Here is a 42,355-nt window from a genome sequence, read left to right on the forward strand (position 1 = left end):
CTACTAGCAGACATCCCTATCAGCCAAAAGACATAAAATGAGTGTTTTACCATACTTTGAAGTCGGCGGTTAAAGTGGGTGTAGCACCTCTCACTAAGGTTACACTTTTACTACCCCGAAGCGAGCTCAACGACTGCCTCAGAAGCCTTTTTGAATTTGAGTGGTTCCACCCTGAGCAGCCTGAGTCCTCTGTGGCTGATCCCTACTTGAGCGATTTGAATGGTAGAGCCTTTAGGCTCTTTGCGAATCTAGACGAGCTTGTAAAGAAGCTAAGTATACCCCTTGAACCTAATGTGCTAGAAGTTATTGGAAAGGGGTATAGGGTGGAGAAGGATGTTAAGAGCGCCAAAGATTGGGCAGATCTTATCCAAAGACTTGAGGCTGAAGCAGCACCGATTATCGACACCCTAACCTCTCTTCTTGAAGACACTACACAGCTGCGTAAGAAGATATCTGACTACGAGGCTCTTAAGGCTGCGCTTTACACGATCCAGCAGTTCTCGATAGATTTGGATGCTCTCTCAAGGTTTAGAAGGGTCTATATAGTGTTCGCGGTAGCTGCCCTTAAGGATGTTGCTGAGATTAGGCGAAGCTTATCTGAAGCCCTTATTATCGAATGCCCTCTAACTAAGAACGACAGCGCCGTACTAGTCGTTGGCGCAAGGTCTGATGCTGATAAGATCGAGAAGGTGCTCCGCAGCTTCGAAGTAAAACCCTTCCTCATACCTCAAGACCTACCTCAAAACCCAGCAGCAGCCTACGATGCCGTTGTAAAAAGACTTGAAGAGGCCGAACGCCTCCTAGCAGAGTGTGAAGCCAAGTTGGAGGAGATGAAGGTTAAGTCAAGCACAAAGCTACTTTCACTTAGGGAAGCGGCGCAGGTAGCTTACACAACGATTTCTAGGCTTAGAAAAGCGGGTGATCTGAAGAGGTTCGCCGTTATAGAGGGCTACATCCTGAAAGAGAAGGTCGACGAGTTTAAGCAAAGGTATTCGTCTTACCTGCTCTTCTTTGAAGAGGCGAAGCATTCTAACCAGCCTACTCTTATGATTAATAAGAGGCCGATAAAACCGTTTGAGAACATTACATTAACACAAGGTGCTCCGAGAAGCGGTGAAATCGACCCAACACCCATCATCGCATTCATCTTCCCAATCTTCTACGGAATCATGTTTGGCGACTTTGGTCAAGGGCTGCTTCTCCTCATCTTCGGACTAATACTCAAGATCAGAGGAAGCCCCTCGCTAAAGCATTGGGGGGAGATAATAATGGCTGCAGGCGCATCCGCTACTGTTGTAGGAGCCTTGGTTGGTGAATGCTTCGGATTAGAGTTAGGCTCTCTGCCAGCTATTGGAGACTTCTTTAAACGCTTCCAGCTTCTACATCTTGTTGAGCACGGAGGCTTCAACATAGAGTCTGTAAGCACAATACTTACCGTCGCCATACTGATAGGAACCATTCATATCTTCGTAGGGCTTGTGCTCGACGTGCTCAAAGGTCTTAAGGAAGAGAGTAAGATCGAGCTCTTCACACTTAAGATCCCTTCACTACTACTCTATGTGTTTGGTGTAGGCTTCAGCCTATCATTCATAGCCTCAGGCTACAGCTTCTCAGAAGTCCTCACAAGCAGCAAACCAGTTCCGATCATATCAGATCTACTAGGCTCAACTGTAACAGCTAGCTCACTTTCAACAATAACGCTGCTGGTCTGCTTGGCGGCTGCTGCTTGGATAGTCATCGGCAAGCCACTAGAGAGCATATTAGCAAAAGGTCACGGAGAAAAAGGAAGCCCCTTCATGGGTATTATCTTTGGCATAGTTGAATTCCTACTTAGGTTGGTTGAGTTCCTAGCCAACACTATAAGCTACGCTCGACTTGGCATACTCCTTCTAGTTCACGCCGCCCTAATGTTCGCGGTAACTATGACTTTAAGCAGCGGCTTGGTAGGGCTGCCGATCTGGATTATAGGTAATTTAGGTGTTATGACTTTGGAGGGGTTGATCGTCTACATTCAGGACATAAGGCTTCACCTATATGAGTGGTTTACAAAGTTCTACGAAGGCACAGGTCAACTCTTCGCTAAGATAGCACCAGAAACCACATACGTCAAGATAAAGTGGGAATCTAAGATAGAAGGATCATCTTCGACATAATCTCTTTCGCTGAAAGCCCTTGCTCCACACCGAAAGCTAGGGCGGAGAGGTTTCTCACTTCAGCCTCCTTCAGCTTAACCAGAGCCAACGCCACGCCTAGACCTGAGATCTGCCAAGGAAAGGTCTTCACAGCCTGCTTATAGCTGTAGATCTCCAATTCAGATTCAAGCCTCCGCACCGCCTCTTCCCCAACTACACCTGTTGGTATGAGTTTGCCGTAGGGTGTTTCAGCGACCTTCTTTAGGGCTTCGTTAAGATTGGCTGCTCCTATCATGGCTTGAATCTTCTTTTGAGGTATGTTGAATGCCGCGTCAACTACGAGTTCTCTTGTTTGTGGTGTGGTAAGTTCCCAGATCTTGGCTCTCAATATGCTCAAAATGTTGTATCCATCTATATCTATTGATATGAAGGGTCTTACGTTCACCTGCTCCCTTATAGGACGGCGTTTCAAATATATGCTTCTTCTCGTCAATCTGTTGTATTCGTTGAGGAGAAGTGAGTAGAAGGCTTTGTCTAGGTAGGTGTCAAAGATCCTTAGATCACCCTTTTCACGATAGAGCTCAGCGGCTTTAAGGATTTCACCAGAGAACTCAGTCTTAGCCAAAGATTGCACCAATCCAGCTAAATCTGGTGCTGAAAGCGCTCTGACGATTAGGTCCCTTCTGGCGACCAGTTCCTCAGCATAAAGGTTAACCTTTGAAGCTATTTCATCATAGCTCAGACCAAGAGCCTTCCCCTTCGCTATTGTCTTAAGGTTCCAGATAAGGTGCTTGATATAGTAGGCTGTTAAGAAGGATGGTCTGGGCGACACTTTGATAAGTGAGTAGTGTGTCAATGCTAGATGCTCTCTGAAAGCCATCTCCAGCTTATCTGAGGTATAAGGTCTGGTAAGTTTGGAAACTACTTCATTATACGGTGTCCCTTTAAGCCTGCCGACTAGATCCTCGAGCCCTCTAGACTCTGCTAAGGTTTCAACCATCGCTTTCTGCAAAAGTATGCCTTTTTCTGCGAAGCACTTCACCATTAGATAGGTTTCGTCGGCAAGCTCGCCTCTAACCTTCAAAGCTTCTTTTCACCGATAATGGCTTTTACAGCCAAATCGACCGCCTTCTCAATGGACCTATCTATCTTAGCTTTCAATTCAATTAGCTCAGTTTTAGATTTTTGGAGGATCTCTTCCGCTTCCTTTTCAGCCTCAACCCTCGCTTTCTCCAGCTTCTCCTGCACTAACGCGTTTGCTTCGTTTAAGGCTTCAGTCATAGCTCTCTCCCCTTCTGCGGCAGCCAAACTTACTAAGGCACGCTTCGCTTCAGCCACCCACTTCTCTACTTCATCCAATTCTTTCTCTAACTTTTCTAGAGTGGATATGGCTTCTTGAACCCTAGATGCTGATTGCTGTAACAATCTCGATCCACTAGCTATACCTCAGACAATATTTAATTTTACCTCTATGCAAGGTCCCCAAGCCTAATCGTTTGAGAATTGCTATCATACCTCAGAATAAGGGCGTGCCTCCCCCACTCTATAATCCACTTAACCAGCTTGGCGGCATCTACATCTGGCATCTCCTCTTCTAACAATGCGATCAACTCCTCTTTACTCATCGCGTCACCTCTGTTCTTGAGCTGCTCAATTAGCCACTTAAACAAGCTGGTTCTTGAGAGCGTTTGATTTAGAATCTTCTTACGCTGCGTCGAGTTGCCCGCTAGGTACTCTTTACCCTTGTCGGTAAGTATGAGATCCCCTGAGTCGACTTTGATGAAGCCAAGCATCTCCGCAGCCTCTATGGCTGGAAGTATATCATCTAGTTCCAACATAAGCTCGTCTGCAATCTTCGCAGCATCCACCTTACCTTGGTAATCCTCCAATATCTCAAGAAGCCCAGCCACGATGCTGAGGTGGGTTCTCGGTATAGGCTCCAATCTTTTACCTTCAACCCCTTATCTTCTGCTGAGCATAAATATGTTACTCAGGCTATTAAAGATGTAATCTGATCAACGAGCGCATATAGTTTATCACTCCTCGGATCACGTGGTCTAGGAAGGTCTACAGGTACCTCCTTAATTATGGTTCCTGGTCTGTGGCTCAAGACGATTACTCTATTAGCAAGGTAGACCGCTTCCTCTACACTGTGAGTAACCATTATTACTGTGTCAGGCGCCAAATTAGGGTTTAGCCAAAAATCGACAAGCTCTTCCCTGAGGTGGGTTGCTGTCAAAGGGTCAAGTGAAGAAAACGGTTCATCCATAAGTAAAACGGTGGGCTCGGAGACGAGCGCCCTCGCTAAACCAACCCTCTGCTTCATACCGCCAGAGAGCTCTCTAGGATACGCCTCCTCGAACCCCTTCAACCCTATCATCTCAATCATCTTCAGAGCTCTCCTCTTCTTTTCTTCCTGAGAAATCTTCTTCGAATAAAGACCTATCTCAACGTTCTCCAAGACTGTGAGCCACGGGAATAGGGCGAAGCTTTGGAAAACCATAGCCATCTCGTCGCAAACACCTTTAACCTCAACCCCTTTGTAGAGGACTTTCCCATCAGTAGGGGGTATAAGACCACAAATTATTCTAAGGAGTGTCGACTTTCCGCAGCCAGAAGGACCAACTATGCAGACAAAATCCCCTTTATCCACAGCCATCGTGATATGCTCTAAAACTACAAATGGTCTTGCGGACTTAGATGCAAAAGATTTTGTTACGTTTTTTAACTCTAGGAGCGGCATCCATCTTCTCCTCTACTCGAACCTATATCGATCTAGCACATAGTGGTAAGCTCTCCTCCAGATCACTCTATTCATAAGCACAATAGTAGAAGTCATAGTAACAAGGATGATTAGAAGTAGGGTCAGGTTACCGAGCTCATACGCAGCCCTATCCAGCAAAGACCCTAATCCTAAAACCGCATATGTTTCACCACCGTAGTTTATGTACTCTGAGACGATAAGAGCGTTCCAACCACCACCCCAACCTGTTATGCTGCCTGTAATAAGTGCTGGCATTACGCCTGGCAACATAACCATCCTCCATAGGCTTAACCCTCTTAAACCAAAGGAGCGAGCTGCTTCAACGATATCAGAAGGTATGCTTCTGAAACCGCCAATTAAGTTAAATAAGATGTACCATTGCATCCCGGTCATCGTTAAAATTATCGAGGTTAAAAATAGACCGTAAGGCAGATGTATTGTTAAATTTATTATTAGAGGGAAGAGCGCAGTGGCAGGTATAGAGGCTAAAACATCTAGTAGTCCAAATGCAGCAGCACGCGCTCGCCAAGCCAGCCAAGCAGCCAAAGGTAGAGTCCACGCCAAGCTCGCCACATAAGCCAAACCTAACCTAGCTAAAGATGTGAAGAGCGCCTGAGGTAGCAAGCTCAGCTCCCTCAAAAATTGAGGTTGCTTAAGCGACCCCATAAACTCATTAACGCCCTCAATAATCCTCTCATGTTGATATAGCAAAATAATGGTAAGTGACGCAGCGACTAAAATAATCAAAAGAGTGGAGATGAATTTTTGATGCGTCCTCACTTTAGGTAGAGGTGTATAAACGACTGATATGATCTCTTTGGTCTTCTCTAAGCCTCGCAGCCTAACCGTAGGTAGAGTGGGTCTTTTCAGATGCTTTTCAAGCCATTTTAAGCTCCTCTGATAAAGTTTAGGTTGTCCTATTTCTTGAGCCGCGAAGGCTTCGTATCTAAAGCGTTCAGCATAATCCCTTAACGGAGCCCATAGCAGAAGATCTACAATTACAACCGAAAAGATGAGCGCACCTAACCCGAGGAGAGCGTGGCTCAGATTACCGGAGTAGGTCGCTTCAGCTATATAGCTACCTATCCCAGGCACTTTATACTCCTCCGAGCCAATTGTAATTATCTCCGCCGCTACCAGAAAGTACCAGCCACCAGCCCAAGACATCATCCCGTTATACACCAGTTTAGGCACGCAGCTAGGTAGGTAGAGCTTCATTAACCTCCCCGCTCTCCCTAATCTGAAGGCTCCTGATGCTTCAAGGAGCTCGCTAGGTATCGCTGAAACAGACTCGTAAGTTGAGAAAGCTAGGTTCCAAGCTTGACTCGTGAAGATTAAGAAGACGGCTGCTAACTCAACACCAATTCTAGAGCCCCCGAAGACCGCGATGAAGAATAGCACCGCTACCGGAAAGAACCCCAAGATAGGCACAGATTGGAGTATATCGAGAATAGGCAGCATAACCGACTCAGCCCTTCTACTTCTAGCAGCCACGATACCGTAGGGGATGGCGAAGAGGTAAGATAGGATTAGGGCTGCGAACTGCCTAAGTAGAGAGTAGGATAGGTTTATAAGAAGCAGCGGCGCTTCGTTGAGTAACCCCTCTATTTGAAGCTGCATCGCATAAAACCGGCAATCCCAATATTTATACACTTTTTCCGCAGATATGTAGATTAGCTCTGATGTTTATCAGCCTCAGCAAGAAGATAACCCAGGTGGATTCATCTAAACTTCATCCAGAGCTAGCTGGTGAGTGGAATTATCCCAAATAGCTAGGATTAGAGGTATAAAATGCCAAGAGTCTTTGGCAGCTGTAAATTTGTAGGGTTAAGATTGCTTCGCTTTGCTTCTAGCTATTATTTCTTGTGAAATCTGTTCCTTTGTTTTCCCTGTAACATCGATGCCCATCTTTATGGCAGTGACGATCAAGGGATCTACTTCTACCTTCGCCTCCTCTTTCTTCACACCCTCTTTCTCCTCCCCTTCTTCGCCTGCTTGCTTAAGCTCCTTCTTCGCTTGACCTAATGCTCTGGCTAATTTGGGTATCTGCCCCGGACCCCAGATCAGTAATATCGCTACGATAGCTATTATGACGATCCATTCCCAACCTACCACTACCATTATCTTTTCACTCTACCATCCCTACTTCCACAACACCATATATTTATTGTTTTAGAGTTACTCCAAGAACCACTCTACTCTTCCTTAAAGGATTCGTAAAATGTATTTGACTTATTCACCACGCCCTTCCTTACATAGCCGCTTCTAAACCATCTAATCTATAGATGTAGTAAAGGTTTAAAAAGCGTGGCATGAACCTCCAACCTTGGACTGGTGAAGGTTGGGTCACAGAAAGCGCAATGCGCCGCGGAGAGGGTCTTTAGCCTACAGACCTAGAGCGAGAGCTAGGCGTATTGTCCCCGCTCTTGAATCATTTGAGACACCCCAAGTTCTAAAGCCAACCATTCTCGGATTCGCAGGCTATAAGGTTGGTTGTATACATATCATAACAATAGATGATAGAGAAAAGACGCCTAACTTCGGTAAGCCACTCTTTAACGCCTCTACAATAATAGCTACCCCTCCTATGACTGTTTATGGATTCAGAGCATACACACGCGTAAACGGTGCGCTGCAAGCTTTTTGCGACGTGTACGCTAAGGCTCAGCCTAAAGATATAGAGCGGCTCGTAAAGATGCAGGTAAAGGACCCGAATGAGCCCATATCTAAGATAGAAAAGAACCTAGACTCGATTGTAAAATTTACTGCTTTGGTCTACACGAGGCCACGTGATGCCGGTTTATCGCAAAAGAAGCCCTTCCTCTTTGAAATTACGGTTGGCGGAGGAACCATAAAAGAGCGTTTCGAATACCTCAAATCCGTTTTAGGAAAGCAGATCAGAGTTAGTGAAGTGTTTAAGCCGGGCATGTATGTTGATGTAGCTGCCATAACGAAAGGTAAGGGATTTGAAGGCCCTGTTACAAGATTCGGCATTAAACGTAAGCAGCATAAGTCCAGAAAGAGTGTTAGGGCTGTTGGTGCGCTTAACCCGTGGCACCCAGCTACGATAATGTACACAGTACCAAGAGCGGGTCAACACGGCTTCCATAAGAGAATCGAGTACAACAAGAGGATACTTCTGGTGGCTAACCCGTCTGAAACTCCGATTACACCAAAAGGCGGCTTCCACAAATACGGTGTAGTGAACTGCGACTACATCGTGCTAAAAGGATCTGTGTCTGGACCAGTCAAGAGGCTCGTCAGACTAAGGTTTGCTGTAAGGCCCAAGAACCTCAAGGTTCAACCTCCTAAGATACTGGAAGCCAGCATACCTATTGGTAAAGGGTGAAATGTAGTTGGTTGAAGCCAACGTGTACGGGTTAGATGGTTCAGTCATCGACAAAATAGAGCTCCCAGAAGTTTTTGAAACCCCTTTCAGACCAGACGTGATCCAAAGAGTCTTCTGGGCTCTGTTCACACACCACTTACAGCCTCAGGGGCGCGATCCTCTGGCTGGTAAAAGGACGACCGCAGAATCACGTGGTGTTGGATTAGGTATCGCAAGGCTAGCCCGTGTGAAGGGAGGCGGTCCTAGAGCTGGTCAAGCGGCTGGCGTGGCTAGTGTAGTTAAAGGTAGGCAAGCCCACCCTCCTAAGGCTGAGAAGATCATCTGGAAGGCCATAAACAAGAAAGAGCGGCGGCTAGCCACAGCCTCTGCTATAGCAGCAACAGCCTTGAAAGATGTTGTTGCAGCAAGAGGTCACAAAGTGGATAAGATCCCTGCTCTACCGTTGATCGTAAGCGAGGAGATAGAGTCGATAAGTAAGGTTAAAGATCTACTCCCAGTGCTTGAAGTGTTAGGTCTTATGGATGACGTTGGTAGATCACAAGAGGGCATTAAAACCAGGTCGGGTAAACCACGAATGCGTGGCCGAACAAAGCGTATTCCGAAGGGACCTCTGTTTGTTGTCGCTGAGACGAAGGGGCTGGAGAAAGCTGTTGAAAATCTTCCTGGTGCTGAATGTGTAGTGGCTAAAGATCTTTCAGTACTACATCTTGCGCCAGGTGGTCACGCTGGTAGGTTGGTTGTTTGGTCTAGGGCTGCGCTTCAATCTTTGCCTAAAGGTGTTTTGGAGGTGTGTAAGAAGGTTGCGGCCTGAAGATGCTATGAAGATTATCTTATATCCCTATGTTACAGAGAAGACGTTTGATCTTATTGAGAAGGAGAATAAACTTGTGTTCATTGTGGATAGAAATGCTGATAAGAGTAAGATTAAGAAGGCTGTTGAGGCGCTGTATTCGGTGAAGGTGGAAAATGTGAACGTGCTGAATACTGTTAAAGGCAAGAAGGCGTATGTTAAACTAGCAAAAGAGAGTTCAGCCGCGGATCTAGCTGCCAAGCTAGGGTTGGTGTAGAAGGTTGGGTAAGAGGATAATACCTCAAAGAAGGGGTAAAGGAGGATTACAGTGGAGAGCGCCGAAGAAGGGTAAAGTAGCTCCAGCCAGATACCCACCGATCAAGGCAGAAACCATTAAAGGCTACGTTGCAGAGATTTTACACGAAAGGGGAAGAAGCGCACCACTAGCACGGATAGAGTTAGAGGATGGCGAGGTATTCTATACCGTCGCAGCCCACAGCATGAGTAAAGGTCAGATCATAGAGATTGGCGCTACAGCCAAGCCTACCGTTGGTAACATTCTTCCTCTAGCAAACATACCTGAAGGAACCACGATCTGCAACATAGAGCTTGAGCCTGGGGATGGTGGGAGGTTGGTTAAGACAGGGGGTACCTCAGCCATACTCTTCTCTCAAAGCGGTGACAAATCTATAATTCGCATGCCTTCGGGCAAAACGATAACCCTCTTAAACAAGTGCAGAGCTATGATAGGTAGCGTAGCAGGCGAAGGAAGGTTAGAGAAACCACTACTCAAAGCCGGAAGAAGCTACTGGAAACATAAAGCCAAAGGCAAAGCCTATCCTAGAGTAAGAGGTGTAGCGATGGCGGTAGTCTACCATCCCTTCGGAGGAGGTAGGCACCAGCATCCAGGCAAGTCAACTTCAACTCCTAGAAACGCGCCACCAGGCAGAAAAGTAGGTCACATCGCACCTAGAAAGACTGGGCGTAAGAAGATTACAAGAGTTGTTGAGGTGAAGTAGGTTGCCAAAAGAGTTCAAGTATAGAGGTTACACCTTAGAGCAGCTTCAGAACATGTCTTTTGAAAGCCTCCTTATGCTTCTACCCTCTAGGCAGAGACGCTCACTTAATAAAGGAATATCTGATGAGAAGCGTAAGCTGCTTGAAGAAGTCAGGGCTGCTCGGGATGGTAAGCTGAATAAACCGATAAAGACACACGCTAGAGATATGCCTATACTACCCTATATGGTGGGGTTAACTATACACGTGCATAACGGGAAAGAGTTTGTGCCACTCACGATCAAACCTGAGATGATTGGGCACTACTTAGGCGAATTCGTAATAACCAACAAGAAGGTTGTGCACGGCACACCCGGTATAGGCGCTTCCAGATCAAGCCTCTATGTGCCCCTAAAGTAGACCATTCTTCTCTTTTTAGAACGGAAGATTTATCTAAATGTTTTTACCCAGCTAAGGTGAGCGCTAAAGAAGATTCAGTCTTCCTTACGGCGCGTGGGTGATATAATTAAGTTGTCGACAGATGATAGAAGATTTAGTGGCCTAAGAGGTGTGCACGGCACAACCACTGTAGGAGTGGTATGTAGAGAGGCTACAGTCTTGGCTACAGACACCAGAGCAATAGCAGGAGGCTACTTCATAGCGCATAAGCACGTAAAGAAGATTCAGAAGATTGATGACCACCTAGCCATGACGATAGCTGGTGCAGTCGCAGATGCGCAAAACGTGGTTGACACGATAAGATACTATTCTAACCTATATAAGATCGATAAGAGGGTGCCTATACCTGTTAAAGCAGCAGCTAGGCTAGCTTCAAACATCTTCTTTTCGGCTAGACTCTTCCCCTATATCGCCGATGTATTGGTTGGGGGTTTTGATCAAGATGGCCCTAGTGTCTATAACATAGATCTCCTTGGCTCTTTAACTGAAGCAAAATTTGTATCAACCGGAAGCGGCTCGCCGGTAGCTTACGGTGTTTTGGAGAGCGAATACCGCGAAGACCTAACTGTTGACGAGGCTATAGATGTTGCGGCAAAGGCAGTTATCGCGGCTATAAAGAGGAATGCTGGGACAGGAGACGGTGTTGACATAGCGGTCATAACAAAGAACGGCTTTCGAGAACTGAGTGAGCAAGAAAAACGAAAGTACTATGAGCTTTATCTTCGGTAGAAGATCGATTTGGGCCAGCGTCTCAATACTACCCAGAACACGCTGATACATACAGTCTTCCAAAACATCCCACCCGAAGCCGAGATCACTAGGGTAGAGTATGAAGGGCCGAGGATAGCGCTGTACACAAAGAAGCCTAGATTTCTGTTTGAAAACAGCGTCATCATATCAGAAATAGTCAACACGCTAAAGAAGAGGGTCGTGATAAGGACGGATAAATCGATTCGCAAACCTGAGCCTGAAGCAAAATCCATTTTGTTATCAAAGCTTCCTCAGCAAGCAAACGTCACAGCTATAATCTTTGATGATGCTTTTGGAGAGGTGCTAGTGGAGGCCGAGAACCCCAAGGCTCTTACACCAGAGACGGGCTTCGATCAATATAAGTTAGTTGACGAAATCGGTTGGAAGCTTAGGATAAGAAAGGCGCCGCATATCCAGTCTCCTACTATGCAGTGGATATATCATACACTCAAATCTTCTTCAGAAGAACGAATGCAGATACTAAGGAATGTAGGTGAACGAATATTCAGAAGAAGACTTGCTGAAAACACGGAGATCGTGATCTACACACTAGGGGCGTCGCAGGAAGTAGGACGCTCAGCTATACTCGTCGCCACCCAGGAAAGCAGGATTCTGGTGGATTGCGGCATCAACCCAGGTACTAGGACGCCGCCAGACGCCTACCCTCGCCTAGATTGGCTTGATCTAGATCTTGACGAGCTTGACGCAGTTGTTATAAGCCACGCTCACATCGACCACCAAGGCTTTCTGCCTGTGCTCTTTAAGTATGGGTATGATGGGCCGGTCTACTGCACCGAACCCACTCTACCGCTGATGGTTCTTCTGCAGAACGATTTTGTTAAAGTTTCTTCTATCTCTGGCTCTAGACCTCTGTATGAGTTAAGGGATGTTCGGGCGGTTATAGAGCACTGCATAACCCTACCCTACGGTGTGGTAACAGATATTTCGCCTGATGTTAAACTTGTGCTTAACAACGCTGGACACATCCTTGGTTCTGCTACTGTACATTTGCATATAGGTGAGGGTGCGCATAATATCGTCTACACAAGCGACTTCAAGTACGCTAAGACCATGCTTCTAGATAGTGCTAGCTGGAACTTCCCAAGAGTTGAGACCCTCATAGTGGAGAGTACTTATGGTGCTAAGGAGGATATTATGCCTAGCAGAGAAGAAGCTGAGCAAACCTTGGCTCAATCTGTAAACGAGACCCTCTCTAACGGTGGTAAGGTGCTCATACCTACGCCAGCTGTAGGTAGGGCTCAGGAGATTATGCTCATTTTAGACAATTTGATGCGCGCGGGTGCGATAATAGAGGCGCCGATATTTACTGAAGGTATGTTATCTGATGCCACAGCCATACACGTTTCACACCCAGAGTATCTTGCAAAAGAGTTAAGAGAGAAGATAATAGAAAATGGCATCAACCCCTTCTTGTCAGAATACTTCACGAATATAGAGCATCCAAGCAATAGAGAGGAAGCGCTTAGAGAGGGACCAGCCATAATAATGGCCACTTCAGGCATGCTTGAGGGAGGACCTGTTATAGAGTATCTACCCGAAATCGCCTCATCCGAGAAGAACAAGATCCTATTTGTTTCCTATCAGATACAAGGCACCTTAGGGCGAAGGATCTTAGATGGTGCTCGGCAGATAAGTTTAGCAGACGAGGGTGAAAAGATAAGGGTGATAGATGTGCGATGTGCGGTTGAGAAGATAGACGGCTTCAGCGGGCACAGCGACTACAACCAGATAATGAAGTACATAGCTAAACTTAGACCAAAGCTCAAACAGGTTATAGTAAATCACGGTGAAAAGAAGAAGGTAGAGAGCTTAGCCTCCTCTATAGCCAGAATATTTAAGCTACCCGTCTACGCGCCTTCTATACAAGAAGCGATCAAGGTGTATTAGAGTAACCCTCTCCAGATCTTCACTCCCGGAGGGGTAACAACGACTCTCTCATCACCTAGACGGGCTATATCGCCACCTATAGATGTCGCATAATTATATAACTCCTCTACAGCCTTTCTCAACTCCTCTATGTTCTTCTGTGCGAGAGGCGTTATGCGTAAGATAACTATGAAGTTTGATGAAAGATCCTTCTTTATATCATCAACCTCTTCCCTATCTCTCAAAGGCAGTGCCTTAACGTATATCTGCGGTTTCTCCAACTTACTCTTTCCTTGTTCCATCCCCATTCTTCTTAACCTACGCCTATTTCTTATCTCTTTTGGTTTCCTTTTAGATTATGCCCTTCTCTTTCGCCATCTCCCAGATCTTATCGCCAACATAATGTATGTTAATAATGATAGGTCCTTTAGTAAGCTGTTGGGCTTCTTCGCTTGAAACGCTCGCTTCGCCAACCGCTACTGCTTTATGATACTTCTCATCTTTAACCACCACAACATCTCCTTTTTTGAAGCTGGTCGGAAATGACTTCACACCCGGCCGCATAACATCCGCACCATTACATATGAAGCGGACAGCACCTATGTCTACAGTCACGTACGGGAATGCCTCCACACGTTTAGTATCAGCCAAGAAGGGGACAAACTTATCACCTACTCTAACAACTTTAAAATCATCTAGCATCAGCAAAGCCCTTCTGTCATCTAACTCTAAAGCAAGAAGCCCCTTGAACCTTTTAGGTAAGATATCTCTAGACCAGTTCTTTAGCAGCTTATTATAGATCTCTTCAGCCTCCTCCCTAGGAACAGATCTACTTCTCATTTCTTCTCCCTTTTGCTGGCGAAGGCTATTAGCGCTTCTATTTGAGGGTCTTCTATGGAGCCCGGTCTTATTCTTCGGATATATCTTATTGCTTCATCGAGCGGTGTGTCTTTGTACTTTATGAAGTATGCCGCTAATACAGTTCCGGTTCTACCTTTTCCAGCCGCACAGTGTACAAGTATAGGTTTATTCTGCTCGATCTGCTCCTGTATGAAGTCTACAGCCTCCTCTAAGCTTAATAATGGAGGCGGCTTATGATCAAGCATAGGCACGTGCTTATAACAGATTCCATCTACCCAGCTATCTGGTAGCCGACTTTCAGTCAAGGTTAATATGGATCTTATGCCTTGCTTCACCAGCCATTCTACCTCTCTTTTGCTAGTGGGTCTCCCGCTTGCTGCCAGCCTGTCTTTAATGACCCAGCTGAAGCTACTAGGCTTTCTGTTAACCAGCCCGCGTACGATCCTGTAGATTTCCCCAACTCTACCCAAAGAATCTTAGCACCTAAGCGTAGGCGAGTGAAGCCATATGCGCTTCTGAACCTGTATCAAGATATATACGCTCATTTATCCTTAGGAGCTCGTTGAGCTTGGCTATCCTCTCCCCGCCCACTATACCAGTCTTTATCATCTTCGAGCCAGTCGCCACAGCCACGTGTGAAATGTGACTATCTACCGTGTCGCCTGAGCGATGTGAAGTTATAAGCACGATGCTGTTTGCCGCAGCCAGCTCAGCAAACTCAAGAGCGTCTCCGAGCGAACCAGCTTGGTTCACCTTTAGAATAGCACCGTTACAGGAGCGTTTAGATAAAGCGGTCTTCAAGCGGCTTGGGTTTGTTACTAGAAGATCATCACCCACGACAAGGGCACCCTTAACCGACTTGCTCAGCTCGCAAAAGTCTTCAAACGCATCTTCGTGCAACGGGTCCTCAAGAAAGAATAAGTCAAATCTATCTTTAAGTTCGGCAACAAACCGAATCTGCTCCTCCGAGCTAAGCTTCTTACCACCACGAGCATAAACATACGCCCCCTCTTTTTCGCTCCAAAGCGACGAAGCAGCGAAATCGACACCCAGCCTAATGCGGAAACCTAGTTTATCAGACGCCGCAGCTACAGCTTCGGCGGCCAACTCAAGAGCCTCCTCATTACCCAGATTCGCAGCCCAAGCGCCTTCATCACCCTTCCCGCCAGCAAAGAGGGGCTGCTTCTTCTCGATCAGTCTCCTAGCTTCTGAGTGAACTGTTATGTTAGCCCTTAGAGCGTCTTCAATTCTCTTAGCACCAACAGGGCAAGCAAGCAGCTCTTGTATATCGGGCGCACCAGGTCCGGCGTGTTTCCCCCCTCCTATGAAATTGCCTAGAGGGAATGGTAGTTTAGGCTCCACTTTAGGTGATATAATCGAATAGAGCGGCTTCCCAAGGTGCGAAGCTGCTGCCTCAGCAGCAGCCATAGATAGAGCATAAGCTACGGCACCACCTATCTTGCTATAGTTTGGTGTGCCGTCTATTCTCCTTAGGGTTGATGTTAGTGCTTTTGGGTCGGATGCATCTAAACCTACAAGTTTGGTAGAATATTCTTTTAGGCGCCTAAGTGCCTCTCTAACACCACCTTGAGGGAAGTTCTGAGCCTCAAACCTTCCTACGCTGGCCCCAGCTGGAGCCATAGCTCTACCTAAACAATCCCCAGCCTTTACATCGACTTCTACAGTTTCTTGGCCGCGGGAGTTGAAGCATAGGCGTCCCACGACCTCTTTTATAGGAACTGCAACCATCTATTCAACCCTCACTCGAATACTCGGTATGCCTCTTCCAGATCGCCTCATAGTAGGGGAGGATCTCGTCACTTAGATCTACGCTGGTAAGTAGCATCCGCCTACAACAGTACCTCTTTATCCCAAGCGAATCCAGAACCTTGGCTGCGTCTTCACCAGCCTTAACCCTCTTCTCAAATTCAGCAAACTTATCGCCGATAAGTGCGCCGCAAGTGAAGCATCTTATAGGATAGAGCATTTATCCCAAACTCCCTTTCTCATCTTCTTAAACTTTTCCCATTCTGTTAAATGTGGTCACCGATAGGATTTCTGCCTCCTTCTCCTAGGACCTGGTCCACCGAACTTTTTAGGCTCGGTTTGACGCGGATCGCCCTTAAGCAGATGCTCATCCAAAGCCATTATCTTCGCCTTCAGCTCATCTGATTTGAAGAATTCGACAAGCGCTCTCGAGATAGCCATCGCCGCAGCATAAGCCTGACCCATCACACCCCCACCCTTCACAGTCACATCGATATCGACCTTATTGCGTAGCTCCCCCGCTATTTTGAGCGGCGTCATTATAACCTCTCTGGCGACATAAGGCATCCATATTTCAGCTGGAAAGTTATTGATCCTAACCCTACCTATCCCTGGTCTAATGGCTGCTGTTGCCTTTGCGGTCTTTCTTTCTCCAGACACTAACAGAAGTTGCTGCTGCTTCTTCTTAGACAACTCTCCTACTCACCTCTCCAACCCACCAGTTTAGCGACTTCGGCTAAACTGACATAATATGCCGCAGGCTTTGTTATCATAGCTTCTTTAAAGCCCACCTTCTCCACATTCTTATATTCTTCTGGTACGCCTATGTACGTTCTTAACCTCTTTAGCGCCAATCTCCCCTTAGGTTTCTTTCTAGGAACCATCCCCCTAACCATCCTAGCGAAGATTCGATCAGGTCTTCTTGGGTGCACGGGTGTGTGTTTAGGATTGGTTACACTAGTTATTTCAAGCCTAGCTTCCCACTCTCTGCGAATACTATCTACGCTACCAGAAAGTAGGATCTTCTCTGTATTAACGACCACAACCCGCTCCCCTTCAAGCAGCTTCTTCGCTACGATAGATGCTAGTCTACCAGCGATATGCCCAGCACCATCCACTACAATGGGCTGCTTGCTCTTCTGCAGACTAACCTCCAATCAGCTTAACCCCCTTATAACTCGAGTATGTGTCGATAAACTTCTTTATCGGCAGAGCCTCGCCGCCAGCAGCGATTATCTTCGAGCGAGCACTCTCAGAGAAGGAGAAGCCCCCTACCACCACTTTATGCTCTATGACGCCACCACCGAGAACTTTACCCGGCACGATAACCACATCACCAGCCTTAGTAAGCTTAGCTATCTTCCCAACGTTAACCGCTATTCTCTTCGATCTACTTCTCTCGAGGTACTCTGCAACCGCCTTCCAGAGTCCACTCTTCTCCCCTTTCTTAGCTGCTTTCTTCGAGGCGATTATGTCGCTCTTTAAAAGAGGGTTTCTAATCTTAACCACCATCGTCTTTCACCTTCAAATCTTCATATATACTGCTTATCTTCTTGTGAAGAATCTTTATTGCCTGTAGGAGTATTTCGGTTGCTGGTAAAGCCCCTACAGACTCGATGAATAGCTCAAACTTCTTACCCTCTTCATCAGCGTCACGCAACACAGCTACGGTAGCTGGCTGCCATTTAGCGTGGTCCTTACCCCTTCCGAGCTTAGCATACGCCTCAAGCTTAATCTTCTGACCTGGGGCAAGCTTCACTATAGGTATGTTTGGGCTTATTGGCTTGGTCTCCTTATCCTCTGAAACTAGGTCGCCTGAGTATATGGTCTTGGGTTTATCGGTAGCCGATGCATCGAGCACAAATAGGACTCTGCATCTAGGGCACCCTAACTCGCTCTTGCAATCACACTCCTCTGGTAACGTGTATCTGCTTAGATCTGTGTAGATCGGTATAAGCCCGAGTCTATGTGCTAATACCTCATCATACATTATGGAGGTGTTTTCAAGAATTACTACATCATCTATAGCCATAACGGGCACTTCGCTCAAAGCGAACCTTCTCACAGCATTAGCATAAACCCTATCTACACCACTCAAAACTACTCTAACTTTACTATTATCAGCCTCTAATACACTAATCTCCAAGGGTCGCCACTGCCTCTTCCAAACCAAGCTTTGGTGTGCTAAGCATACCTAACCAGCCTCCCCTATTCACTCTTAAATATTTTATCCACAAACCACATCCCTATCGCTATCGATTAAAATAAACCTTAAGTGTAACAATCTTCAACCCGCTTTAGGAAGGCACGATGCTGAAACCCATTGCCCGAGCAGCAGCCTACGTATCTATCACGGTCTTTCTAGTCCTCATCTTCTGGGCTGGTCTCACCTTCGCGCTAGGCACGTCAAGCCCAGCCTACGTAGTCTCATCTGGTAGCATGATTCCAACACTAAATGTTGGCGACATCATCGTAGTCAAGGATAAGGATAGCTTCAAGTCCCTCCAGGTCGGAGATATCATAGTCTTTCACAGCCCGGCTGGCGATGGCAGAGTAATAGTTCATCGAATCTACAGTATGAATATAGACCAATATGGTGTAGCCATCTATACCAAAGGCGACAACAACCCAGCTCCAGACGGTTGGGTGGTTCGAGAATCACACTATATAGGCAAGGTGGTCTTTACTCTACCCTACCTTGGCAGAATAACCTCGATTATTCAGCCCCCGCTAAACTATATTCTGATACTCTTCTTTATTGTCCTGATATTTGTAGTGGAGTTAAAGCGTAAGTAATGGAGTGTGAACTTCAAAGGATTCGGATACGGTTTAAATACTTCCATCTGCTTTATTAGAGGGCGGTAAATGCCGCAGACAAAACCTATAATAAGCATAGAGAATGTAGTCGCATCAGCGACCATAAATCAGCGTGTAGACTTAAACGCGATAACACGGAACTTTACAGATGTTGAATACCACCCAGACCAGTTTCCAGGCTTGGTCTTCCGACTCAAAATGCCTAAAACCGCCACCCTCATATTCAGCTCAGGCAAGATGGTGTGCACAGGAGCAAAATCTGAAGAGCAAGCAATAAAGGCGGTTAAGACAGTAGTCCAACGCTTAAGAAAAGGGGGTATAGATATACAGAACGAACCCGAAATCGAGATACAGAATATAGTAGCCTCAGCCAGCCTCGGAGGCAGGGTTCACTTAGAAGAGGCGGCTAGGCAGCTCCCAAGATCCATGTATGAACCAGAGCAGTTCCCAGGCCTCATCCACCGTATGCAAGACCCCAAGACGGTGATCCTTCTGTTCGCTAGTGGTAAGCTGGTGTGTACGGGTGCGAAGAAGGAAGAGGAAGTCTACCGAGCAGTCAACAACCTTCACGCGCTGCTCGAGAGCAAGAACTTGATGATATACTGATCATCTCGCCGCCCTCATCTGCTCCCTTATCGCTTTAATCTGCTCGGAGTCAAGTAGCCCTGCGTCGAAAAGTAGCTCAGATAATTCAGAGATGTCTGTGAAGCAGTGTAGCTTAACACCCTCATTGAGCAAAGCCCTCTCAGCACCCTCCCTCCTATCTATCAACACTACCGCGTCTTCTACCCTTCCTCCTTCGCTCCTTACAGCACGAGTAGCGGTCAGAATCGATTCACCCGTAGTCGCTAAATCATCTAATATCAGAACCCTCCACCCAGGGTAAAGAACCCCCTCCAAAACCTTGCTCAAACCATGCTCCTTCCTCTCACGCCGCACATAAACTAAAGGTTTTGATAATGTGTATGCGACCGCAGCAGCAAACGTCAGCCCAGAGGTAGCAATCCCACATACCGCATCAAAACCAGTTAAACCTATTTTGTTTTTTAACGTGTAAAGGTAGCAGGCGACAACTTCTTTGAAGACATCAGGGAAACTAGGGACTACTCTAAGGTTAATATAGTAGGAGCTGAGTTTACCACTTGTAAGCTTGAAGGTACCGAACTGAATAACATTCATCTTAACCAAGACCTTACCCAAGTCTCTAACCAGCTTCTCCCGCTCAACAGAATCCACAGCCAAGCCATCCTATAGTGCATAAAGAAGCATCTTTAAGTCTTCCTTCTATGCACCAAATACGGTATGCCTGAAATCTGGCTACCCTACGGCACAGTCGAAGTACCCCTGAAGATAAAGGCGGAGAACTTAGGAAAGATCCACACCCCCAACACCAAACCACTAGATGAAAACTCTGTGAAGAGCAGGATAAAAGAGCTCGAGCTAAAGGGGAATACGCTAATCTTTGCGTGTGAAGCAGACGAAGCATCCGCCTCTCTCATAAAGGCTGTGGTCAACACATCCACCGAAATTGGTAAAACAACCTCCATCACCGTGAGTGCTGAAAGAAGCCTACACTCTTGGGTTAAGAAGGTCTGCGAAGGGTTAAATGTGAACACTAAAGTCTTCACGGCATCAGAGGCGTCAGAAGCAGAGGTGCAACAATATGACACAAAACTTCTTATCTCAAAAGTCAGCTTTAACCCTCTCTTCGGCTTCTTAGGCGGCCCTGTTACGCTACTCAAGAGCTTAAGACCCAACTTTATAGCAGAAGCTTTTAAGCGCGTACAAAGCAGCGAACCTAGACCGGCTGAAGAAACCGAAGCAAGTTTCTATGCTTACTCAGAAGCCGAGCACTTTCAGATGTTAGGCTTAGAATACATCTCTATAAACGATGTGTTAGTTGATCTGGCGGTAGGAGATTTGGTTAAAGCGCATAAGCAGATTTCTCAAACACTTCTAGATCTATGTAAAATCGCTTTGAGCGACCCACCTGAAGCGATAATAGCCTCAGCGGGATCACGTAAACCAGCTTCCACCCTAGCCTCAGCACTTAACACACTCTGGAACATAACGAAACCTATAGAGGACAGTATAATAGTCTTCTTCGCAGAATGCATGGACGGCCTCGGCTCAGAAGCACTACGCTTAGCAGCGACCAGAAACATAGAGCCCTATCTTTCACAAGGTAACTACATAGACGGTTTAGAATCTATAATTTACCTGAAGTGGCTGATGAAAAAGACAAAACCAGCTCTCCTCTCAACCCTACCAAAACACTACGTAAATCAACTCGGTTTCGACCACTTAAGAAGCGCCTCCGATGCTCTACCATATATCCTAAAACAAAAAGGGAGTAAAGTCAAGATACACATCTTCCCAGTGACCGAAGCCACTCTACTTACAACAAGCGAAGTTCTCTAAAGGCTCTTTCCCCGACACGAAAAAGTAAACTCCCACGTAACACCACAAGCGATCATCCTTAGCCTACCACTGTAGGGCTTAAATTTACCATATCGAGATAGCAATACCGTGCGCGGGGGTTGCCAAGCCAGGTCAAAGGCGCGAGGCTTAGAACCTCGTCCCATAGGGGTTCGTGGGTTCAAATCCCACCCCCCGCACTCCAGAAGAATACTCGAAGCTATCGTGATCGATCTCTTGAGCATTTTACGAGCAAAAGGTTAAAATGGTGTTCTGCATATGTCTGCGCTGAGGTGTGAAAAGCAATGGTTTTGAAGGTGGGTTTTGCGAAAGTGGGGTGCATAGGTAGTGCGGTGTTGTTGGAATACCTTCTCGATGAGCGGGCTGAGCGTGAAGACATCGACGTTAGAGTGGTGAGCTCGGGCGCAAAGGTTGGCGTTGAGCAGGCTACAGAGGTAGGGAGGACGCTCGTTGAAATGAAGCCTAATCTAGTAATTATAACCTCCCCCAACGCAGCTCTACCAGGCCCTACTAAGCTGCGTGAGATATTTAAGGAAGCGAACCTTCCTACTATTACTGTCTCTGACGCTCCAGCGAAGAAGGCTGTGAAATCTATCGAGGAGGCTGGTCAAGGCTACATTATCGTTGAAGCTGATTCTATGCTTGGCGCGAGGAGGGAGTTTTTAGATCCGGTTGAGATGGCTCTGTTTAACGCAAATATTGCAAAGGTGCTCGCTATAACAGGCGCCTATAACATACTGAGGAATGAGTTGGATACGGTGATAGATGCTCTGAAGCGCGGTGAGAAACCGTCTTTGCCTCGCATCATTGTAGACAAGGAGAAGGCGATCGCTAATTCTGGTCTACAGAACCCCTATGCTAGAGCAAAGGCTATGGCAGCATATGAGATGGCTAGGCGGGTTGCTGACCTTACGGTAGAAGGTTGCTTTGTTGTCAAGGAGATGGAGAGGTATATGCCTCTGATAGCTGCTGGGCACGAGATGCTGGCTGCAGCCGCTATGCTAGCTGACGAAGCTAGAAGTATAGAGAAGTGCAACGATACTGTCTTCAGGTCGCCTCACTACGATGACGGCACGATATTGAAAAAGTACAAGTTTGCCGAAAAGCCTTCTAAGCCCTCCGCGTGAATCTAAAAGTCTAGCTTAGCTTCTGGAGCTTAGCCCCTCTGTTATCTGCTTCAGCAACAAAGACTTTTTTCTCAAACTCTGAGCCTAGTAGAGGCTCTAAAGACAGCATAATCTTTCTAGCTTGCTTCATTCCTTGCGCTAGCGCGTAGACCGTTGGTCCCCAGGAGCTTTGTCCTACTGCTTTTGCACCAGCTTCTAGCATCTTTTTGCAGCTTTCTTCGGCTAGTCTGCTTGCGTAGATGCCTCCTTGTATCTTCTCAAAGCATTTACCCGTTAATATCTGGATCTTTGTAAGGGCTTTTCCGAAGGTCTCTATGTCTTGTTCGATGAGGGCTGGTATTAGGTTTAGGTGCACTAGCCTGCAGATGTCCGTAGCCCACTCTTTTCTTGGCGTGGGTAGGGTGTCGAATGCCTTCCTCTCTTTCTCTCCACTAAGCCCCCTTCTTTCCTTTTCTGTAACCGCTACGACGAAGAGCCAATCTTTCGGGAAGGGGTGTCTAAAAACGATGGGTGCTATACTCTTTTTTTCTTTTTTAGATCTTTCCCACGGGTTCACTTTATGTCCTGCGTCGACTATAAACCCGCCGTACTTGAAGACTCCTATACCTATACTTGATATTGAGGCCCTACCTGTGAGCACAGCAGCCTCCTCAACAGAAACCCTTAGGTTGTTTATACTGCTGATAAGTGAAGCCACTGCTAGAGCCGATTGCGTACCTGAGCCTAATCCCACGTGCATAGGTATAGTCTTCTCCACAATAATCCTACATTTGATCTTAGCGTTTACAGCTTCTATAAACCGCTCAGCAAATGACCTGAACCTTTCAGCCTGCTCACCCTCCACCACTAACCTATCTGATTCTTCAGCGGTCAAGATCACGTTCGGATACTTTATCCCAACCCCGATAGAGCCGAATGCTCTGCCCAAGTCTCCCCGAAGATCAATCAGACCCATATGGAGCCTGCTAGGCGTCTTTATCGTGAGTCTCATATTCGGAAACCAACCTCCTACAGTATGTGTAGATTTCATCTGCTGCTTGCGCATAGGCAGAGTGTTTAGCCACCCTAGATATTATGGAGCGGTGATGCTCTATGAGGTGAAGCAGCCTTCTAGCCTCGTTTAGATCTGACTCAGCATACGGTCTGATTCTAGTTGCGTGTATTATGCACTCCATTAATGCGTGAGGTGCCCGGGAATATGGTTCAACTCTCTTCATCTTAGGCCCTTTTATTGAGAGGACTGAGCATTCAAAGAGCGCGCGTTTCTCTCCATCTCCTGTGATTCGCTCCACACTTACGCTCAAGACCGCATCAGCTTTCCTTAGCTCAGGTGAATCTACGGCATCCGAACGCTTAAACATTCTCTTCAAACACTCTGCTTTAAGAAACTTCAGGGCTGAAAAGTAATAGAGCAAAGGGTCTGAGGAGAAGTTTATGGTTGCGCAGCCTGTCCTCAAAAGGTTACGGTATGTGGCTGTATCTGTATGGGGGCGTATAGCCACTTTACCACCTCTTAACGGGGTTATGCCCATCGGTGCAGCGTTAGGGGTGTTGTCTGGGTTCCAGGTGCAGACTATCCCCTCATAGATGTGCCCAACTTTCAGACCGAGCCTTTCAAGTAAATGTTTAGAATTCAGAGCGCTATCGAAGATGCGGTTGAAAATGCCTCGTAAAAGCTTTACGCTTAAACTAAAAGAGATCTGAGTCCTGTATGTATCCTTTGCCTGTCTTCAAGGCGATCTCGGCTTTCTGAAGCTCTCTCCCCAGGTAGGCTGCGTGATCAAGCCTTGAAACAAGCCCTAAATCTATAATCTTCTTTACGATCTTCGACGTCTCTCTACCATAGATGACGACATCGACATCTTTGAGTGAACGGGGGTAATGGTAGACGACTATCTGGGAGTTTTCTCGGTCAACCGCTATCTTAAAAGAGCCCCTCTGATCAATATACACAGATTCTTCACCATCCGCCTGAACTCTTCCACACTGCTCACCCACCTGAATAAGGGGGTCGTCTCTAAGCCTCTTCTCTTTAAGCATGAGTAGATCTAAACCAAGATCTTTGGGTACTGAGCCTCTGCAGTAAGCAATATACATCATCTTGCAAGCCTTGGCAAGCTCCTTTACAGCCCCCCTCGTCTTGACACTAGCTTCGGTAGCCAAGACTATAGATGCGCCAAGCTCCATCGCTAAACCAGCTAGAAGCGCGTTAACCCCGATGGAGTCAGCATCCAGAAGCTCGCTGACATTTGCTAGCCCCATGAAGAGGGGCGTATAAGGCTCCTCTCTCCTAAAGAGGTGGTGTGCAACCAGAGATCGCACCAGCCCAGGGGTTATCAGCACATCTGTTATAGGGTCTGCGATGACCTTAGTCAAACCTAGGGTTCTAGCGAGCTGTAGGTTTTCTCTAAGCGCCTTCACTCTTTCCTCAGGGTCTTTAGGGAAGTAGCCCGCTTCTGTATGTGAGGGTATTATGACTGAGGGTATATCTTTTGCGAATGCCGAGGCTTCTTCTAGCGTCCCTCTGTCAAAGCTGAGGATCAAGTCTACACCAGCTTTAGCTGCCTCTTTACACTCATTTACATCTAATGTATCTATACTCACTGGTTTGTCTATATGCCGTTTAAGGAGCTTTACTATTCTACCAGCGTCCTCAGGTCTGCTTTCACGCGCAACCATACCTACGTCGATTATATCGGCGCCCGAAGATATGTAGTAGTTTGCTCTCTTTAGTATCTCTTCCTCGCTGAGAAGAGGTGCGTCTACTATCTCAGCCATAACTCTCATCGGCAACCCATAACCTACGCTTAATCCACCTACGTTAATCCTACCTTCCCCGCCAGCTTTAAGCGCCGCTTCTTCATGCTCCCTAATGTATGTTTCAGCCTCAACCCTTAACATACTGGCGAGAAGCTCACACGCAGGCACGGTCTTGGAGAGTGTAACTGAACCGACCAGATTTAACACCAGGGGCAGATCAGCAGCGTACTTAGGCCCCTTATACACAGGCACACCGACTGCCTTCTCAACTATATTAAGATCGCCGAAGCATAGACCGGGTAGAAGTATCATATCATAGCCCCTAACATCCTCCTCCTGCAGTTTTCGTGCTATGTATGATGTGTTGAGCAGAGCGGCTACGGGTCTCGGAAGTACCAAAACCTCACAATCAACATTACTCGATTTAACCTGCTGTTTAACCACCTCCGCGGCGAGCTGCGCAGTAACAACGAGCACTTTCATACCAAGCAGTAATTTGGTTGAGAGTGATTAAAAAATCTGTCCGTAGATAGGTGATAGGTTGAGAGAAGCGCTAAGCCTTCTATCTGAAGTGTGGAATGACTTCTTTTACCACAAGATCGATAGCTTTCCTCACATTACTGCCGATAGGTGAACCTACAACGAATTGTGTAACCCCAGCTTTAAGTATCTGTGAGATCTTCTCTATGCATTGTGCTGGTGTGCCGTAGAGGGAGAAGGCGTCAGCCATCTCTCTTGTTACTGCTGAAAACGCTGTTGGGAAGTCGCCTTTAACCAAAGCGTCTTTGATCTTCTTCGCCGCTTCTAGGTTGATTTGATGTTTCTCGAGTACGGGGTCTGGTGCACCCGCTACTATAAATGCTACTACAGGCATAGCAGCCTTGAATGCCTTTTCTTCGTTCTCGTGTATAGAGAAGGCGGTGTATGCTGCAACATCGATCTTATCCATGCTTCTGCCCGCTGATGAAGCCCCCTCCTTTACTAATTCCACGGCTTCTTTTATGTCAGCTGGGTTGGATGCGTTTATCAGCACACCGTCCCCCATTTCTCCAGCGAGCTTCAGCATTTTGGCACCTTGCGCGCCTATGTAGATTGGGATCGGGTTCCTAACCTTGAAGGCTAGTCTAGCCGACTTGACTTTGAACACTGTACCTTCAAAGTTCTGCAACCCTTCTCCTTTAAGAAGGGCGTTTATCATCTGAACGGCTTCTCTCATCGCCGAGAGTGGTTTTGTAACCTGCACACCAGCTTGCTCCAATGTGGTCAGATCTCCAGCACCTATGCCACAGATCACTCTTCCCGGTGCGACTTCGTTTAAGGAGGCTATGTTGCTTGCTGTAGCGAGAGGGCTTATGAGGAACGGGTTTGTTACCCCTGTTCCAACTTTTATTCTCTCGGTGTAGTTAAGGATAAGGGTTAGTGTAACGTAGACGCTTCGGTTGATGAAGTGGTCTGTTATCCAGAGGTTATCGAAGCCACCCTTCTCCGCTTGAATCGCGTAGTATACTGTTCTCCAATACACATCTTTAGGTACGAACTCTACCCCGAAGTTCACCAACTCTAGATCACCCTTTTTTGCTGAGTTTTTGTATAGCGTCGGCTACTTCGCTTAAGTTACTCTCGCTGAGTTGCTTCAAGGTTGCTTCAGCGTCTAAAGATAAGGCTGCTTTAAGCAGAACATCCATACCCTCATCTTCCGCCAACCTATCCTTCTGCCAGAGGTAGAGGAAGCTCTTAGCTAAGCTGCTTGATAGCTTATCTCCGCCTTTAGCGTTTAGGAGTATGTCGACGAGCTGTGTAGAGAGGTTGCTGCGGATGCTTCTCGGTATTTTAGCCACAACCTCAGATAAATCTACACTACTCATACCCAAGTGAGCTGTTGGAAGTAGTTAAAAAGGTTTAACTTCTGCTTTTTACCAGATGGTATGCTGCGCCTAACCTGGAGATTATTAGGAAGGTTAGGGCTTTAAGATCCTCTAGAGGTATCCGGGTTAACAGTGTCTCAGCACCATAGAGTACGGAAGCGTAAGGCGGCAGCTCTCCGTCACTAGACCAATATGCGAACCTCACCCTGACCGATGCGAGTGGCTCTATCTCATAGGCCCAGAGGGCGTCAAGGTGATCGACAACCCTACCCCCCACGAGCTCAGCAGCCTTTTGTACCTCTTCTGGTGTGGCGTTGGGCATGATGCTAAGCAGCTGCGATGCGAAGACCCTATCGTATCCACGCATAGTATCAGCTCCTCCGAAGCGAGCTATGCTGATTAGTTCAGTGCTGGGTGGAGGGGGGTCTGATTCAGCCAAGCAGCCTCTTTCAAAGCAGTTAACCGCTATCCATAAGTATTGGGCGTAGTGGCGGGGCTTCTCTAACCTATCGATGTAATACAGCTCTACCTGAGGAGGCTTAATGCTAAATAGTAGATCAAGCCCCATAAAGGATGTTTTGAGCAGCGCATCTGAGGCCGCACCACTCAGCCCCGCTTTTAGGTATCTTGCCCCCCTGAGAAGAGCGTCCCAGCTCTTTGATTCAAACAGTGTTGATAGCTTGGTGAACCATCTCTCCTCTATTCCCTCGCCTTTTCTGAACCCCATCTTCTCAAACAGATCTACCGAAGCCATACCACTGGTTGATGTTCACTTATCTTATATAAGAGATACGTTGGAGAGGATGGAGTATTTGAGATAGTGAGCGGGGCGTCTGAAGATGGATGCTTTACAGCTCGGTGTTGTGGCTAGTATAGTGGTCGGCGCGACGACCGGTCTCGGAGGAATCCCGGTGCTGTTTATGAAGAGCCTAAGCCAACGCATCCTAGACGCTCTACTCGGTTTCGCTGCAGGCGTCATGTTAGCGGCTACAGCATTCAGCCTCCTAATACCCGCCATAGCCTATGGTGGGGTGACACAGGCGACTACCGCTTTTGTCGTAGGTGCTGTAGCCATATATCTTCTGGACAAGTATGTTCCTCATGAGCACATGTTCAAAGGTCACGAAGGACCTGCTTCCCATCTATCAGGCACAAGCCTCATGATTCTCGCGATTACCATACATAACTTCCCTGAAGGTATGGCGGTGGGCGTTTCATTTGCTGGAGGCGATTTAACCGCAGCGCTAACAGTAGCTGCAGCTATAGCTCTCCAGAATATACCTGAGGGCTCAGCTGTAGCCTTCCCACTTGTTAGAGCTGGGTTTGGGCGAGGTAGGGCTGCTTGGTATGCTCTACTTACTGGACTCTTGGAGCCAGTAGGTGGGGTTATTGGTGTTTCAGTGATTGCTATTTCGTTTGGGTTTCTGCCGCTTGCCTTAGCCTTTGCTGGGGGTGCTATGGCTTTTGTGGTCAGCCACGAGATGATACCTGAAAGCCACAGATTTGGGCATGAGAAGGAGGCTACTTTCGGCTTTGTTTGCGGCTTCGCTCTAATGATGCTTCTTGATAACGCCTTTGGGTAAAGTAATCTTTTTTGGTAACCCCTTCATTTACAGAAGATGAGCTTGGTTACGCTGACGGAAGCTGCTGATATACTGGTAAAGGTCTGCGCGAAGGTTTCGGCGAACGAGATTGTGCTCATAATCTCAGATAAGGCCCAAGACACTCAGATACTCGAGGCACTCAAGCAAGCGGTGGAGCGAGTTGGAGCTAAGCCTAAGGTTGTAATCTACGGTTCACTTGAAGGGGGGAGACTGCCCGCTCCCTATGATTCTGCTTTTAACAATGTCGATGTGGTCTTCGCTTGCAGCACCGAGCCCTTCTCCTATGACTACTTCTATGACTGCACCTCGAAGGGAGCTAGAGTGCTAACTATGTTTAGAATCAATACATCAACGTTGCTGCGCACAGTTCAAGTAGACTATGAGGAGTTGGCTGAGGAGCTCGAGGATCTTGGGAAGAGGCTGCAGAAGGCTAAGATAGCTGAGGTGAAGACGCTCGCCGGCACAAACCTTGTGATGGAGCTCGCTGGAAGAAAGGCTAGGTTGGCAACTGGTTTAGCGCATAACAAAGGTGACCTAACATCTATACCCGCTGGCTTAGTAGCTGTCGCTCCGAAGGAGTTTACAGCCAAAGGTAGGCTCTTCATAGATGGTACGATTATAGGTTCGGGGAGGGTTCAGAAGCCCATTATGTGTATGATTCAGCGCGGTAGATTAACGGATTTAGCGGATGACCAAGCCTACCCGCTTCTGAGGCACAAACTCTCGAGAGACGAAGATGCGAATGTGCTCTGTGAGCTGGGTGTGGGCACCAACCCTAAAGCGAAGATTGTAGGGGGCGCTGAGGACGCGCGGGTAAGAGGCACCATCTCCATAGGCTTCGGCGACAACACACTACTCGGCGGAAAGATCAGAAGCCAAAATCACCTCGACGTAACCATGCTGAAAGGCACACTGATACTAGATGGAGAGCTAGTAGTCGAAGCTGGGCAGATATTAGTTTAAAAACCTCCTACGAATCTACCTAACCTTGTGGGCCCGTAGCTCAGCATGGAAAAGGTTACGATATAACGTAGCTCTTTTATAATTATTACACCATAGCATAGTAAAGTTTGCTTAAAGAAAGTAAGCTTCTCGCTCTAAATCTCTCTCCACTGGTTGTTTTAAATTTAGGGGGTTGGTGTTCAGTTGAGTTTGATCTTTAAGGATAGGGAGAAGCTTACGCCTAGGTATATACCCTCTACCCTACCTCATCGGGAGGAGCAGATAGCTCAGCTCCATAGCTTCTTCAAGGACACTTTAATTAGACCTTCTCAGACTCATCTTCGCACGGTTCAGATCGTTGGGAGCGTGGGTTGTGGTAAGACCGCTGCGACTAGGCTGTTTGGCGATCGCTTTCAGGAGGAGGCTAAGCGCCTCAAAATCGACCTCAACCACATATACGTCAACCTGAAGCTGCACGGGCGTAGTAGAGTACTCCTCTACAGGTATCTGGTGCAGCAAGCGGCTCCAGAAGCATACTCAGCAAGCCTTAGCGCTGAAGAGCTCATCTACCAGCTCGTAAAGTACCTTAGGGAGAGAAACCGCTACCTTCTAATCACGTTGGATGAAATAGACTACTTCATCAAGCACAGTAGGGAGCCAGACGTCATCTACGACCTCACGAGGCTTGAGGAGGTCTCTGAGCCAGGCAAGCCCTGCAACGTCATAGGCGTAGTATTCACAGCAAGAAGCAGAGAGTTTCATAAGATGTTGGATGAAGCAGCACTCAGCACACTAGGAAGAATACCCATAGAGTTCAAGCCATACAACTCCAAGCAGATACTAGACATACTGGATCATAGGGTTAGGGATGCTTTTCAACCACGAGCCCTATCGAGCGACGTTCTAGAATATGTAGCCGACATAACCGCTAAGCCGCCTGTCAACGGGGATATGAGATACGCCCTAGACCTACTACTATACTCAGGAACCCTAGCGGAGCACGAGGGCGCTGAAGCAATCACAGCCGAGCACATAAGAAGGGTCTTGAACGCAACAACACCATCCATAACAGAAGAAGACATAGCAAACCTACCACCAAGAGAGAAGCTCGTCTTGCTAGGTGTGGTGAGGTCTTTGAGAGCGAGCGGCAGACCATACACATCACTCAAAGAAATCAGACTTTCAACAGGAGTCGTCTGGGAGGAATACAAGCTCAAACCGATGAGCGTAGATGAGATAGAGGAGTGCGTAGAAGACCTACACGACAGAGGGATCGTAGAAATCAAATCGCTAACCTCAATAGGCATAAGCGGCGTACCAACAGAAGCGCTAGACAGATTCCTAGACACACTCATCGAAAGAATAAAGGCTGGTGTAGATGGAGGATAAGAGGAGAAGGGTCGAAGAAGAACTTGTTGAAGCGCTTGGAAGCGAAGGAAAGATCAGAACCATAATAACCCTAGCGGAAAAACCAAACCAACTACTCACAGCCTATGCCGTAGCGAAGAGAACAGGCCTAAGAAGACAGGACGCAGACAAGATACTCAAGAAGCTACTCCAACTAGGCTGGGTGAAGCAGCACACCTACGGTGTCAAAAAGTACCAGATCAACATAGATAAGGACGAAGTTAAGAAGCTGACAGAGTTCCTCAGAGCCATCGAAGCGATCTAACCGAATCGTAAAACATCAACCAACACTCACCCATAGCACCCAGCTGTTCATTAACTAAGGTTTCCGAACACCCCCCTCCCCCTGGGCGCCAAACTCCTCCAGCGATTAAATAGTCTAGGCTTATCTTAATTTTCGGAGGTAAGGGTATGGCTCAAAGCGTACTCGATCTGACCCTCAAGGACTTGGATGGTGTTGGACCAGCTACAGAGAAGAAGCTGCGTGAAGCAGGAGTAGAGTCCATAATAGATCTGGCTGCAGCCCTCCCAGAGGAGGTGGCTCAGATCATAGGTGGTTCGAGGGAGAGCGCTTGCGCGCTCATCTACGTGGCACAGACCGCTTTGATGAAGAGCGGGTTGCTTGAGAAGGAGTTCATCAGGGCGTCTGAGGTCTTCGATAGAAGGAAAGCCCTGATGAGGTGCACAACTGGCTCTAAGAATCTGGATGAGCTTCTGAAGGGCGGTGTTGAGACCCAGGCGATAACAGAGCTGTGGGGTGAGTATGGGAGCGGTAAGACCCAGATCTGCCACACGCTCTGCATAACCTGCCAGCTACCGTTGGAGAAAGGCGGTTTGGGTGGATCTGCCCTCTACATAGATACGGAGTCAACCTTCAGACCTGAGAGACTCTATCAGATCGCTGAAGCGAGGGGTCTGAACCCACAGGAAGCCCTCAACAACGTGGTCTTCTGCAGAGTATATAACAGCAGCCACCTAGAGCTCGTGGTTAAGAGCCTAGGTAGGCACATAGAGAAGGATAACATAAGGCTTCTAGTGGTTGACAGCGTCATCAGCCTATATAGGGCGGAGTTCTCTGGCAGAGGGAGTTTAGCTGAGAGGCAGCAGAGGCTTAACAGCCTACTACACAGGCTACTCAGAATAGCTGAAATATACAACGTAGCTGTGGTGGTTACGAACCAGGTTCAGGCGCAGCCAGACACCTTCTTCGGCGACCCCAATAAGCCAGCTGGAGGGCACGTGATAGCCCACGCAAGCACCTACAGAATCTACCTGAAGAAGGCTGGGCAGGAAAGGAGGGCGATCTTAGTCGACAGCCCCTACCACCCACACTCAGAAGCAACATTCACCATCAACGAGAAGGGTGTAGTAGACCCAGAGCCGAAGAAGAAGACTTCAGACTAACCGACGGTGATGCGAGATGCTAACTGAAGCGATCAAGGCGTGCAAATGGTGTGGGAGGAGACTCGGCAGCGAACACTACTATAGGTGCTTGGTTTGCGGTGAAACATACTGCTGGATACATATGGCTAGGCACCGCCAACACACCTTAACACAAGCATCTGGCTTTAGTAGGTGAGGCTTTTGAGCCTGCTGCTCGACGGCAGATATATCCCACCTGGTCCTGAAGCGATACCTCAGCCGAAGCCCTATGAAGCTAGGAGGCTACTAACATTAGCTGAGCTCACACCAGGCAGATACGTGGACACTGTTGCGAGGCTGGTGAACTTTAGGGTCTTGGAGAAGCGTGACCAACTTGGTGTGAAGATGGTATACCAAGGCGTCTTGGAGGATAGAACCTTTAGGGTGCCTTTCATCTGCCACAAACCAACGCCAGTATTCGAAAGAGGAGGCGTCTTTAAGATCAGAGGAGCGTATGTACACGAGTTCCAGGATAGATCGATCCTACTCGTCATCACAGAATACAGCGGAGTCCAACCCCTCTCTGATGTGGATGCGAGGGAGTACGTCTGGAGACCTAAGATTGGGAGCATACCTAGGCCGATCTACGACGTAACACTTGAAGGCGTTGTAACCAACATCTTCAGCGCATCTGGTTTGGTTAAGAGGTGTAATAGATGTGGGAGAGTCATCTACGACACCTGCCCAAACGGTTGCGGGGATGGTTGGAGTTGGGGTCTAAGGGTATCAGCTATGCTCTACGACGGCTCAGGCTCCATCAAAACCGTCTTCACCCGACACATAGCTGCTGAGTTGATCGGGAGGAGCTTAAGCGAGATCCTACTACTAGCCAATGCGTCGCAGCAATCTGTAGAAGGCTTTGATCTCATCACCTACCACCTAACCCTACCAGATAAGGTTGATGTTGTTGAGGCGGTTGTTGAGAACGCATCTAGCCTCCGCAGCAGAAACCTCATCATGGCGACTGAGGGCTTCAACCTCGCCTACTTCCCCTCAACCAGAGATCTACCTAGCAGGGTATTGGAAACTTCTACAAGGAGGCTAGACCCAAAGGATCCACACGACTCGAAGATTCTGAGGAGGCTGATCGAGAGGGCTCTTTGGCTTAGGATAGAGCAGACGACTGGTAGACCTATGATCCACGGCATACATCTACTAGATGAGCCGACACCACTCTACGGCTGTGAGCGGGCTAAGCTATACCTCGGCTTCTCAACAAGAGTAAACCTAGCAGATAGGACAATTGTGGTTGAGGCATCGCCTCAAGCCCTAGTTAGGGAGAGCGTATGGGAGTACGTTAGGTGGAGGAGGGGTAGAGGGGCTTCGGCTGAGGCGATAGAGAGGGCTCTGAAGACATTCAGAAGCTGCGTCCACCTCGCACCACTAGGCCAGATGGGGAGGATCGAAGGCGTCATCTACAGGAAGGCTTGTGAGCAGCAGGTCTCGGAGAGCGACCGAAGAAACCTCGTCGAGTTCTGGAGAGAAGTTTACAGTTTAGAAGTTGAGCCAGATGAAACACCACTACTCAAGGTGAATCTGATGAACTCTGAGCAGCTCTTCACATACCCACCATCAACAGCTTTCTTCGAAAGCGGTGCGATCTACATAAACCACAGCGCGAATAAGTTTATCGAAGCCAAGAAGGCATCGCTTACAAATCGAGTTAGAGCTGTGCTACGAAATGTGCTTCAAGACCTACGCCTAGGCGACAACACACTACCGCTTACGCAAGGAGAGGGGAGGGGTGTCGATGCGCAGAAGCTGGTACTCAGCAACATCCACCAGAAGATCCTAAGTAAGAGGGTTAGAGCTAGAGGACAGATAATCCAGCTCCCAGACCAGCTATGCTTCATACCGAAGCAGATTCTGCGGGTGAGCTGAGTTGAGTAGGAGAAGAAGCTACTCTGATGAAGAGCTCTCAGACCTCCTTAAGGAGATTTACGTAGCCATCGAGCGCCTCGACAGATTAGGGGAGGAGCTGAAGTGCCTCTTAACCCCGTCGAAATGAGGAGGGCTGCCGAGGCACTCTACGAAGAGAAGCTGAAGATGAGCACAGGCAACCCAGATCTAGATAGCTTGATAGGTGGTGTTGAGGAGGGTCTCTTCTACCTATTCTACGGAGAGCAGCAGATCTTAGACACACTAATCCACAGGCTCATCGTGAACTGCGTTCTACCAAGGGATAGGGGAGGTTTTCAGGCGAAAGGCGTCTACTTCAACAACACAGACTACAACACAGGTAAAACCATACTCGACCCAACGCTACTAGGAGGATTGGCGAAGCGGGTAGGCTTAGAGCCTAAGGATGTGTTCAGAAGCATATACACAGCCGCAGCATACAACGAGGAGAGGCAGCTCATAGTAGCCAACCAAGTAGCCGAGCTCATGGAGAGGGACCCTGGGATCAAGCTGCTAGCCGTACACAACATCACCAGATTCTTTGCGGACTCAAAGAGGGTTGAAGAGACAAGGAGGGTTCTGAAGCAGGTGATAAGCATACTATGGAGCACAGCAAAGAAGAGAGGAATAGCTTTAGTGGCTACCGCAGACGCCTTAAACACTGGTAGAGGCTTCATACCACGACCACAAGGCGGGAACTACCTACGCCACGCAGCAGGCATCATCGTATACATAAAGAGACTTGAGGATGCTGCTAAAGCGTACCTCATCAAACACCCCTGCAGAAAGACACCCGACTCAATCACACTATACCTTGCTGAGGGAGGTGGTGATCTAGTGGGTAGGATAACACCCTCGTTCCGCCAACGCTACGAAGAAGCCATCAGCGAGCTTAAGACGAGCTACCAAAATGCGCTAATCGACCTAGAGCATAGGGAAGCGTTCAACCTCCTCCTCAAAGAAGCCTGGTGTGTTGAACAAGCAGCCATGGGCAACTCAAACCTACCAACGGTAGTGGATGCGCTCAACATAACAGCAAACATACACAACAGAAAGCTCATAGAGGCTCTGAGGAGGAGGCTCGAAGAGCAAGAGAAGGCGATACAAGAGCTCCAGAGAAGGGTTTGAAGCCCTATCTAACCTAGTTGGCGGAGCGAGGCCATCAGAGAATGGGTAGCTTGGTAGGCTGGATACTCGACACATACATAGATGGCGATGAAGCAGCGATCTGGCTCAAAACAGTTGATAACAGAGCAATCAAGCTGAGAGACAAATACCAACCAACCTTCTACATAAAACCAAAGGGAAGGGAAGAAGGGGAGAGGCTCAGCACACTACTTCAGCAACACCTAAGCGTATTAGATGTGAAGTGGGTTGAAAAGTACACCAATCTAAGAAACGGAGAGAAGAAGAGCCTTCTAAAGATAACTGTAGATAAGGCATCGAGCTATAAGAGGCTTCTGATGATCTTGGAGTCCTCGGAGTATGTGGAGGAGCTCTTTAACACCGACCTACTGCACGTCCAACAATACCTCTTCCAGAATCTTGGTGTTGAGCCGACCAGTAAGGTGGAGGTAGAATACGATGAGCAAAGGCAACTAATCGGCGTTTCGAGGATCGATGACGATAGGGAGATCAAGCCGCCTCCCTTCACAACTGTATACTTCAACCTACACACAAATGAACCAACCCCAGATCCAAGTAAGCACCCTATCCGATTGGCTGAGGTGAGGTTTGAGGGTGAGGAGGATGTCATCGAAGGCTCAGAAGAACACATCATCGAAGCGCTCTCAGAGTTAATCAGATCGAGAGACCCAGACCTCCTAGTCTCCCCTAACTGCGACGACTTCACCTTCCCATACCTATACAACCGCAGCAAGATCCTGGGTTTGAACCCTCAGCTAGGTAGGGAGAGAGTGGATGTTAACACAATACGGAAGCCGCTGCCATACTGGGTTAGGGGTAGGGTTGCGCTAGACTACAACCAATTCGGCTGCACATTCGACGAGTGGGGTGTAGCTGGCTTGGTCGAGAGGGCTAGGTTCAGCTTCCTACCACCAGGCATCGCCAGTAGATGGACCAGCAACAGAATCAATGACAGCAGATGCTGCTACGAGCTGCTGAAGAGGGGTTATGTGATACCGAAGAACAGAGGACACTTCGAGTACATCAGACCGATGAGCGTTGTGGTTGAGAGGGATAAGGGTGGCATAATCATACCACCTAAGATAGGCGTGGTGCATGAGAACGTTGCTGAGCTCGACTACGAATCACAGTACCCAAACATATTGGTGAAGTGGTGCATCAGCTACGAAACAGTAACACCAGAAGGCGTTAAGATGAGGGAGGATGCCCTACTACCCTACATCACAAAACGCTACCTGGAGAGGAGACTCTACTTCAAGAGGCTGAGAAACAACTACCCAAAGGGCAGCTGCGAGTGGGTTTGGTGTGAGCAGCGCCAAGCTGCTCTAAAGCTTATTCTCGTCACCCTCTACGGAACCTCTGGATGCTGCTGGAACAGATTCGGCAACGTACTGGCCTTCGAAGAAATCAACAAGAAGTCGAGAGAAATCATGATAAAGACGAAGGATATCGCTCAGCAGAGGGGTTTCGAAGTAGTTTACGCTGACTGCGACAGCATCTTTGTTAAGAAGAGGGGGGCAAAAAAAGAGGACTACGAGAACCTAGCTAAGGAGATCAGCGAGCAGATAGGGTTGCCTATGGCGCTAGACCACCACTACAAGTTCCTCATCCTCCTACCCCTAGAAGCAGACCCATCAGCCATCATGGAGGCCCAAAAACACTACTTCGGCATACTATACGACGGCGAAATAGTAGCCAGAGGAATCGAGCTAAGAAGACACGACACACCAAAATTCATAAAAGATTTCCAGACCAAGCTGATCAAAACCCTATTCAGCTGCGAAAACGCGGAGCAGGTACAGACAGAAGGCTACGATAAAGCCCTTCAAGTCGTAACTGAAGCGATTGACGATCTTATGAAGGGGAAGATTCGGCAAGAAGATCTGGTGGTGTCGAAGACCCTAAAGAAACCCGTAACACAGTACAGAAGCATCCTCCCACACGTCTCAGCAGCAATACAGCTCGCAAGCAGAGGCAGAAGCATCAAACCAGAAGAAAAAGTCAACTTCATCTACACAGACGCAGACCACCACAACCCATTATGCAGAGTAATAGCATACGATCTAATAAACGGCCAGATAAACATAGACGAAGAAAAGTACAGAGATCTCATACTAGACGCGGCAGAAACAATACTATCAACACTAAACTTCAACAGACAGATTTACAACCTACCAAAACCAGATAAAAGATGGTGGAAAGAACTCATAGAAGAGAGGAGAAGAGAAACAGAACTCGAAGCGGAAACAGAGAAACAAACCTGACAGCGATACAATCAATCTCTTGAGCTGCAAGCCTATTCCTGACCTTTTCAAAGACCCGTAGAGTTAAGTGTGGTGGATTTTGGTCGTTTTAGAAGAAATTTCTAGGGTGCTCGACTAGTCTTTACGGGGCTTCGCTCTCCTTTGACTCAGCACTCATACGCTCAAACGCTTCTACGAGTTTATCTACTAGCTGCTCCTCCTCTCTATACGCTTCCTCTAGGAGCTGCGCTAGTAGAGATCTAATTAAGGCCCCTTGCACATTAACGATCTTCTCATACTTTTTAGCTGGTTTGCTGATGAGGTAGTGGAAGAACTCGTGCCTTAGCGTTTTAAGCGCATCTCTTTCATTCGAAGAATATACGTAGATGGTGTTATCCTTCACCTCACCCTCCTTCTCATATTCATCGTTGGGAATCCATTTAACCGAATGGATTTCATAACCGGTCTTAAAGATGCCCTTCATCCTTACAAGCTCTTTATCTAAAGCGGACTGCACATCTACGCCAATTCTACTATTATGACGTGTAGTAGAAGCAACGTTGTGATCAGCGTTCAGACGGTTCTTCTTGAGGGTTTGAGCCATCGGTTACGCTGCTCCCAGCTTTTTCTTCAGCTCCTCTCTAGCCTTCCTCAGGGTCTCTCTGTTTCTTTCGATCACTTCGCTCCAGACTTTGGGGTCTATTTCGGCTTCAACAGCCTCTCTCACGATCCTCTGTAGCTCAGTTGGTTCTAGTGCATCGAGCTCCCAGCATTGATCACCGTATCTCGCTACGTATTCTTCGGCTCTTGGGTCAGCCTTCTTCGTTGGGTTTGGGAGAAGGTTGTAGCTTAGGACTTGTCCATAGGTTAGGGCGATTCTCTTAAGTGTGAAGTCTACGCCGAAGTATTCTACAGCCTCCTCCGTGAATCTTTCGATATCTATCCCACTTGGATCGTGGTCTCCGAGGTATAGGACCTTCGCCTCGCAGTCGCTATGGAATATGTCTAGGTTGTCGTAGATGAAGGTCCAGGAAGAATACCCTCTCGATACGGCTAGTGGTATGTAGAAGCCGCCTACAGCATCGTATATTAACTCGGCTAACGCGTCCTTTTCGAGCCAAACAACGATTCTTTTGCCCATATCTTCCCACGGGTCTTCACCTAAGCCCTCTGTAGCCCTCTCAACCAACTCATCTACGTTAACTGTTTGCCCACTAGGTTTGAACCACCACCTGTATCTTACGTGATCAGCTAGGGAGTCCCAGGGGATAAGCCCACCCATCCTGGCTTTAACGAGTCTTTCGCTGAGTGTCTTGTAGCAGGCTTTGGTGTTCTGGTAGCCTCCGACCAGCTCAGATGCGAGCCTGTAATGGACTTGTCTGAGTGTGGGTCTTATGCCCTGGCTGTTGTATGCTCTTATGAGGCTACAGGCTCTGTTTACGACGCTCTCCCAGTCAACCAACTGTTAGCACCTCCTTCAGGTTCACGCCTAGGTGGCTTACTATCTCTGAGAGCTTCTTAAATGAAATTATCGGCACATCCTCCCCGCGTATCAGCTTTCTCTCTATGTAGCGTGGCTGATATGTTGCTAGGTATCTCGCTCTCTGATCCACCCTCCTAAGCTTGTCACATCTGTCAAGCCAGTCTTCGATTATCTTCGTCGCTTCCTCGGGCTCAATATCTCTCACTTTAACGAGGTATGGCGCTATCGCTAGCCCTATGCATATCTTCCTGCCGTCTGCGATAGGTGTGTTTAGTAGCTTCTCGACCCACTCGTACCCCCTAACCCTCTCTGCCTTTAGTGGTATTCTTCTCGCTTCGATGGCTCTGCTAACCTTTGAAATTTTGAAGTCGCCGTAGAGTAGGGTTAGGTCGGCTCTATTACCGCACCAATCTTGAATAACCTCAACTCTTCGAGAGATGAGCCCGCCTTCTACGATCTTGGAGTTTAGGGTGCAGGGTATCCTAAAGAGCCTGTTTAAGTCGCCTAGGATCTGCTTGTCGCAGAGCCCGTATGATAGGCGCTCCTGAATCCACCTCAAATACTCCTTAGCCTCCCCTACGCCTCCAGGCAGATCTCTAGGTTCGCAGGGTAGTAGGATGTGGAAGCCCTTGCCGCCAGAGAACTGTATAAGCGGCTTCACATCCAGCAGCCTCTTGACGAGCCTAGCTGACTTAAGAGCATACTTCTTAGCAAGATCTAAATCAGATTCGAGATCTATGTCTATGAAGACTGTGCTTATGATGCCTCGGCGCTGCTCCACCTCACTATGCGTAGATAGGAAGCAGTTGTGCAACAAAGAGCTCTCCAAACACCCGATAAGCTCCTCCTTAGACGATACCTTGAACCTACCGTGCTTGATCTCGTCATTCAGCATGACATAGCTCCCTAGCCCAAACATACCATCTCTAGGGAGTCTGAAGGCTTCGGGTAGAAGTTGAAGAACGTAGTCGGCTATTTCAGCCGAGTTCATACCGCCTACACCCTTGGAGAGAAGTCTTTACAGGTCTCGGCGAAGCGGGCGGTCGGCATTACAGCGGCCCACTCTGGGTGCTTGAGGCAGGATGCGGACGAGTAATTGATGCAGTTGCCGCAGCACGCTTCTATGAGATCAAACTCAGATGTCTCCGCACAAGCTCTACACAAATACTCTATTCGCTTGAGCTTCGGGTGCCAGTAGCCCGACACACCATCTTTAGATCCGCATCTTGAGCATTCTGCTGAACCGCTGAACCCGGCTGAACCACCTGCTTCAGCAGACGATGAGGGTGAATCTTTCCCCTTTAGCTGATCTGGGCTCGATTCTAGCCGATTGGTGGGCTCTGCTAAACGATCTGCTAAACCAATATTGTTAGCGAGCTTAGTTAGATCAACTAATCGGCCGTCTATTGGGTCTACGACGAACCTCCAACCGTCCAGTGTAGGCTGGTCTTGTTCAGCAGATCCGTTAGGCTCACCTGCTTTCCACTCCTTCTCATGCTCAATAACCTTTGCCCAATCAATGCGCTGAATCACGTTTTCATCAGGGTTCGGCAGTTCAGCAGATCTTACACTTCGGCAATATAGCTTCCTGTTGGAGCCCTCTGGTTTGAATTCATACGCATATCCTAGGTTTACTAGGTCTGCAAGGTATTGTCTGGCGGTCGATTGCGCTACCCTAAGTTTCGCAGCAACCTCCTCGCTGGTAAGCCCGCCTCCGTTGTAGGGTGGAATCTTATCGAAGCAGCGCTGAAGCCGCCCTGGCAGCTGGTAGAGCGACGATATCAAAACACCCCAGCCAACCCTCAGCGCTATGTAGAGGTCTGCTGCTGTTGCACAGATCAGGTTACCACGCCTAAAACGCTGATATTGGTGTAAGTAAGCGACGACTCTTATTAGATCGAGGAGGAAGTCGAGTTTAGACCGATCCCATGGCGCCAGTTTGAGCAGCTCTTCAGCGTAAGGAATCACTACGTCGTAGTCTTCAAGCAAATCCACGGCTGCGCGAAAGACTTTTAACTCTTCTTCGTCGGCTGGCTTGATCTTTCCAGCGGCAAATTCAACCTTGCGTTGGTTGATGCTCTTCGTAAGCTCCTCGTCTTCGTCCACACTCAGCAACCAGCATCTGCGGAGGGTTTCAGGCATAGGTAGCCTGCCAGCCGACGTTGTCACAACAGTCTTAGCGGGTATTTCCTCCACTTTCGTCTTCCACTCGCCCGTAGCTGGATCTCTTACAGCAACCTCGAATGCGTACCCGCCATCTTCCTTCATGATAAGCCTAAGGTCCAGTTCGGGTTGTGGGCGCCACTCGACAATAAACAGCACCTTGTAATGCTGATCACCGTACCGCATCCCACCCCCAGTTAGGTAGGAGCGAGACGAAGAAGCGCCGAAGCAAAAAGGATCTGAGATAAAGATGGATACCGAAGCCGTTGTAGTCCCAAGCCCTGAGCAAAGGGCTGCTAGTCTTCTAGCGGTTCAAACCCCGCCGCATCAGAGTGGACAAGGAGTTTAAGCCAGCGACCGTCTTCGAAATCGAGAGGGAAGCCTGGTACCACAACGTGAGGGAGAGCCTAGGTGAAGCCGTTTACCACGAGGCTGTGAGGAGGGTTCAGCTGACAGACGAGGATCGAGCCGACTACAGGAAGGCGGTCAGCAAGCTTCTCAGCGTAGTGACATATATCGATGAGGATACGGCTAAGCAGCTTCTCTGGACAGAGGCTGAGACGGCCATAGCTTACGGATTAGCTGAAGAGTGGAAGAAGAGGGCGAAGACCTACGAGGAAGCTTGGAACAGCCTATCAGCAACTCTACCACAGATCCTATGTCCGAAGTGTCAGGTTGCACTCGTCACATACTACATGACGAGGGGTGCTCATTAGCTATGCTAGCAAGTCACAGCAACCCCAATATTCCAATTATGGCGTGATACACTTTCTACCAGAGAAGACAGTAAACACAGCGTTGTGTTCACAGAGCAGCTCCTCAGAAACGCGCTTAACTAGATTGTTTTTAGTGGCTTACGCTTGTATCTTTAGGTTGCTAAGCCGATGGCGCTTAGCACCTCGTTGATCGCCTCTGGGCTAACCTTGCGCGCAAGTAGAGCGTTTACAACTCGATTGATTGCTTCACTTCCATCTAAACCTTTCCCAAACCAAGCTTCAACAAAATCTTTCGTGAACCGTAGCTCCACCAATATCTTCTCCTTCTCACGCTTAGCAGCCTCTATCTCGCTTAAGATCTTAACATATTCGCTTTTAGCATCCTCTACCTCGCTTCTAACCTTCTTCAGCTCTTGGATGTCTTTAAGCGCTGAAACAAACTCGTCAGGACTCATTCCTTCATCCCTCATTCTGTTATAGAGAGCTAGGTAGGACCAGACTTCACCTCGAATCTTTGAGTAAAGATCATATAGCTCGTAGATGCCCTTTAAGCGCCAATAATCCTTA

General features: G+C 47.9%; 49 protein-coding genes and 1 tRNA gene. 23 read left to right on the plus strand and 27 right to left on the minus strand.

Translation table 11 applies throughout. The features are described from left to right. Window positions 1-56 precede the first annotated feature (56 nt). Window positions 57-2,153 carry a hypothetical protein gene (locus HA494_05495; protein ID NHV97225.1) on the plus strand — a complete coding sequence of 699 codons (2,097 nt, stop codon included), beginning with the start codon at window positions 57-59 and terminating at the stop codon, window positions 2,151-2,153. On the opposite strand, the gene HA494_05500 is transcribed toward HA494_05495, so the two are convergent. From HA494_05500 to HA494_05525, 6 genes are all read right to left on the minus strand, one after another. Next, window positions 2,125-3,216: a V-type ATPase subunit gene (locus HA494_05500; protein ID NHV97226.1), complete on the minus strand. Its 1,092-nt coding sequence runs from the start codon at window positions 3,214-3,216 to the stop codon at window positions 2,125-2,127. The two genes, HA494_05495 and HA494_05500, sit on opposite strands and share 29 nt — an antisense overlap. Beyond that, window positions 3,213-3,557, minus strand: coding sequence for a hypothetical protein (locus HA494_05505; protein ID NHV97227.1), 345 nt, complete (start codon window positions 3,555-3,557; stop codon window positions 3,213-3,215). The genes HA494_05500 and HA494_05505 overlap by 4 nt, the downstream gene beginning before the upstream one ends. A gap of 44 nt (window positions 3,558-3,601) precedes the next feature. Beyond that, window positions 3,602-4,075, minus strand: coding sequence for a hypothetical protein (locus tag HA494_05510; GenBank protein NHV97228.1), 474 nt, complete (start codon window positions 4,073-4,075; stop codon window positions 3,602-3,604). 47 nt (window positions 4,076-4,122) lie between these two features. Continuing rightward, a complete protein-coding gene (locus HA494_05515) occupies window positions 4,123-4,875 on the minus strand; it encodes an ABC transporter ATP-binding protein (GenBank protein ID NHV97229.1) in 753 nt (250 codons plus the stop codon). 12 nt (window positions 4,876-4,887) lie between these two features. Continuing rightward, window positions 4,888-6,516 carry an ABC transporter permease subunit gene (locus tag HA494_05520; protein ID NHV97230.1) on the minus strand — a complete coding sequence of 543 codons (1,629 nt, stop codon included), beginning with the start codon at window positions 6,514-6,516 and terminating at the stop codon, window positions 4,888-4,890. A 207-nt stretch (window positions 6,517-6,723) separates the two neighbouring features. Next, complete coding sequence (locus HA494_05525) at window positions 6,724-7,017, minus strand: twin-arginine translocase TatA/TatE family subunit (protein NHV97231.1); 294 nt, start codon at window positions 7,015-7,017, stop codon at window positions 6,724-6,726. A gap of 220 nt (window positions 7,018-7,237) precedes the next feature. Between HA494_05525 and HA494_05530 the strand changes: the two genes are divergently transcribed. The 7 genes from HA494_05530 to HA494_05560 all read left to right on the plus strand — a co-directional run bounded on the left by HA494_05530 (window position 7,238) and on the right by HA494_05560 (window position 13,148). After that, on the plus strand, window positions 7,238-8,245 hold the full coding sequence (locus tag HA494_05530) for a 50S ribosomal protein L3 (protein NHV97232.1): 1,008 nt from the start codon (window positions 7,238-7,240) through the stop codon (window positions 8,243-8,245). A gap of 7 nt (window positions 8,246-8,252) precedes the next feature. Beyond that, window positions 8,253-9,056, plus strand: a complete 804-nt coding sequence (locus HA494_05535; protein NHV97233.1) for a 50S ribosomal protein L4 — start codon at window positions 8,253-8,255, stop codon at window positions 9,054-9,056. Between the two features lie 7 nt (window positions 9,057-9,063). After that, window positions 9,064-9,312, plus strand: a complete 249-nt coding sequence (locus tag HA494_05540; protein ID NHV97234.1) for a 50S ribosomal protein L23 — start codon at window positions 9,064-9,066, stop codon at window positions 9,310-9,312. A gap of 4 nt (window positions 9,313-9,316) precedes the next feature. Beyond that, a complete protein-coding gene (locus HA494_05545; GenBank protein ID NHV97235.1) occupies window positions 9,317-10,054 on the plus strand; it encodes a 50S ribosomal protein L2 in 738 nt (245 codons plus the stop codon). Window position 10,055: 1 nt separating this feature from the next. Then, a complete protein-coding gene (locus HA494_05550) occupies window positions 10,056-10,451 on the plus strand; it encodes a 30S ribosomal protein S19 (GenBank protein ID NHV97236.1) in 396 nt (131 codons plus the stop codon). A gap of 111 nt (window positions 10,452-10,562) precedes the next feature. Then, window positions 10,563-11,219: an archaeal proteasome endopeptidase complex subunit beta gene (gene psmB / locus HA494_05555; protein ID NHV97237.1), complete on the plus strand. Its 657-nt coding sequence runs from the start codon at window positions 10,563-10,565 to the stop codon at window positions 11,217-11,219. Window positions 11,220-11,222: 3 nt separating this feature from the next. Then, window positions 11,223-13,148 carry a beta-CASP ribonuclease aCPSF1 gene (locus tag HA494_05560; protein NHV97238.1) on the plus strand — a complete coding sequence of 642 codons (1,926 nt, stop codon included), beginning with the start codon at window positions 11,223-11,225 and terminating at the stop codon, window positions 13,146-13,148. Here the strand turns inward: HA494_05560 and sepF are convergent. From sepF to HA494_05605, 9 genes are read right to left on the minus strand one after another with little or no spacing between them, the layout of a single operon-like run. Continuing rightward, window positions 13,145-13,429 carry a cell division protein SepF gene (gene sepF / locus HA494_05565; GenBank protein ID NHV97239.1) on the minus strand — a complete coding sequence of 95 codons (285 nt, stop codon included), beginning with the start codon at window positions 13,427-13,429 and terminating at the stop codon, window positions 13,145-13,147. The genes HA494_05560 and sepF overlap by 4 nt on opposite strands. Window positions 13,430-13,478: 49 nt before the next feature. Beyond that, the gene (locus HA494_05570; GenBank protein NHV97240.1) at window positions 13,479-13,967 is read right to left on the minus strand and encodes an RNA-binding protein; all 489 of its coding nucleotides are present in this window, start codon (window positions 13,965-13,967) and stop codon (window positions 13,479-13,481) included. Further along, entirely contained in the window at window positions 13,964-14,458 is a 495-nt protein-coding gene (locus HA494_05575; GenBank protein NHV97241.1) for a protein tyrosine phosphatase, read from the minus strand. The genes HA494_05570 and HA494_05575 overlap by 4 nt, the downstream gene beginning before the upstream one ends. Before the next feature lie 13 nt (window positions 14,459-14,471). After that, window positions 14,472-15,737, minus strand: coding sequence for an enolase (locus tag HA494_05580; GenBank protein ID NHV97242.1), 1,266 nt, complete (start codon window positions 15,735-15,737; stop codon window positions 14,472-14,474). A gap of 4 nt (window positions 15,738-15,741) precedes the next feature. Then, complete coding sequence (locus tag HA494_05585; protein NHV97243.1) at window positions 15,742-15,975, minus strand: DNA-directed RNA polymerase subunit N; 234 nt, start codon at window positions 15,973-15,975, stop codon at window positions 15,742-15,744. A gap of 56 nt (window positions 15,976-16,031) precedes the next feature. Next, window positions 16,032-16,448: a 30S ribosomal protein S9 gene (locus tag HA494_05590; protein ID NHV97244.1), complete on the minus strand. Its 417-nt coding sequence runs from the start codon at window positions 16,446-16,448 to the stop codon at window positions 16,032-16,034. A gap of 5 nt (window positions 16,449-16,453) precedes the next feature. Beyond that, window positions 16,454-16,900 (minus strand): 50S ribosomal protein L13, encoded by a 447-nt coding sequence (gene rplM / locus HA494_05595; protein ID NHV97245.1) that lies wholly within the window; start codon window positions 16,898-16,900, stop codon window positions 16,454-16,456. A 1-nt stretch (window position 16,901) separates the two neighbouring features. Continuing rightward, on the minus strand, window positions 16,902-17,267 hold the full coding sequence (locus HA494_05600; GenBank protein ID NHV97246.1) for a 50S ribosomal protein L18e: 366 nt from the start codon (window positions 17,265-17,267) through the stop codon (window positions 16,902-16,904). Beyond that, entirely contained in the window at window positions 17,257-17,928 is a 672-nt protein-coding gene (locus HA494_05605) for a DNA-directed RNA polymerase subunit D (GenBank protein NHV97247.1), read from the minus strand. The genes HA494_05600 and HA494_05605 overlap by 11 nt, the downstream gene beginning before the upstream one ends. Before the next feature lie 137 nt (window positions 17,929-18,065). Here HA494_05605 and HA494_05610 point away from each other — a divergent pair, with 137 nt between their 5' ends. Continuing rightward, window positions 18,066-18,551 carry a signal peptidase I gene (locus HA494_05610; protein NHV97248.1) on the plus strand — a complete coding sequence of 162 codons (486 nt, stop codon included), beginning with the start codon at window positions 18,066-18,068 and terminating at the stop codon, window positions 18,549-18,551. 69 nt (window positions 18,552-18,620) lie between these two features. Then, window positions 18,621-19,178, plus strand: a complete 558-nt coding sequence (locus HA494_05615) for a TATA-box-binding protein (GenBank protein NHV97249.1) — start codon at window positions 18,621-18,623, stop codon at window positions 19,176-19,178. On the opposite strand, the gene HA494_05620 is transcribed toward HA494_05615, so the two are convergent. After that, window positions 19,179-19,814, minus strand: coding sequence for an orotate phosphoribosyltransferase (locus HA494_05620; GenBank protein NHV97250.1), 636 nt, complete (start codon window positions 19,812-19,814; stop codon window positions 19,179-19,181). It lies immediately after the preceding gene. A gap of 60 nt (window positions 19,815-19,874) precedes the next feature. Here HA494_05620 and HA494_05625 point away from each other — a divergent pair, with 60 nt between their 5' ends. The 3 genes from HA494_05625 to HA494_05635 all read left to right on the plus strand — a co-directional run bounded on the left by HA494_05625 (window position 19,875) and on the right by HA494_05635 (window position 22,138). Further along, window positions 19,875-20,993, plus strand: coding sequence for a hypothetical protein (locus HA494_05625; protein NHV97251.1), 1,119 nt, complete (start codon window positions 19,875-19,877; stop codon window positions 20,991-20,993). A 112-nt stretch (window positions 20,994-21,105) separates the two neighbouring features. Further along, a tRNA-Leu gene (locus tag HA494_05630) sits at window positions 21,106-21,190 on the plus strand. A gap of 105 nt (window positions 21,191-21,295) precedes the next feature. Then, a complete protein-coding gene (locus HA494_05635; GenBank protein NHV97252.1) occupies window positions 21,296-22,138 on the plus strand; it encodes a F420-dependent methylenetetrahydromethanopterin dehydrogenase in 843 nt (280 codons plus the stop codon). 10 nt (window positions 22,139-22,148) lie between these two features. Here the strand turns inward: HA494_05635 and HA494_05640 are convergent, their stop codons facing one another. From HA494_05640 to HA494_05665, 6 genes are all read right to left on the minus strand, one after another. Continuing rightward, window positions 22,149-23,129 (minus strand): kinase, encoded by a 981-nt coding sequence (locus tag HA494_05640; GenBank protein ID NHV97253.1) that lies wholly within the window; start codon window positions 23,127-23,129, stop codon window positions 22,149-22,151. Continuing rightward, entirely contained in the window at window positions 23,104-23,838 is a 735-nt protein-coding gene (locus HA494_05645; GenBank protein ID NHV97254.1) for a DUF447 family protein, read from the minus strand. Before HA494_05645 ends, HA494_05640 begins: the two co-directional genes overlap by 26 nt. Then, window positions 23,828-25,381, minus strand: a complete 1,554-nt coding sequence (locus HA494_05650; protein ID NHV97255.1) for a dihydropteroate synthase-like protein — start codon at window positions 25,379-25,381, stop codon at window positions 23,828-23,830. The genes HA494_05645 and HA494_05650 overlap by 11 nt, the downstream gene beginning before the upstream one ends. 79 nt (window positions 25,382-25,460) lie before the next feature. Then, complete coding sequence (locus HA494_05655) at window positions 25,461-26,453, minus strand: 5,10-methylenetetrahydromethanopterin reductase (GenBank protein ID NHV97256.1); 993 nt, start codon at window positions 26,451-26,453, stop codon at window positions 25,461-25,463. Window positions 26,454-26,463: 10 nt separating this feature from the next. After that, window positions 26,464-26,763, minus strand: coding sequence for a hypothetical protein (locus tag HA494_05660; GenBank protein ID NHV97257.1), 300 nt, complete (start codon window positions 26,761-26,763; stop codon window positions 26,464-26,466). Between the two features lie 34 nt (window positions 26,764-26,797). Beyond that, the gene (locus HA494_05665) at window positions 26,798-27,517 is read right to left on the minus strand and encodes a DUF3786 domain-containing protein (protein ID NHV97258.1); all 720 of its coding nucleotides are present in this window, start codon (window positions 27,515-27,517) and stop codon (window positions 26,798-26,800) included. Window positions 27,518-27,602: 85 nt separating this feature from the next. Here HA494_05665 and HA494_05670 point away from each other — a divergent pair, with 85 nt between their 5' ends. The 9 genes from HA494_05670 (at window position 27,603) to HA494_05710 (ending at window position 37,447) form a co-directional block, all read left to right on the plus strand. Next, window positions 27,603-28,346: a ZIP family metal transporter gene (locus HA494_05670; GenBank protein ID NHV97259.1), complete on the plus strand. Its 744-nt coding sequence runs from the start codon at window positions 27,603-27,605 to the stop codon at window positions 28,344-28,346. A 36-nt stretch (window positions 28,347-28,382) separates the two neighbouring features. Continuing rightward, entirely contained in the window at window positions 28,383-29,330 is a 948-nt protein-coding gene (locus tag HA494_05675) for an aminopeptidase (GenBank protein NHV97260.1), read from the plus strand. 189 nt (window positions 29,331-29,519) lie between these two features. Continuing rightward, the gene (locus HA494_05680) at window positions 29,520-30,698 is read left to right on the plus strand and encodes an AAA family ATPase (GenBank protein ID NHV97261.1); all 1,179 of its coding nucleotides are present in this window, start codon (window positions 29,520-29,522) and stop codon (window positions 30,696-30,698) included. Further along, window positions 30,688-30,981: a hypothetical protein gene (locus HA494_05685; GenBank protein ID NHV97262.1), complete on the plus strand. Its 294-nt coding sequence runs from the start codon at window positions 30,688-30,690 to the stop codon at window positions 30,979-30,981. Before HA494_05680 ends, HA494_05685 begins: the two co-directional genes overlap by 11 nt. A 146-nt stretch (window positions 30,982-31,127) precedes the next feature. Next, complete coding sequence (gene radA / locus HA494_05690; GenBank protein ID NHV97263.1) at window positions 31,128-32,120, plus strand: DNA repair and recombination protein RadA; 993 nt, start codon at window positions 31,128-31,130, stop codon at window positions 32,118-32,120. A gap of 16 nt (window positions 32,121-32,136) precedes the next feature. Beyond that, on the plus strand, window positions 32,137-32,295 hold the full coding sequence (locus tag HA494_05695; GenBank protein ID NHV97264.1) for a hypothetical protein: 159 nt from the start codon (window positions 32,137-32,139) through the stop codon (window positions 32,293-32,295). A gap of 5 nt (window positions 32,296-32,300) precedes the next feature. Beyond that, window positions 32,301-34,019: a hypothetical protein gene (locus HA494_05700; protein ID NHV97265.1), complete on the plus strand. Its 1,719-nt coding sequence runs from the start codon at window positions 32,301-32,303 to the stop codon at window positions 34,017-34,019. A gap of 102 nt (window positions 34,020-34,121) precedes the next feature. Next, window positions 34,122-35,165 carry a hypothetical protein gene (locus tag HA494_05705; protein ID NHV97266.1) on the plus strand — a complete coding sequence of 348 codons (1,044 nt, stop codon included), beginning with the start codon at window positions 34,122-34,124 and terminating at the stop codon, window positions 35,163-35,165. Between the two features lie 41 nt (window positions 35,166-35,206). After that, window positions 35,207-37,447 (plus strand): hypothetical protein, encoded by a 2,241-nt coding sequence (locus HA494_05710; protein NHV97267.1) that lies wholly within the window; start codon window positions 35,207-35,209, stop codon window positions 37,445-37,447. A gap of 121 nt (window positions 37,448-37,568) precedes the next feature. On the opposite strand, the gene HA494_05715 is transcribed toward HA494_05710, so the two are convergent. From HA494_05715 to HA494_05730, 4 genes are read right to left on the minus strand one after another with little or no spacing between them, the layout of a single operon-like run. Next, on the minus strand, window positions 37,569-38,030 hold the full coding sequence (locus HA494_05715; GenBank protein NHV97268.1) for a hypothetical protein: 462 nt from the start codon (window positions 38,028-38,030) through the stop codon (window positions 37,569-37,571). 3 nt (window positions 38,031-38,033) lie between these two features. Further along, entirely contained in the window at window positions 38,034-38,888 is an 855-nt protein-coding gene (locus HA494_05720) for a hypothetical protein (GenBank protein NHV97269.1), read from the minus strand. Then, window positions 38,881-39,900, minus strand: a complete 1,020-nt coding sequence (locus tag HA494_05725) for a hypothetical protein (protein ID NHV97270.1) — start codon at window positions 39,898-39,900, stop codon at window positions 38,881-38,883. The genes HA494_05720 and HA494_05725 overlap by 8 nt, the downstream gene beginning before the upstream one ends. Before the next feature lie 5 nt (window positions 39,901-39,905). After that, window positions 39,906-41,258, minus strand: coding sequence for a hypothetical protein (locus tag HA494_05730; protein NHV97271.1), 1,353 nt, complete (start codon window positions 41,256-41,258; stop codon window positions 39,906-39,908). Between the two features lie 146 nt (window positions 41,259-41,404). On the opposite strand from HA494_05730, the gene HA494_05735 reads away from it, so the two are divergent. Beyond that, entirely contained in the window at window positions 41,405-41,788 is a 384-nt protein-coding gene (locus HA494_05735; protein ID NHV97272.1) for a hypothetical protein, read from the plus strand. 152 nt (window positions 41,789-41,940) lie between these two features. Here HA494_05735 and HA494_05740 read toward each other — a convergent pair. Continuing rightward, a partial coding sequence (locus HA494_05740; protein NHV97273.1) for a hypothetical protein occupies window positions 41,941-42,355 on the minus strand: 415 nt, incomplete at its 5' end.

Source organism: Nitrososphaerota archaeon (genome assembly GCA_011605775.1).
Classification (GTDB): Archaea; Thermoproteota; Nitrososphaeria; order Nitrososphaerales; family JAAOZN01; genus JAAOZN01.

What these genes read in the sequence shown, in the direction of transcription:
- HA494_05515 (NHV97229.1), bottom strand. Translation starts at nt 4,875, where the DNA reads ATGCCGCTCCTAGAGTTAAAAAACGTAACAAAATCTTTTGCATCTAAG.
- HA494_05520 (NHV97230.1), bottom strand. Translation starts at nt 6,516, where the DNA reads ATGCAGCTTCAAATAGAGGGGTTACTCAACGAAGCGCCGCTGCTTCTT.
- HA494_05525 (NHV97231.1), bottom strand. Translation starts at nt 7,017, where the DNA reads ATGGTAGTGGTAGGTTGGGAATGGATCGTCATAATAGCTATCGTAGCG.
- HA494_05540 (NHV97234.1), top strand. Translation starts at nt 9,064, where the DNA reads ATGAAGATTATCTTATATCCCTATGTTACAGAGAAGACGTTTGATCTT.
- sepF (NHV97239.1), bottom strand. Translation starts at nt 13,429, where the DNA reads ATGGAACAAGGAAAGAGTAAGTTGGAGAAACCGCAGATATACGTTAAG.
- HA494_05570 (NHV97240.1), bottom strand. Translation starts at nt 13,967, where the DNA reads ATGAGAAGTAGATCTGTTCCTAGGGAGGAGGCTGAAGAGATCTATAAT.
- HA494_05580 (NHV97242.1), bottom strand. Translation starts at nt 15,737, where the DNA reads ATGGTTGCAGTTCCTATAAAAGAGGTCGTGGGACGCCTATGCTTCAAC.
- HA494_05585 (NHV97243.1), bottom strand. Translation starts at nt 15,975, where the DNA reads ATGCTCTATCCTATAAGATGCTTCACTTGCGGCGCACTTATCGGCGAT.
- HA494_05600 (NHV97246.1), bottom strand. Translation starts at nt 17,267, where the DNA reads ATGGTGGTTAAGATTAGAAACCCTCTTTTAAAGAGCGACATAATCGCC.
- HA494_05610 (NHV97248.1), top strand. Translation starts at nt 18,066, where the DNA reads ATGCTGAAACCCATTGCCCGAGCAGCAGCCTACGTATCTATCACGGTC.
- HA494_05615 (NHV97249.1), top strand. Translation starts at nt 18,621, where the DNA reads ATGCCGCAGACAAAACCTATAATAAGCATAGAGAATGTAGTCGCATCA.
- HA494_05625 (NHV97251.1), top strand. Translation starts at nt 19,875, where the DNA reads ATGCCTGAAATCTGGCTACCCTACGGCACAGTCGAAGTACCCCTGAAG.
- HA494_05635 (NHV97252.1), top strand. Translation starts at nt 21,296, where the DNA reads ATGGTTTTGAAGGTGGGTTTTGCGAAAGTGGGGTGCATAGGTAGTGCG.
- HA494_05640 (NHV97253.1), bottom strand. Translation starts at nt 23,129, where the DNA reads ATGAGACTCACGATAAAGACGCCTAGCAGGCTCCATATGGGTCTGATT.
- HA494_05650 (NHV97255.1), bottom strand. Translation starts at nt 25,381, where the DNA reads ATGAAAGTGCTCGTTGTTACTGCGCAGCTCGCCGCGGAGGTGGTTAAA.
- HA494_05660 (NHV97257.1), bottom strand. Translation starts at nt 26,763, where the DNA reads ATGAGTAGTGTAGATTTATCTGAGGTTGTGGCTAAAATACCGAGAAGC.
- HA494_05665 (NHV97258.1), bottom strand. Translation starts at nt 27,517, where the DNA reads ATGGCTTCGGTAGATCTGTTTGAGAAGATGGGGTTCAGAAAAGGCGAG.
- HA494_05670 (NHV97259.1), top strand. Translation starts at nt 27,603, where the DNA reads ATGGATGCTTTACAGCTCGGTGTTGTGGCTAGTATAGTGGTCGGCGCG.
- HA494_05675 (NHV97260.1), top strand. Translation starts at nt 28,383, where the DNA reads ATGAGCTTGGTTACGCTGACGGAAGCTGCTGATATACTGGTAAAGGTC.
- HA494_05685 (NHV97262.1), top strand. Translation starts at nt 30,688, where the DNA reads ATGGAGGATAAGAGGAGAAGGGTCGAAGAAGAACTTGTTGAAGCGCTT.
- radA (NHV97263.1), top strand. Translation starts at nt 31,128, where the DNA reads ATGGCTCAAAGCGTACTCGATCTGACCCTCAAGGACTTGGATGGTGTT.
- HA494_05695 (NHV97264.1), top strand. Translation starts at nt 32,137, where the DNA reads ATGCTAACTGAAGCGATCAAGGCGTGCAAATGGTGTGGGAGGAGACTC.
- HA494_05710 (NHV97267.1), top strand. Translation starts at nt 35,207, where the DNA reads ATGGGTAGCTTGGTAGGCTGGATACTCGACACATACATAGATGGCGAT.
- HA494_05715 (NHV97268.1), bottom strand. Translation starts at nt 38,030, where the DNA reads ATGGCTCAAACCCTCAAGAAGAACCGTCTGAACGCTGATCACAACGTT.
- HA494_05725 (NHV97270.1), bottom strand. Translation starts at nt 39,900, where the DNA reads ATGAACTCGGCTGAAATAGCCGACTACGTTCTTCAACTTCTACCCGAA.
- HA494_05730 (NHV97271.1), bottom strand. Translation starts at nt 41,258, where the DNA reads ATGCGGTACGGTGATCAGCATTACAAGGTGCTGTTTATTGTCGAGTGG.